Raw genomic sequence first — 55565 nt, 5'->3', positions numbered from 1 at the left:
TACGCCGACAGCTGGTCGACGGTTCAGTTCCAGCGCATGGCCAATGTCTCGCTGAAGCCGGGCACGCAGCCGATGACCCGCAACGACATGATCTCGAACGTCGAAAACGGCATCTACATCCTCGGCCGCGGGTCGTTCTCGATCGATCAGCAGCGCTACAACGCCCAGTTCGGCGGCACCCTGTTCTACGAGATCAAGAACGGCGAGATCACCCAGCCGCTCGAGGATGTCGCCTATCAGATGCGCACGCCCGAGTTCTGGAACGCCTGCTCGGCCATCTGCGACGAGAGCGACTACCGCATGTTCGGTTCGTTCTTCGACGGCAAGGGCCAGCCCAGCCAGGTGTCGGCGGTGAGCCACGGCTCCTCCTCCACCCGCTTCGACAAGATCAATGTCATCAACACCGCGCGTTCGCTCGGTTGATCGGACCCAAGGGAAAAATCACATGAGCATCATGACGGAAGCCGAGGCCAAGACGATCCTCGACAAGGTGATCGCACTGTCGACCGCCGACGAATGCACCGCGCAGCTGGACGGGACGATCGACGGAAATATCCGCTTCGCCCTGAACAACGTCTCGACCAGCGGCGTCATCTCCAACATCGACCTCAGCGTCCAGGTCGCGTTCGGCAAGCGCGTGGGCACCGCGACGATCAACGAGTTCTCGGACGTGGCCCTCGCCCGCGTCGTCAAGCGCGCCGAGGACCTGGCCAAACTGGCCCCGGAGAACCCGGAGTTCATGCCGGCGGTCGGTCCTCAGACCTATCGCGCCACGAACACCTTCAGCGCGGCGACGGCGGCCATCACGCCAGAGAACCGCGCCGAAATCGCCCGCGCCTCGATCGCCCCCTGCAAATCGCAAAATCTGATCGCCGCCGGGTTCCTGAACGACAACCAGAGCTTCACCGCCTTCGCCAACTCGAAGGGCGCCTTCGGTTATCAGCGCTCCACCGAGATGGACTACACCTGCACGGTGCGGACCGAGGACGGCACGGGATCGGGCTGGGTCGCCCGTAACCTTCAGGACGCCAGCACCTTCAACGTCGATACCGACATCCAGATCGCGATGCGCAAGGCCAGCGCCTCGCGCGACGCCCAGGCGCTCGAGCCCGGCAAGTACACGGTGATCCTGGAACCGGCCGCGGCCGCGGGCCTGATCTCCTTCATGTTCAACTTCTTCGACGCCCGTTCGGCGGACGAGGGCCGCAGCTTCCTGTCCAAGGCGGGCGGCGGCAACAAGATCGGCGAACAGGTCTTCGACCCGCGCGTCAACGTCTACTCGGATCCCGGCCACGCCGAGACCCCGGCCCTGCCCTGGGACGGCGATGGCCTGCCACGCGAGCGCGTCAACATCGTCGAGAACGGCGTCGTTCGAAACCTGGGCTATTCGCGCTTCTGGGCCGACAAACAGGGCAAGCCGCAGATGGCCCAGCCGGGCAACATTATCATGGAGGGCGGCTCCAAGTCGACGTCCGACCTGGTGCGCGAGACCGAGCGCGGCATCCTGGTGACCCGCACCTGGTACATCCGCATGGTGGACCCGCAGACGGTGCTGCTAACCGGCCTGACCCGCGACGGCACCTTCTACATCGAGAACGGCGAGCTGAAATATCCGCTGAAGAATTTCCGCTTCAACGAGTCCCCCGTGATCATGCTGAACAACATCGACGAACTGGGCCGCTCGGTCCGCGTCGGCGATGACGGTCCGACCATGATGATCCCGCCCATGCGCGTGCGCGACTTCACCTTCACCTCCCTGTCCGACGCCGTCTGACCGGAGAGAGTGCGTGTCGCGTTCGAGTATGACACGCGCGGATGCCTTGCGACTGCTGACCGGCGGCGCGCTGGGAGCCCTGCTTGCAGGCTTCCCGCGCGCCGCCGACGCGCAGGCCACCTATGATTTCTGGTTCACCCGGTTGCGCTATGATTCCGGCGACTGGGACGTGGACCAGCGGATGCCGGCCAACATCCTGACCTCCCTGGTCGACTACACCAACCTGCGCGTCGATCCCGAAGAGCGGGTCGTGGCCCTGGCCGATCCGGCCATGCTGACCGCCCCGTTCTGCTATCTCGCCGGCCACAAGCTGGTCGAGTTCAACGCCGCGGAGGCGCGCAATTTCGAACGCTATGTGAGGAACGGCGGCTTCGTCTTCGTCGACGATTGCAACCACGACATAGACGGCCTGTTCGCCACGACGTTCGAGCGTCAGATGGCCTCGATCTTCGGCGCGGAGGCCCTGAAGAAATTGCCCAATGACCACGCCATCTACTCGAGCTTCTTCGAGTTCGAGGACGGCCCGCCAGCGACCAGTTTCGAACTGAATGGCTGGGGCGACGACCTCATTCACGACTACCTCAAGGGCATCGAGATCGATGGCCGGCTGGGCGTGCTCTACTCCAATAAGGACTATGGCTGCGAGTGGGACTACGACTGGCGCAACAAGCGCTTCCTGGCCGAGGACAACACCAAGTTCGCGGTCAACATCATCCTCTACGCCCTGACGGCCTGACCTTCCGCCTGTCCTCCTCCCCGGAGCCTCTATGACCACGCCCACCCAAACCGAGATCGACGCCCGGCTGGCCCAGCTCGGCAAGCTGAAGGCCGCGATCGGCCAGGCCATCGTCGGCCAGAACGAGGTCGTCGAACAGCTGCTGATCGGCCTGCTCGCCGGCGGCCACTGTTTGATCGAGGGCGTCCCCGGCCTCGGCAAGACCCTGCTCGTCCGTACCCTGGGCCAGGCCCTGCATCTGGAGTTTCGGCGCGTCCAGTTCACCCCCGACCTGATGCCCTCGGACATCCTCGGCACCGAGGTGCTGGAGGAGGATCACGGCACCGGCCACCGCAGCTTCCGCTTCCAGCCCGGCCCGGTCTTCACCAACCTGTTCCTCGCCGACGAGCTGAACCGCACCCCGCCCAAGACCCAGGCCGCCCTGCTGGAGGCGATGCAGGAGCATACGGTCAGCTATGCCGGCGTGACCCACAAGCTGAACGAACCCTTCTTCGTCCTGGCGACCCAGAATCCGCTGGAACAGGCCGGCACCTATCCCCTGCCCGAGGCGCAGCTTGACCGCTTCCTGCTGAACATCCGCGTCGGCTATCCGACGGCGGAAGAGGAGCGCGCCATCCTGGTCCAGACGACCGGCTCCGGCGGCGGCGCGGTGCCCCAGGTCATGGTCGGCGAGGATATCGTCGCCCTGCAGAAATGGGTGCGCGACGTCTATGTCGGGGAGGCCCTCCTGACCTGGATCACCGCCCTGGTCCGCGCCACCCGGCCGTCGGCGGACTCGCCGAAAGCCATTCAGGACTATGTGCGCTGGGGCGCCGGTCCGCGCGCCGGTCAGGCGCTGGTCCTCGCCGCCAAGGCGCGCGCCCTGCTGCATGGCCGTCTGGCCGCAACGCGCGAGGACGTCGTAGCCCTGGCCGCACCGGTCCTGCGTCACCGCATCCTCCTGTCATTCGCCGCCGAGGCGGAGCGCAAAACGGCCGACGACGTCGTCTCCGCCCTTCTGGCCGCCCTGCCCGCACCCGCACCCGACTGATCCACGGCATGTCCCCGCTCGACCTGCCCCCGGAGTTGCGCAGCCGCCTTCGTCGTCTGTCCATCGTCCCGCGTCGCGCGGCGGTGCTGGCGAGTGCGGGCATGCATGACAGCCGCAACAAGGGCGGCGGGCTCGAGTTCGCCCAGTACCGGGCCTATGAGCGTGGCGACGATCTGCGGGCCATCGACTGGAAACTCTACGCCCGCTCGGACAGGTTCTTCGTCCGCGACGCCGAGCGCGAGAGCCCCGTCGCCATCTGGATCGTCATCGACGCCAGCGCTTCCATGGCCCAGGCCGATCTCGCCCGCCCGGACTGGTCCCGCTTCGACGCCGCGCGCCGCCTCACTGCCAGCCTGATCGAGATCGCCCTGTATCAAGGCGACCGCTTCGGCGTGGTGGTGGAGCGCGCCGAGGGGCCGATGGTCCTGACGCCGCACGCCGATGGCCGCCATCGCGACCGGCTGCTGCTGGCGCTGGCCCCGCTGAAGGCTGCGGGCGCGGCGGACTGGTCCCGTGACGTCGGCATCTTCGGCGAACAGATCGGCGCGCGCGACCTGATCGTCATCCTGACCGACGGCTTCGACGATGGCTGTATCGGGACTGCCGAACGGTTAGCCGCCTCTGGCCGCGACATCTGCCTCGTCCAGATCCTGACCGGCGACGAGCGCGATTTCCCGTTCGACCGGGGTTATCGCTTCCATGACCCGGAGACGGGGGCCGAACTGATCGGCGACGGCCGCTCGCTCCGCGCCGACTTCGTCGCCCGGTTCGCCGCCGCCCGCGCCGCGCTGGCCGCCCGGCTCGACGCGCGCGGCATCCGCCACGTCGAGCATTTCATCGACGAGAGCGCGGACATTCCGATCCGCACCCTGTTCCGCCCGACCGGCCGACAATGAACCCGGCGCTGCTCCTCCCCGCTGGCCTCGCCGCCCTGCTGGCCCTGGCGATCCCGATCGTCATCCATATCGCGCGCCGCACCGAGAGCCGGACGATCGACTTCGCCGCCCTGCGCTGGCTCGATCCCCAGCCGAAGCCGCGTCGCAGCCTGACCATCGACGAGCGGTTGCTGCTGGCCGCTCGCCTCCTGCTGCTGGCTCTGATCGCCCTCTGGCTGGCCGCGCCGGTACTGTGGAACGCCGCCGACGATCGCCCCGTCGTGGCCATCGCGCCGGGCGCCGACGCCGCGACCATCGCTGCTGCCACGGAAAAGGGCGACCGCGTCGTCTGGCTGGCGCCCGGCTTCCCCGAGCACGGCGCCCTGACCCCCGTCGCGCCAGGGGATGTCGTCAGCCTGATCCGCCAGCTCGACGCCGAACTCCCGCCCGGCGCCCCGGTCAAACTAGTCGTCCCCGGCACGCTCGACGGCGTCGACGCCGAGCGCCCGAGGCTGTCCCGCCGTGTCGGATGGACCGTCGGCGCCGAAGCGGCCGCGGCCCAGATCGGCTCGCCCGCGCCGCCGTCCCTGACCGTCCGCTTCGCCCCGGAGGCCGGGGATGCCGTCCGCTATTTCCGCGCCGCCGCCACGGCCTGGACCGCGGCCGACGTCGCCCCGACCTTCGCCGCCGAACCGGTCGATCGCGCCGTCCCGAACAGCGCCCGTCATTTGATCTGGCTGGCGTCCGGCCGCGTCCCTGTTCCGGTCGAGCGCTGGGTCCGAAATGGCGGCGTGATCCTGACCGCGCTCGACTCCCGCATCCCCGTCGAGGGCGAGACCGTTCCCGTGTGGCGCGGTGCGGCCGGAGAACCGCTGGCTTTCGCGGGCCGTCTGGGCCGGGGCCGCGTCATCCGCCTGACCCGCGCGCTGGAACCCGCCGCCATCCCGCAGCTGGTCGAGCCGGACTTCCCCGACGCCCTCCTGTCCATGCTCGATCCGCGTCCGGCGCCCGGCCGCGTCGCCGCCGTCGATCATGCCCCCCTGACCGGCGCCGCCCCCTATGACCAGCCGCCGCTCGACCTGCGTCCGTGGCTGGCCCTGCTGATCGCCGTCGCCTTCGCCGGCGAGCGTTGGCTGGCCATGCGGCGCCAGAGGGCGATCACGCCATGACGGCCGTCCCTGTCCTGCTGAACCACCAGAGCGCCGCCCGCGCGCGCGCCGGTCTCGACACCGTCGCCCTCGGCCTGCCCGGCGTTCTCGTACTCGCCGCGCTGGGCTGGCGGCTGTTCGGAGTGACGGGCGCGGTCATCGCCGCCCTGCCTGGTCTCATCGCCCTCGCTGCCGTCGCCATCTGGCGCTCTCGCCGGTTCGACCTGCGCTGGCTGATCGGCGAGCTCGACGCCCGCATTCCGCGCTTCGAGGACAGCACCGCCCTGTTATTCAGGGACCGCGCCGCCGTCGCCGGCCTCGCCGCCCTGCAACGCGACCGGCTGGAGAGCCGCGTCCACGAAGCCTCCGCCATCGACCTCCGCCCCGACTGGTCGCAGCGGCCGATCCTGATCGCCTGGGCCGCCGCCGTCATCCTGATCGCCGCCATCTTGATCTGGCCTAGCGCGAACGGCTCCGAGACCAGGACCGCCGCCCCCGCCCGCGCCGCCGCCGGAGCCACGGCGCCCGTCCTGACCGGCGCGCGCCTGCGGATCACTCCGCCCGCCTACACCGGCCTGCCCGTCCGCGAGCAGACCGCGCTCGACGCCCGGGCGCCAGAGGGCTCTCGCGTGGAATGGCTGATCGACTTCGCCCCGCAGCCGTCCTCGGCCGGACTGGAGTTCCCCGAAAGCACGCCGGTGTCCCTGATCCGGGACGGCCGGCGCTGGACCGGCGCGCGGATCGTCGATCGACCCCTGCTCTACCGGATCGAGGCCACGGGTCTGGCCCAGCAGCGTCTGAATCGGCTCGACGCCGTCGCCGACGCCGCACCTGTCGTCCGCCTGGTCGAACCCGAAAGCCAGCTGGTCCAGCTCACCCCAGGCCAGACGACCTGGACGCCCGTGTTCGAGGCCAGCGACGACTACGGCGTCATCGAGACAGCGACCCTGCGCATCACTGTCACCAAGGGCGACGGCGAGAACATCACCTTCGAGCAGCGCTCCATGCCGCTGCGTGGACGGGGCGCGGCGAAACAGCTGCGTTTCTCCACGACGCTCGATCTCGCCCGCGAGGGCATGGCGGCCGGCAGCGACCTGATCGTCCAGCTCGTCGTCTCCGATAACCGGGTGCCTGAACGCCAGCAGGTCGAGGGTCCCAGCGTGATCCTGAGATGGCCCGCCAACCTCGCCATGGCCGACGGGCTGGACGGCATGGCCATGCGCATCATGCCCGCCTATTTCGCCAGCCAGCGCCAGATCATCATCAACGCCGAGGCCCTGATCGCCGAGCGTCGTCGGCTGGAGCCGCGCGCCTTGATGGACCGCTCCAACGTCATCGGCGAGGAACAGGCCGCGCTGCGTCTGCGCTACGGACAGTTCATGGGCGAGGAGGCGGAGGGCGGTGGAGGCAGCGGCATCATCCTGCCGACCAGCGACGCTCCGCCCGCCCGCGCGCCTCTGCCGACCAGCGACGCGCCCGCGCCCGCCCAAGCGCCCGCGCATGACGAGCATGACGATCACGGCGACCATGGCGGAGAGGCCGCCGGCGGCGCCATGGGTTCCGAGGTCGATGTGCTGCACGAGTTCGGCCACGCCCACGACACCGGTGAGGCCGCGACCCTGTTCGCGCCCCGGACCCGATCCGCCCTCGCCCGCGCGCTGGACGCCATGTGGAGCTCGGAGCGGGAGCTGCGTCAGGGACGGCCGGAGCAGGCCCTGCCCTTTGCCAACGAAGCGCTGGAACTGCTGAAGGAGGCCCAGCGCGCGACCCGCGTCTTCCTTCCCAGACTCGGCTCGGACCTGCCGCCCGTCGACTTCGCCCGCCGTCTGACCGGCAAGCGCGAGGACATCGTGGCGGAGACTGCCGAGCGTCCCGAACGCAGTCCTGCAGACGCCGTCGCCGCCGACGCCTGGCGCGCGCTGGAGGAACGGCCGCGTTCGGCCTCGGGGGCGCTGGCGCTCGGCGCCCTCGACCGCTGGGCGCGCGAGAATGGAGGCCGGCTCGCCGATCCCCTGGCCCTGCGAGCTGCCATCGACACGGTGCGCAACGAGCCCGCCTGTCTCGACTGCCGCCGCCGCCTGCGCGCCCTACTGTGGACCGCCCTGCAACGTCCGGCCCCGTCGCCCGGCCGCCGCGAGGCTCCCGGCGCACGCGGCCAACGCTATCTGGACGCCCTGCGATGAACGTCTCCAGCCCGGCTCTCTGGACGACCCTGATCATCGTCGCAGGGGTTGCCCTCGGCGTCATACCTCTGCTCCGGTGGCAAGGATCCGCGGCTCCGGAGGCCCAGGCCCCGCGCTGGCGTCTGGCCGCACTGATCGGCCTTCAGGTCGTCGCCGGCGCCCTCGTCTGGCTGACGCTGAACCCGCCCTCGTCCGTCATCCGCACCGGAACCCTGATCGTCGCCACGGGGGGATCCCCCGCGATCATCCCGACCGCGCCCGGAGACATCCTGGTGGCCCTGCCCGAGGCCGGCCCCGTCACCGGCGCGACCCGCGTCCCCGACCTCGCGACGGCGCTGCGACGTTCTCCCACGCCGGTCCGTATCCGGGTCCTGGGGCAAGGGTTCACGCCACGAGACCAGTCTCCCCTGCCTGTGCCGGTCGAGTTCTCCGCCCCGCCCCCTCCGCGCGGCCTGATCGACATCGCCCTGCCCGAGGTGACGGCGCCCGGCGCGACCTTCGTCGTCGGCGGACAGGTTGGAACGATGCCTGCGGGAACCGTCGAACTGGTCGATCCCGCCGACGTCGTCGTCGATCGCGCCCGCACAGCGCCCGGCGAGCGTTTCGCCCTGATGGCCGCCGCCCGCGCGCCCGGCCTCGCCCTGTTCGACCTCAGGCTCCGCGACCCCGCCGGCGCCGTCGTCGAGCGCATCGCCATCCCGGTCGAGACCATGGCGACGACGCCGCCGCGCGTCCTCGTCCTCGCGGGAGCGCCCACGGCCGAGACCAAATATCTGAAGCGCTGGGCCGAGGATTCCGGCGTCGAACTGACCCTCGACATCGACGTCGGCGCGGGCGTCCGGCTCGGCGACGCACCCGTGCCGTTCAACGCCGCGACCCTGGATGAACAGGATCTCGTGGTTCTCGATGACCGTCGCTGGGACAGTCTCGGCGGCAGCCAGCGTGCGGCCCTGACGGCGGCAGTGAACGGCGGCATGGGTCTTCTGTTCCGCCCGACCGGCCCGCTGTCGGCCGCGACCCGGCGCGACTGGGCCGGGCTCGGCATCGCCCTGACGGGCGGCGACGAGGCCGTTCCGCTGCGCCTCGATCTCCCCGCCGAAGAGGCCACGCCCGGGGCCGAGGCCGAGACGGCCGAAGAGACCGAGGCCATGCCGGAACTGGCCCGTCGCGACCTGACCGACGAGGGCTCCGGCGCCGTGACCCTGTTGCGGGATGCCGACGGGGTCGCCCTGGCCAGTTGGCGCGCGCGCGGCCGCGGCCGGGTCGGCGTCTGGACCGTGACCGACAGCTACGCCCTGGTGCTCACCGGCCGTCCGGATCGCTACGGCGAGATGTGGAGCGCCCTCTTCTCGCAGATCGGCCGCGCCGGCGACGACAGCCGCGCCGAGGTCGACGGCATCGCCCGCGTCGGCGCCCGCATCGCCGTGTGCCGCCTCGTCGGACAGGCCAATGTCCTGGGCCAGGACGGCCGCGCCCATGGCCTGCGCGTTGATCCGGCCGCCGGCGACCGCGCCTGCGCCGCCTACTGGCCCGAACAACCGGGCTGGCACGTCATCCGCGACGGCGAGAACCGCCAGACGGCCTTCTATGTCCAGCCCGCGGACGCCGCGCCTTCTTTGGTCATGGCCGCCAACCGTTTGGCGACGCTGGCGCTCGCGGGGACCGCCCCGACCCGGGCGGCGCCGGCCTCGACCTCCGACGCGCCCGGCTCACCCTGGCCGTGGTTCGCCGGGCTGCTGGTGGTGTTGTCAGGCCTGTGGTGGCTCGAACGGAACCGGGACGTCGGCGGATGGGTCGCGGCCTTGCGAACGCGCGTCGGCCATCGCTGGAGCGGGTTCGCCGCGCGACTCCGGAAATAGACTCGACAGAGTCGACAGAGTCGCGCCGCTTCGACGGGGTGATGATGAGACCTGTCAAAGACCGCAAAGATCAGATGGGAGCCCCGGCCTGACGCGAAAGACCTGAGCAGGAATAAATTCGCAGCGCCCTTTGGCGCCGTGGCCGCCGGCAGGAGGGATCACCCTCCGCCGGAGGCCAGGCCAGGCCGGACCTATTGCGATCCCGCCGCCGGAGCGGTGGGGTTCTTGATCGTCTGGTCCAGCCAGCGGGTCATCTCCCACAGGGTGTGACCGACCGATTCCCGCGCCCGATAGCCGTGCGCCTCGAGCGGCAGGACGACGTAGCGGACCGTCGCCCCATTGCCCTTCAGCGCGGCGTAGAACCGCTCCGACTGGATCGGGAAGGTGCCCTGGTTGTCGTCCGCCTCGCCGTGGATCAGCAGGATCGGCTCATTGACCTTGTCGGCATAGGCGAAGGGCGACATCTCGTTATAGGTCTCCGGCGCCTGCCAGTAGGTGCGCTGCTCGGCCTGGAATCCGAACGGCGTCAGGGTGCGGTTATAGGCGCCCGACCGGGCGATGCCGGTGGCGAACAGGTCGGTGTGAGCCAGCAGGTTTGCGGTCATGAAGGCGCCGTAGCTGTGGCCCCCGACGGCGATACGGCCGCGTTCGGCCACGCCCATTCCTACCACCGCATCGACCGCCGCCTTCGCGCTGGCGGCGAGTTGTTCGATGTAGGTGTCGTTCGGCTCGGTCCCGTCCGCGCCCACGATCGGCATCGAGGGGTTGTCCAGAATGGCGTAGCCCTGGGTCAGCAGGAACAGGTGGCTGGAGCCGCCCGGACGCACGAAGCGGTTGGCGGTATCCACGACCTGACCGGCCACGGCCGCGTCGGTGAACTCCGCCGGATAGGCCCACATCAGCAGCGGCAGGGGGCCGTCGCGATCCTTGTCGTAGCCGGCCGGCAGATAGAGGGTGCCCGACAGCTGCACCCCGTCGTCTCGGGTGTAGGTGATCAGCTGCTGGGTCACGCCAGCCAGCTGCGGCGCCGGGTCGGGGAAGCTGGTCAGGGGCGTCACGTCGCCGTCCAGGTCGCGGACCCGCAGGTTTGCCGGCTCGGTCCGGCTCTCGCGCACCGTGACCAGACGGCGGCCGTCGTCATCAAGCAGACCGACGACGGTCTCGTACTCGCCGCTCGCCGACTGCCAGATCCGCTCCGTCTGGCCTGTCGCGAGGTCGAGCGTGCCGAGGAAGGGATACTCGCCCTCCCGCGTCGCGCCGTCGCCCTCGACGAAGACGCGCGACCCGTCCGGGGTGAACTGGATCACCTCGCGGCCCGCGGCGTTGGCCTCGGTCGCGATCGAGCCCGGGTCGTTGTAGCGATCCTGATAGTTGCGATCGACGATGACGCGGCCAGCGCCCGGACGCGACGGATCGACGACCGACCGGGTCTCGTGCCGGGTGTTGAACCACTGGGTGTTGACCACGGCCACGTCCGACCGGCCCCAGGTCACGCCGGCATAGCGTTCGGGCAGATCGATCAGGGTCGTCGCCTGACCTTTGAATGGCGCATCCAGCATCAGGACGCGGTCGCGCACGGTCGCCGGCGTACGCGGATCACCGCCGTCCTGGGCCTCGACCCAGACCAGGGTCGATGGCGTGTCGGCGCGCCACTGGGCTGCGCGGGGGCCGGTCTCTACGGCGTCGAAGGGCGGCGGGATATTGTCACGCAGCGGCAGGTCGGCGACCTCATGCACGACCCGGCCGTCCATGTCGGTCACCACCACGTCGCCGGGGAACAGGCGCGCGGGCACGACATAGCTGAACGGCCGTCTGGCCGTGGTCTGCAGCAGATAGCGGCCATCCGGCGACACCGAAGCGCCCAGGATCACGCCCGGCGCGCCGATGCTGCGGGCCTCTCCGGTCAGCGGGACGACAACCAGCTGCGCGGTGAAATAGTGGGCGAACAGGGCCTCATCGCCGGCATCGGCCAGCAGGTCCTGATAGGTGCGCACCGCCGCCGCGCGGCCGCCGCTCTCGGCGACCGTGGGCCCGGCCGGCGCGGCCGTCACGTCCGGCGCAGCGCCGCGATCAGCCGGCACGGCCCGGACCAGCAGGCCCGAACTGTCCGGCAGCCAGCTCATGCCGGCGCCCGTCGCGGCGTTCACGCGGGCGCCAAACACCTCGCGCGCCGTGGCCGTGCCGACATCGGCGACCCACAGGGCCATGCCTTCGGGCTGGTCCATCAGGAAGGCGACAGACCTGCCGTCGGGCGACCAGCTCGCCCCCGTGAAGCGCGAGCCTTCGGGCAGGGCGACGGCGCGCGCCGCGCCGCCTTCGACCGACTGGAAGCTCAGGCCCGTCACCCAGGAGATGCGGCTGTTGGCCGGTCCGTTGTTGCGCGGATTGATCCGATAGCCGGCGAGGCGGAGCATCGGCTCGGCCAGTTCGGCGATCGTCGGCAGGTTGGACCGCTGGAAAAGGACCAGGGTCTTCTGATCGGGGCTGACGCTGGCGCCGGGCGTCGGCCGGGCGTCCAGGATGTCCGCAATCGGCGCGGGCGGCTGCTGATAGGTCAGCGCGCTACCGGCCGTCTGGGCCAGAACGGGCGTCGCGAACAGCATCAGCACAGTCGGCGCCACATGACGCATCAGTCGCATCTTCATCGGAAACTCTCACCCAGACAGGACAAGGCGGGCCCCTCCGGCGCGCCGGGCGGGACAGTAACCCCGCATTTCGCCCTGGTCACCAAGGCAAACCTCCCTTCCCGTGTGACCCAAGAGATTCTAAAAGCGGCCTCGTTCAGATGGAGCACCTCCCCGTGCCAATCGCCTCCGATATTCTTTCCCTGATCGGCTCCACGCCGATAATCCGGCTGCGCGCGGCGTCCGCCGCGACAGGCTGCGAGATTCTGGGCAAGGCAGAGTTTCTCAATCCAGGCGGGTCGGTGAAGGACCGCACCGCACGCGGCCTGATCCTCGACGCCAAGGCCTCCGGCACACTGCGACCCGGCGGCACGATCGTGGAGGGAACAGCCGGCAATACCGGCATCGGCCTAGCCCTGGTCGGCGCCGCGCTGGGCCATCCCGTCGTTATCGTCATGCCGCGCAGCCAGAGCGAGGAAAAGAAGAAGGCCGTCCGCCTGCACGGCGCCCGCCTGGTCGAGGTCGATCCGGCCCCCTTCTCCAGCCCCAACCATTTCGTCCATTTCTCGCGCCGCCTCGCCGCCGAGCTGAATGAGAGCGAGCCCAACGGGGCCTTCTACGCCGACCAGTTCGACAACACCGCCAACCGCCGCGCCCATTTCGAGACTACAGGCCCGGAGATCTGGGACCAGACCGGAGGCCGCATCGACGGTTTCGTCTGCGCCGCCGGCACCGGGGGCACACTGGCCGGCACGTCCGCCTTCCTGCGGTCGAAGAACGCCGCCGTCCGCATCGCCCTCGCCGATCCGCCCGGCGCCGCCCTGCATGCCTGGTTCACCGAAGGGGAGCTGAAGGCCGAGGGCTCATCCGTGACCGAGGGCATCGGCGTCAACCGCATCACCGGCAATCTTGAAGGCGTCACGGTCGATCATTCCTTCCGCATGGAGGACGCCGAGGCCCTGTCGGTCATCTTCGATCTGGCCAGGGACGAGGGCCTGACCCTCGGTCCGTCCAGCGGCGTGAACGTCGCCGGCGCCGTCCGACTGGCCCGCGAACTCGGCCCCGGCCACACCATCGCGACCATCCTCTGCGATCCTGGCCAGCGCTACGCCGGCAAGATCTACAACCCCGCCTTCCTGCGCTCCAAGGGGTTCGACGTGCCCGCCTGGCTGGAGGGCGTATGAGCGACGCAGGCGACGCGGGACGCCGCCTCCCGCCCCTCAACTCTCTGAAGGCCTTCGAGGCCGCGGGGCGTCGGCTCAGCATCTCGCTCGCCGCGCGCGAACTGGGCGTCACCCCCGGCGCCGTCAGCCAGCAGATCAAGGTGCTGGAGGATCACGCCGGCGGCCCCCTGTTCCGTCGCGACGGCGGCGCCGTGGCCCTGACCGAACTCGGCGCCCGGCTTCAACCGGTGCTGCGCGACGCCTTCGAACAGCTGAAGCGCGCCGCCGACATCGTCTATGGCCCGACCGGCCGCCGGTCGCTCGCCGTCAGCGTGCCCCCCTCCTTCGCCGCCCGCTGGCTGGCGCCCCGGATGGTCCGCTTCTCGGCCGACCATCCCGAGATCGAGGTCTGGGTCTCGGCCGACATGCAACTGGCCGACGTGGCCGGCGGCCGGGTCGATGTCGCCGTGCGTTACGGCATCGGCGGCTATCCCGGTGTCCGTTCGGACCTCCTGTTCGAGGCCGGAGTCGTGCCCGTCTGCAGCCCGGCCCTGCTGACCGGCCGTTCGCCGCTGCAGAAGCCCGCCGACCTCGCTCGCCACACCCTGATCCATGTCGGCAACGGGCATGTCGAGGAGCCGCGCCCCGACTGGGCCGCGTGGCTGAAGGCCCGAGGCGTGACCGGCGTCGACGCCTCGGCCGGGTCCCGCTACGATCAGACCGCCTTCGCCATCGAGGACGCCGCCAACGGCCGGGGCGTGGCCCTGGCCCCCCGCGCCTTCGTCGCCGCCGACCTGGCCTCGGGCCGGCTGATGACGCCATTCGCCGACGGCTACCTGCCGACCGACATGGCCTACCATGTGCTGACCCGCCGCAACGGCGGCCGCGAGGAGGCCCGCACCTTCGTCGCCTGGCTGAGGCGCGAAGCTGATGCCGACGACGGCACGGTCGATGAGCTGTAGGAGACCCGTATGAATCTTCCGGATCGAGGCGTCGTCATCGTCGGAGCGGGCCATGCAGGCGGCACGGCCGCCGCCCTGTTGCGCCAGTACGGCTATGACAGGCCCATCACCCTGATCGGCGAGGAACCGCTGATCCCCTATCAGCGCCCACCCCTGTCCAAGGCCTGGCTCAAGGGCGAGGCGGAGGGCGACAGCCTCGCCCTGCGTCCGCTGGCCTTCTACGCCGAACACGAGATCGACCTTCGCCTCAGGGTCGAGGTCACCGGCATTGATCGGACGGCCCGGACCGTCGGCCTGTCGGACGGCTCGACCGTGGCCTACGATCACCTGATCCTTGCGACTGGAGCGCGGGCCCGCAGACTCGACGTCCCCGGCGCGGACCTCGTCGGCGTCCACGTCCTGCGCACGGCCGCCGATGCGGAGGCGATCAAGGCCCAGCTCGGCGAGGGCCGCACCCTGGCCGTGGTCGGCGGCGGCTATGTCGGGCTGGAGGTCGCCGCCTCGGCCCGTGCCCTGGGCGCCGGGGTCGTGGTGCTGGAGCGCGAGCCGCGCCTTCTGGCCCGCGTCGCCTGCGATGTCCTCTCGACCTTCTTCCAGACCTATCACGAGGATCGCGGCGTCCGCTTCGAACTGGCCGCCGACGTCACCGGTTTCGTCGGCGACGGTCCCCGCGTCGCGGGCGTGACCCTGGCCGACGGCCGCACCATCGCCTGCGACAGCGCCGTCGTGGGCGTCGGCGCCATCCCCAATGACGCACTGGCGGTCGCGGCGGGGCTCGACGTGGAGGGCGGCATCCTGGTCGATCTGGAGGCCCGCACCTCCGACCCCGCCATCTTCGCCATCGGCGACGTCACCCGTCGCCCCATGCCGATCTACGGCCGGATGTTCCGCATGGAGAGCGTCCCCAACGCCCTGGAACAGGCGAAACAGGCCGCCGCCGCCATCACCGGCCGCCCCGCCCCCGCCGGCGAGACCCCCTGGCAGTGGTCGGACCAGTACGACCTCAAGCTCCAGATCGCCGGCTATCCCTTCGACAGCGACCGCATCGTCGTCCGCGGCGATCCGGCCACCGCCAGCTTCGCGGTCTTCCACCTGTCCGGCGACAGGATTCAGGCGGTCGAGGCGATCAACGCCCCGCCCGAGTTCATGATGGGCCGGAAGCTGATCGGGGAACGGCGCGCGGTGGATGTGGAGAAGCTGGCGGACAGGGCGGTGTCGATGAAGGAGGTGGGGGCTTAAGCACTTTTTGCGACACAACCTATCCGTGATATGCGGACGGCATGCCCACCATCTCATGGTTTTACGGGATCGCGATCCGGATGTACGTCAGCGATCATCCGCCGCCGCACTTCCATGCCTATTACGAATCAAGCGTTGCCTTCGTCTTGATCGAAACAGGCGAGATCACCGTGGGTCGATTGCCACCCCGGATCGCGCGATTGGTCGAAGAATGGAGACTGAAGTATATTGCCCAACTGAGGAGCGTCTGGGCGATCGCCGAACGCGGCGAAACCAACGCCTTGGGTCGCATTCCGGGTCTGGGTGAAAAGAAATGAGAGACGTCGTTCACGTCCGCCGATACCGCATCATCGGTCCCTATCGGCTGTGGCTCCAGTTCACCGACGGCCTCGCGGGCGAGTGGGATTTCTCTGACCTCGCAACCAGCGAAAAACCGGTGACCCTGCCCTTCCGCGACCCCGAATTTTTCAATGAGGTCTTCCTCGACTTCGGCGCCCTGACCTGGCCCAACGGCTACGATTGGAGCCCAGAGGCGCTGCATGCCGACATGCGGGCGGCGGGCGTGCTGAAGTTCGAGAGCGCGGCGGCTTAGTGCATCTCACGATAGCCAACGAAGCCGATGTTCAGCACCACCTAGCTCTCGTCCGAACCTCCGCCGCACGCACTAGAGAGTGGATTTCCGGCCATCGGGAGGACCCGCTCGACCTTCTGCGCGATTTGAAATTCGAGACTGTCGGATTTCATCCGGTCGAGGACCGGCCGCTTAACTTCATCGAACAGATCAATCAGACTTGGACATACGCGGTGGCCCTGTTGGCAGTCCGAAAGCTGTTCGAGCTTCATCCTGAGATCACGGCCTACCGCGTGGCTCCCGGGGCGCACATGTCTCAGGAACTCGACATCATGAGCGAAGACGTCGGACTTCTGGGAGCCGAGACTTTCGCAGCAGTCGATCCGTCGAACAACCGAAAGCTCGCCAAGGATCTGGAGAAGATGTCCGCGCGCTCAGAGCTCCACCGCTACATTTTCTTTGCCTCGCCACGGCATCACGGCACGCAGAGACTGACGAAACTCGAGCGCGCAGGCACGCAGGTCTGGTCCGTGGACCTTCACGACTAAAGCCCCTTCACGATCCCCTCGACCATCTTCTTGGCGTCGGCGAACAGCATCATGGTGTTGTCGCGGAAGAACAGTTCGTTCTCGACGCCGGCATAGCCCGCCGCCATGCCGCGCTTGATGAACAGGACCGTGCCGGCCTTCTCCACGTCGAGGATCGGCATGCCGTAGATGGCGCTGGTCGGGTCCGTCTTGGCCGCCGGGTTGGTGACGTCGTTGGCGCCGATGACGAAGGCGACGTCGGCGGAGGCGAACTCGGCGTTGATGTCCTCCAGCTCGAACACCTCGTCATAGGGGACGTTGGCCTCGGCCAGCAGGACGTTCATGTGGCCCGGCATCCGGCCCGCGACGGGGTGGATGGCGTATTTCACCTCGACGCCTTCTTCCTTCAGCTTGTCGGCCATCTCGCGCAGGGCGTGCTGGGCCTGGGCCACGGCCATGCCGTAGCCGGGGACGATGATGACCTTGGAGGCGTTCTTCAGGATGAAGGCGGCGTCTTCGGCCGAGCCCTGTTTGACGGGGCGGGTTTCCGCCGCCCCTGCTACGCCCGCCGGACCCGCATCGCCGCCGAAGCCGCCCAGGATCACGCTGATGAAGCTGCGGTTCATCGCCTTGCACATGATGTAGCTGAGGATCGCGCCCGATGAGCCCACGAGCGCGCCGGTGATGATCAGGGCGATGTTCTCGAGGGTGAAGCCCAGGGCCGCCGCGGCCCAGCCGGAATAGGAGTTCAGCATCGACACCACGACCGGCATATCGGCCCCGCCGATGGGGATGATCAGGGTCGCGCCGAGGATCAGGGCGATGGCGAACACGCCCCAGAAGGCCCAGACCGCCGTGCCGCCAGTGCCGATCAGGATGCCGATCAGGAAGACCAGACCCAGGGCCAGACCGATGTTGATCAGATGCCGCGCCGGCAGGATGATCGGCGCGCCCGACATATTGCCATTCAGCTTGGCGAAGGCGATCACCGAGCCGGTGAAGGTGATGGCGCCGATGGCGACGCCGAGGCTCAGTTCGATGATCGAGATGGTCTTGATGCCGACCCCATCCGCATTGAGGATGCCGAAGGCCTCGGGCGCATAGACGGCTCCGATGGCGACCAGACAGGCGGCCATGCCGACGAGGCTGTGGAAGGCCGCGACCAGCTGGGGCATGTCGGTCATGGCGACCCGTTTGGCGATCAACGCGCCGCCGCCCCCGCCCACGATCACGCCCCCGGCCAGCAGAGCCAGGGTCACCGGATCGAGCGCCCCCGATGTCCCCAGCGTCAGCAGGGTGATGCCCACCGCCAGCCCCATGCCGATCATGCCGAAGGTATTGCCCTGACGGCTGGTCTCCGGGCTCGACAGGCCGCGCAGCGACAGGATGAACAGGACGCCGGACGCCAGATAGGCCAGCGCCGCTATGGATGCGTTCATGTCGTTTCCCCCGAAATCGTCTTCTTCAGTCGTGTCATCACAGGAAGCCCACCGCAGCCGGATGGGCCGTATCGTTGGTGGCGTCAGACTGGACCGCACCATCCTTGACCATGGCGATGGCGACCGGTCCCGGCCCGCCGGTCTTGGTCACGGTGCAGCGTCCGTCCTGATGCGGCAGACGACCCCGGGCCGCGCCCGTTCCGGTCGTCGCGATCTTGTTGGTCCAGTGGCGCTGGTCCCACTGGCTGGCCTCATAGGTCACCGGTGCGAACCGGCAGACCAGCGACCAGCTGGCGCCCTGGGGCGCCGCCACCGACCAGTGCAGGCCGCCCTCGACATTCGGACCGACATGGGTCTGGGCCGAGGCGGTGGACGCGCCCGACAGGACGATCAGGATCAGGAGACCGACAAACCCGCGCATCACCGGGGGTCCGTCCCGACACCCGCCGCCGTCCGCGCCAGTCGCCACAGGGCGGCGGCGATGAACAGGGGCCCCAGGAAGACCATGGCCCAGTCCACGGCCATCATCGGCCGGTCCTGCACCACAATCCGCGCCAGGATGCCCGAGAACAGCAGCACCACGCCGCAGTCGCGCAGTCGCAGCTTCTGGATCGGGCTCTTCTCGCCGACCCAGCTCCACACCCACATGCCCAGGCCGATGCCCGTGGCGATCCACGAGCCGGTCCAGGCGATGCTGTCGGGTGCGAGATTCAGCGCGTCGAAGGACATCAGGCCTTGGCCGTCTCAGCGGGTTTCGCGGGCCGTTCCTTCTTCTTGTACATGGCCAGCATCCGCCGGGTGACCATGAAGCCGCCGAAGATGTTGACGCTGGCCAGGGTCACGGCCGCGACGCCGGCGCCCTTGGCGATCCAGGCGTTGGGGCCGGTCGCCTCGCCCGACACGGCCGCCGCCGCGATCAGGCCGCCGACGATGATGACGCTGGAAATCGCGTTGGTCACGGCCATCAGCGGCGTGTGCAGCGCCGGGGTCACCGACCATACGACATAGTAGCCGACGAAGATCGCCAGCACGAAGATGGCCAGGCGAAAGACGGTGGGGTCGACGTGTTCCATTTAATTCCGTCCTTTTGCACGGCCAAAACCATCCAGAACCGGACGGCATTGGCGCAAAAATCTAGGCCCGAACAACACGAAGCTGAATGCCCAGGCACTTAAGCCCCAAGCTGCGGAATCCTCTGGGAATGCGTCAGACTCAAGCAGGTCGGCAACTACCCAGACTGGCAGGGCAAATATGCCCGCGCACGCTGCCGACAATCCGATCACTGCCAACATTATGGTCAGGTAAGCCCAATCATCGCACCATCCTTCGAATAGCCTCGAGATGGCTTTCATCCCCGCACCCCTTCATGCACCACGGTGCCGCCATTCGTGACCACCGACGCCTTGAGGATCTCATCCTCCAGATCGACCGTCAGCGCCCCGTCCTTGATCAGCAATCCAGCGAAGGCGACCAGGTTCTTGGCGTAGAGGCTCGACGCATCCGACGGGATCCGTCCCGGCAGGTTGGTGTAGCCGACGATGCTCACGCCGTTCGCCGTCATCACGACCTCGCCCGGCTTCGATCCCGCGACATTGCCGCCCGCCTCGACGGCCAGGTCGATCAGCACGCTGCCGGGCTTCATCGAGGCCACCTGCTCGGCGCTGACCAGCACCGGCGCCGCGCGTCCGGGGATCAGGGCGGTGGTGATGACGATGTCCTGCTTCCTGATGTGTTCGCCGGTCAGGGCCGCCTGTTTGGCCTGATACTCGGGCGACATCGGCTTGGCATAGCCGCCGGCCGTCTGGGCATTCTTGAACTCCTCGTCCTCGACGGCGAGGAATTTCGCGCCGAGCGACTCGACCTGTTCCTTGGTGGCGGGACGCACGTCGGTGGCCGTGACCACCGCCCCCAGACGCCGGGCCGTGGCGATGGCCTGCAGGCCCGCGACGCCGACACCCATGATGAAGACCTTGGCCGGGGCGACCGTGCCCGCCGCCGTCATCATCATCGGGAAACCCTTGCCATAGGCATAGGCGCCCTCGATCACGGCGCGGTATCCGGCCAGGTTGGCCTGGGACGACAGGGCGTCCATCACCTGGGCCCGAGTGATCCGGGGCACGAACTCCATGGCGAAGCTGGTGACATTGGCGCCGGCCATGGCCGCGACCGTGTCCTTCTCGCGATAGGCGTCCAGCAGGGCGACGACGACCGCGCCCGGCTTCATGGCGCTGATCTCCTGCGCGGTCGGGCCGCGCACCTTCAGCACCAGATCGGCGCCGTCCAGAGTGGCGCGGGTGTCCGGCTTCACCGTGGCGCCAGCTTCCACATACTCGCTGTCGGGAATGGACGAGCCTAGGCCCGTGCCCGCCTCCACCGTCACGGTCGCGCCCAGGGCGGTGAACTTCTTCACGGTCTCGGGAGTGACGGCGCAGCGGGTCTCACCCTCACGGCGTTCCCGGGTCACGGCGATGGCGACGGCCAAACGAATCTCCCCATCCAGACTGGATCGGAGAACGTTAGGCGCTGGGATACGGATGCGTCAAAGGCGGAAAGTCGGCAAGGTTCAATCAGAACGGCGCGTTATCCACGCCGGCACGCGCACGAGCCGACCCGCGCTCCAGCAGGGAGCTGCCGCGCGGCGAGCGATAGCGCCCTTAAGAGTTAGTGGCTCTTGCCGCCCTTCAGGAAGACGAAGCCGGCCACGGCCAGAACCCCGCCGCCGAGAGCGCCGGCGATGAAGCTGCCGCCCGGCTGGAACCACAGGGTCAGGAACAGCAGCACCGCGGCGATGACCAGAGAACCCCACTTGGCGAGGGTCATGAACAGGCCGTAGGTCGCGGTCTGCTCCTCGACCGTCATCTTGCCGTGGACATAGGCATCCGCGTCGTGATCGGCGTGTTCGGTCGGGGAATGATGGTCGGCCATGAGTCTGCGTCCGTCGGAGAGGCGATTGCGCGCTCTTATAGCGATGCGGGGCGTTGGCTCAAGGTGCAGGAACAAATCCTCCCCCACCGGGGAGGTGGCATGAAGCGAAGCGGAGTGACGGAGGGGGCCTGCCGCGAAACCGGTGTCTGAGGCTTGCCCCCTCCACCGCTTCGCGGTCCCCCTCCCCCGATGGGGGAGGATTACGAGCCCAGCGCCTCGAACTGATCGATCAGGCGTTCCAGCCGTTTCGTGCCGATGGTCCAGAAGGACGGGTCGCGCGGATTGAGCCCGAACGGCTCCAGCGCCTCGACATAGGTCTTCGTCCCTCCGGCCGCGAGCAAGCCGCGATACAGCGGCGCGAACCCATCGGGGTCAGCCCGCCGCGTCTCCATCAGGGCCGCCACCAGCAGGTCGCCGAACGCATAGGCGTACACATAGAAAGGCGAGTGGACGAAGTGGCTGACATAGCCCCACCAGGCCTCATAGCCGGAGTTCAGCGTCACCGCCGGGCCGAGCGAGGCCCCCATTTCCTGAAGGAACAACTCGCCCAGCCGGTCGGCGGAGACCTCGCCCTTCGCCCGCTCGTCGTGGAACCGGGTCTCGAAGCGGTGGAAGGCGATCTGGCGTACCACGGTGTTCAGCCCGTCCTCGATCCGCCCGGCCAGCAGGCCGCGCTGCTCGGCCTTCGGGGCCGTCGCCAGCAACCGGTCGAAGGTCAGCCCCTCGGCGAAGATCGACGCTGTCTCGGCCAGCGTCAGAGGCGTATCGGCCAGCAGCGTCCCCTTCTCGGCCGCCAGGGTCTGGTGCACCCCATGCCCCAGTTCGTGCGCCAGGGTCAGGACGTCGCGGCGCTCGCCCATCCAGTTCAGGAAGACATAGGGGTGGCGGTCGGCCGTCACGGGGTGGGCATAGGCGCCCGACTGTTTCCCGGCCCGCGCGCGTCCATCGATCCAGGGCTTGTCGAAGAACCGCCCGGCCGCCTGCGCGAACTCCCCGCCCAGATCGCCAAAGCTTTCCAGCACCAGCTCCCGCCCCTGGGTCCAGTCGAACCCGCGCGGCGCCGTCGTCTCCAGCGGCGCATTGCGATCCCACTGGTCCAGCTTCGCCTTGCCCAGCGCCCTGGCCTTCAGCGCATAGTAGCGGTGCGACAGTTTCGGATAGGCGCCGGCGACCGCATCGGCCATCGCATCTACGGACTCGCCGTCGACCTCATTGGCCAGGTGGCGGCTGTCGGCGGGGCGTTTGAAGCCGCGCCAGCGGTCCTCCATCGCCTTGTCGGCCGCGACGGTATTCAGCACGAGGGCGAGCGTCGAGGTCCGCGCCGCCAGCGCCGTGTTCAGGCCCTCGGCCGCCGAACGTCGCTTCGCCGGCCTGGGGTCGGACAGCTGGTTCAGCGCCTCGGCCAGGGTCAGGCTCTCCTTGCCGCTCTCGACCCTCAGCGCCGCACACGTCTCGTCGAACAGCCGGGGCCATTGCGCCGCGATCGGCATTCGCTCGGCGATGAAGGTCTCCAGTTCGCCAGACAGCTCGTGCGGCTTCATCGCCCGCACCCGCCGCAGCCACGGCTTCCACTTCGCTGCGCCATCATCAGCCGCCAGCGCCGCCTCGATCTCGGCCTCCTCCAGCTGGTTGATCTCCAGCGTCAGCCAGACGGTCGGGGTGGCGATGGCGGTGATCTTCTCGCGCAGATCCGCCTCGAACCCCTGCGCGCCCGCATCGGCCCGGTTGGTCGAGGCCGCCAGGAAGGCATAGGCGCCCAGGGCGCCGAGCTTTTCCGAGGCCTGTTCGTACAGGGTGATGGCCCTGTCCAGCCTCGCGCCCAGCGCTTTCGCATCGGCGCGCGCGCCGACGAACCGGCCCTGCAGCTCGTTCAGCGCCGCGACTGCCTTCCGCGCCGCCTCCAGATCGGCGGCGATCCGCGCGTCCTCGCGCGACGCATAGAGATCGGACAGGTCCCAGAGAGGCGGTTCGGCGGGATCGACGGGATGGGGCGGGGCTTTGAAGGGCGCGTTCATGCCCTTCGTTGTGGGGTCGCCGAGGCCGTGGCGCAACGGCCGAAACCCGCCAGACGTCCCGCGCGGTTCGTCGCATCTCTCCCGGCGAACACGGAGAGACACCCATGACCTACCGCATCGAAGCCCTGCCGCTGGAGCCCTTCACCGCCTATTTCGCCATGACCGACGCTGAACTGGCCGAGGTCGGCGCCCGCCGCTGGGTCGCCGACGCCCCCGGCCGCGCCCCCTGCCGCGTCAGCCTCCAGGACGCCGACGCGGGCGAGGCCCTCGTGTCGTCAACCACGCCCACCTGACCGATCCCGCCTCGCCCTATCGCGCCTCGGGCCCGATCTTCGTGCGCGAGGCCGCCGTCAGGACCGAACCGGCGGCCGAGGCGCCCGAGATGCTGCGCAAACGCCCCCTGTCCCTGCGGGTCTACGACCGGCGCAACATGATGATCGAGGGTCAGGTCATCGACGGCGCCGACCTCGACGACACGTTGGCGCAGTGGTTCGCGAACCCGGCGGTCGAACAGGCTCACATCCATTTCGCCCCACGCGGCTGCTACCTGGCTCGCGCCGTCCGTCAGGAAACGTAGCTTCCCCGACGCCTCACCCCGGTTCATGGTCAAGCCCGGGGGAGACACGACATGACCGACCAGACAGACACCGCCGGCCGCAGCGACCTGGGCCAGAGCGACCGCCTCGTCGGACTGGTCCGGCTGGCCATCGGTCTGGCGCAGGGGATCGCCCTCTATCTGCTGGTCCGCGCCTCCGAGGGCGAGGGCGCGACCTGGTCCTCGCGCTTCCCCGAGACCTTCGGCCCCCTCGTCCTGGTCGCCCTCTTCCTGCCGCCGCCCCTGCTGGCCGGCGTCGGGCGCCTGCGCTGGCCCACCCTGGCGATCTGGGGCGTCGTCGCGGCGGCGGCCCTGGCATTCCTCGCCTGGCACGACGTGGCGCGTCAGGCGGGCGACGTCGGCCGCCAGATGACTTTCCCCCTGTTCGCCTTCTCGGCGGCGGCCCTGTTCATCGCCCATCATCTGATCGTCCCGGCCGATCGCGAGCGGAAGCCGATCGCCTCCTTCCCCGCCTATTTCGACGCTGCCTGGATGGCGGGGGTGCAGCTGGTGCTGTCGATCGCCTTCGCCGGCGCCTTCTGGCTGCTGCTGTTCCTCGGCGCCGCCCTGTTCAACATTATCGGCCTCAGCTTCCTCGGCGACCTGATCGAGGAGGGCTGGTTCTCCCTGCCCCTGACCGGCCTCGCCTTCGCCACGGCCGTCCATCTGACCGACGTTCGCGACGGCCTGATCCGGGGCGTGCGCACCGTCGCCCTGATGCTGCTGTCCTGGCTGCTGCTGGTCCTGACCGTCCTGGTCGGAGGCTTCCTCGCCGCCCTGCCCTTCACCGGTCTCGACGGTCTGTGGGAGACCGGCAGCGCCACCGCCTTGGTCCTTTCGGCGGCGGGCGGCCTGATCATCCTCATCAACGCCGCCTATCAGGACGGCCGCGCCGAGAACCTGCCGCCCGCCGTGCTGCGCGTGGCCGTCCGCGTCGCCTCGGTCCTGCTGACGCCCCTGGTCCTGATCGCCTTCTGGGGCCTCAGCCTGCGCATAGGCCAGCACGGCCTGACGCCCGACAGGATCATCGCCGTCGCCTGCGCCCTCGTCGGCGCCGCCTACGCGATCGGCTACGGCCTCGGCGCCCTGGTCCCCTTCGTCCGCAAGGGCTCGCCGTGGATGAAGGCGCTGGAGCTGACCAATATCGTCACCGCCGTCCTAGTGGTCGCCGTCATCCTCGCCCTGTTCACGCCGCTGGCCGATCCCGCCCGCCTGTCCGTCGCCGACCAGGTCGCCCGTCTGGAAAACGGCAAGGTCGCGCCGGACAAGTTCGACTACGCCTTCCTCCAGAACAGCAGCGGCAAGACTGGCCGCGCCGCCCTCGCCCGTCTCGCCGGCTCGGATGACGCCGACGTCGCTGAGCGCGCCCGGCAAGCCCAGGCCGACATCTTTCCCGTCGCCGACGCTGCCGCTGATGAGGACTTCAAGCCGACGATCGCCACCCTCCCCGGCGCCCCCGCCCTGCCCGAGGTCTTCTTCCAGCCGGTTACCGACGACGACGCCCGTCGCGAGTGCCGGGCCGAGGGCGACTGCCTGGCCACGGTCGGCGAGCCCATCGGCTTCCAGCCGAACACCGTCCTGCTGGCCCAGTCCTACCGGGTCACGATCTATGGCGAGGACGCCGAGTTCGGCACCTATATCCCGCTCGGAACCTACGTCCCGGTGCGGTGCGGCGACGAGACGGCGACCACGGACGCGCGCGACCTGCTGCGTCAGGGCAAGCTCAAGGCCGGCGACAGCGACACTCTGCCCGACCTAGACACCGGCGGGGAGCGTCAGTCGGCCCTGTCGCCCGCCGCCCCATTCGCCTGCCCGCCCGCCCGTTAACCCACCGCACACCACGCCCTCTCACCCGATCTTCACCGCATCGGGCCTAAAACCGTCCCGAAACGGGTCAGTCGCGCACCTCGAACGCGACACCCCATCGGTGATGACAAAGGGCGCCCGCACATGGCCAAGACCGTTCTGGTGGTCGACGACGATCCGACCCAGCGCCGCCTCGTCCAGGCGGTTCTGGATCGGGAGGGCTATATCGTCGTCCACGCCGAATCCGGCGGCGAGGCCATCGACCGCCTGACCAAGGGCGGCGGCGCCGACATCGTCCTGCTGGACCTCGTCATGCCGGGCATGAGCGGCATGGAGGCCCTGGCCGAGATCCGCACCGCCGGTGTCACCACCCCCGTCATCGTCCTGACCGCCAACGGCGGCATCGAGACCGTGGTCAAGGCCATGCAGGCCGGCGCCCAGGACTTCTTCATCAAGCCCGCCAGCCCGGAACGCATCCTGGTCGGCATCCGCAACGCGCTTCAGCTGACCCAGCTGACCGCCGAGGTCGGCCGTCTGAAGAAACACGTCGCCGGCCGCGTCACCTTCGCCGACCTCGTGGGCGACAGCCGCCCGATGCAGATGGTGAAACAGCTCGGCGCCCGCGCCGCCAAGTCGTCGATCCCGGTCCTGATCACCGGCGAGAGCGGCGTCGGCAAGGAGGTTATCGCCCGCGCCCTGCACGGCGCCAGTGACCGTGCCGGCAAGCCCTTCGTCGCGGTCAACTGCGGCGCCCTGCCCGCCAACCTGGTCGAGTCCATCCTGTTCGGCCACGAGAAGGGCGCGTTCACCGGCGCCTCTGACAAACACCTCGGCAAGTTCATGGAGGCCAACGGCGGCACCCTGTTCCTGGACGAGATCGGCGAACTGCCGCTCGACATGCAGGTCAAGCTGCTGCGCGCCCTCCAGGAAGGCGAGATCGACCCCGTCGGCGCCAAGCGTGCGGTCAAGGTCGATGTCCGCATCGTCTCCGCCACCAACCGCGACCTGTCGACGGCCGTGGCCGAGGGCCGGTTCCGCGAGGACCTGTTCTATCGCCTCAACGTCTTCCCGATCGAGGCCCCGTCCCTGCGCGAACGCCGCGAGGACGTCCCGGCCCTGATCGACCACTTCATCGGCCGCTTCAACGTCGAGGAGGGCAAGCGGATCGCCGGGGTCGCGCCCGAGACCCTGGCCCTGCTGACCGCCTTCGACTGGCCCGGCAATGTGCGCCAGCTGGAGAACACCATCTATCGCGCCATCGTCCTGGCCGACGCCCCCTTCCTCCAGCCGCACGACTTCCCGGCCATCTCGGGCGTCGCCATGCCGCTGGAGGCCGAGGCGCCGTCGGCCGCGATCATGAACTACGCCGACCTGCCGCCCCTTCCGGACCAGCCGATCAGGATCCTCGACGAGCGCGGCCACCTGCGCACGCTGGAGGACATCGAACGCGACCTGATCCAGCACGCCATCGAGGTCTATGCCGGCCATATGTCGGAGATCGCCCGCCGCCTCGGCATCGGCCGCTCGACCCTCTACCGCAAGGTCCGCGAGCAGGGGCTGGAGGGTGCGCTGAAAGAGGCGGGATAGTCTTCGATCGTCTCCTCCCCGCCGCGTAGCGATGGGGAGGAGACTCGGAGCGCAGCGGAGTGGAGGAAGGGCCGAATGCGGCCCGAAAACCACAGTTTTCCCTCTCGACGCAGGGCTGCAACAAAGCGCCACATTGCCGCCGCGACGGATCATGATGACTGACCCGTATAACTAGGCCGTCGGATTGATCGCAGCGCTGCGCGTTCGCCTCCCGACGGGCGTTTCCCCACGCCTCGTTCGGATTGTTGAATGACCATCGCCGCCGCCCTGCTCTATGCCCTCGCCTCGGGCGCCATCCAGACCGCGCCCCCGCCGCAGACGACCGTTCCCCCCGCGCAGGCCACGCCCCAGACGACACCTCCGGCGACTCAGGATGACGATCAGGGGGACCTCCCGACAGGCGCGCCCGCCGGAGACGCCGACGTGGTCGACGACGTCGTGGTCGATGGAACCCGCCTGCGCGGCGGCGTCCAGGGCGACGTCCCGCCCGATCTCGTCCTGGATGCCGAACAACTGCGCGCCTATGGCGCCTCCAACATTGCCGAGCTGCTGACAGCGCTGGAGCCCCTGACCCGCAGCTCGCGCGGTTCCGGCGGCCCCGTCGTCCTGCTGAACGGTCGCCGCACCTCCGGCTTCCAGGAGATCCGCAACATCCCGTTCGAGGCCATCGAACGCACCGAGATCCTGCCGGAACAGGTCGCCCTGACCTACGGCTACACGGCGGATCAGCGGGTCGTGAACATCGTCCTGAAGGCCCAGTTCCGCCAGGCGACGGCCGAACTGTCCAACCGGGCACCGACCCAGGGCGGCCGCACCTCGACCGAAGCCGAAACCAGCTATTTCAGCATCATCGACGGCACCCGCATCAACGTCAGCCTGGAGCGCCAGCACGACACAGCCCTGTTCGAGAGCGAACGCGACATCACCCGCGAACCGGGCTCCCAGCCCTTCGACCTGATCGGCAACGTCGCCGGTATCCCCTACGGGACCCCGATTGACCCGGCCCTGGCGGCCGTGGTCGCGGCCAACCCCGGCGTCGCCAATCCGACGCTCGCCCAATTCGCCGCCGGAGCGAACGCTCCGCGCACCGGAAATCTCAGCGACTATCGCACCCTCCTCCCGCGCGGCGACACGACGACGCTCAACGCCTCGCTCGCGCGCGACCTCAACTCGACGACCAAGGGCACAGTCAGTCTCAACCTGGTCGAGGCCTCGAGCTTCTCCTACGGCGGACTCCCGGGGGTGACCCTGATCGCCCCGGCCGGCCGCAACGGCTCGCCCTTCAGCCGCGACGTCGCCGTCTACCGGTTCATCGGCGACGCCGGCGCCCTGACCCGCGACACGGACATCTCGACCGCCAACCTGGGCCTGCTGCTCGACGGCTTCATCGGCGACAACTGGCGCTGGACCCTGGCGGGCGCCTACGACCGGGTCGAAACCGAGACCACGACCGGCCGCGGCCTCAGCGCCACGGCGGCGCAAGCCTCCGTCACTGCCGGCACGCTGAACCCCTTCGGCGCCCTGTCGCCGTCAAGCTTCGGCCGCCTCGTCGACTCGGCCAACTCGGTCGCCAGCGGCGGCAATCTCGAAGCCGTGTTCATGGGCAACCTCCTTCAGGCGCCCGCCGGAGGCTTCTATTCCACCTGGAAGGTCGGTTTCGACACCCGCGACCTGAACTCGGAAAGCACCCTCTCCGGCGTGTTCTCGGAGCGCGCCATCGGCCGCGACCGCGCCTATGGCACGGTCAACTTCTCCCTGCCGATCGCCAGCCGCAGCCGCGAAATTCTCGCCGGGCTCGGCGACCTCTCGGTCACGGCCAACGCCGGCTATGACGAGGCCTCCGACATCGGCGGCCTCGTCACCCTGGGCGCCGGGGCGAGCTGGTCGCCGATCGAAGCCCTGTCCCTGAGCGCCAGCTACAAGGATGAAGAGGGCGCTCCGACGATCCAGCAGCTCAACGATCCGACCATCTCGACGCCCAACAGTTCGGTGTTCGACTTCCGCACCGGCCGGACGGTCCAGATCACCCGCGTCAGCGGCGGAAATGCGAACCTCAGCCCCGAGGATCGTCAGGTCCTCGCCCTCGGAGTGAACTTCCGGCCCTGGTCCGAGCAGGACTTCTCCGTCAGCTCCAACTACACCCGCACGATCGTCAACGACGCGATTATCGCCTTCCCAACGATCACGGCCGACCTCGAGGCGGCCCTGCCGGAGCGGTTCACCCGCGACGCCACGGGCAATCTGATCGCCCTGGACGCCCGGCCGCTGAACTTCGCCCGCACCGAGCGGGCCGAGCTTCGCACCGGCTTCAACGTCTCGCGCGCCTTCGGCACGCCCACTCCGCCGGCGGCCATGGGCGGCGGACGGGGCGGCATGGCCGGCGGCGGCGGCGGCGGCATGATGATGATGATGATGGGCGGCGGCCGTCCGGGCGGGGGACGCGGCGGCGGCATGCAGCCCGGCCAGGGCCGTTTCAACCTGTCGATCTATCATACGGTCCGGTTCACCGACACGGTGAGCATCCGAGACAGCCTGCCCGAGCTGGACCTGCTGGACGGGGACGCCACCGGCGCCCGGGGCGGCACCTCCCGCAACGAGATCCAGGTCCAGGCGGGGGTGTTCCGCAACGGATTCGGCTCGTTCATGAACGCCAACTGGCGTCAGGCGACCCGTGTCGACGGCGGCGCGGGCGGTTCGGACCTGGCCTTCAGCGACCAGACCACGGTCAACCTGAACGTCTTCGCCGACCTGACCCAGCGGACCAGCTGGGTCGAGAAATTCCCGATCCTGAAGGGCACGCGCCTCAACTTCGGCATCCAGAACCTGTTCGACAGCCGCACCGAGGTGACCTCCTCGACCGGCACGGTCCCGCTGAACTACCAGCCCGACTTCCTGGATCCACAGGGCCGCGTCTTCTCGATCAGCCTGCGCAAGATCCTGTTCTAGCGGCCATCACCTCCACCGTGCTCCCTGGCGAAGGCCGGGGTGCACGGCCTCGACTGACGCCGCCAGCAGACCTTGATCGCCGCTCAATCGAGCGGCTTCTCCATGAAAACCAGATAGGGCACCAATCGCTCCGGATAGGTCTGGTAAGGCTCGATGGGCTTGAACCCCATCGATTCATACATGGCGATCGCCTCGGTGAGGCGATTGCCGGTGTCCAACTGTATGGTGGAATAGCCATCGGCGATCGCCGCGCCGATGAGGGCGTCCGACAGTTTTCTGCCCAGACCCAAGCCTCTTGCCCCGTCCGTCACGAACAGCCGCTTGAGTTCGCAAGCCGTGTCCGACAGCCGCCGGTAGGCCCCTCCGGCCATGACGCCGTCACTGCCCATGACCAGCAGGGTACGCCCGGCAGGTTGCCCGTATTTCTGCGCCAGCCCCTTCAGCTCTTCGTCCAGAGCCTGAAAGCCGAAGACCTCTTCGACGAACCAGGGCATGTCCGCGTAACGCTCGCGGCACCATTCGACATACGCCCGGCAGACGCTTCCAAAAGCCTCAAAATCCTCAGGGGTTTCCGCCACGACCAGAGTCGGCTCTGTCACAGGTTTTTGCACCATACTGAGGTCCCCCGAAGTTCCACCGCGTGATCATATCGTTCGGCGGATCAAAATGGACCGCAATCGCCTGCTTCCAATGCTGCAGTGGGTGATGGGGTGGACGCCTCACTCATCAGGGTTCCAGCCGATCTCACCTAGCGGTAGCGACGGGCGGCAGCGTCAAGGCGTCGGTCACCGGTCTCCAGGTCCGAAACCGCGCCAGGGACCTGCTGCGACAGATATTGGCACCGGGACTTCAGGCGCGGGTACATGTCGCGCAGTTGGCGACGCGCCTCCTGCGGCGTCACGCCGGCCGCATTCATGACGATGCCCACCTCGGCGCGTTCCACCTCTCGGCCCCGGTCATAGGCTCCGGTCTGTCGTTCGTCCGTCCAACCGACCTCTCGTGAGCGCCGCTCGAAATCGTCGGCGAGGCGGTGCCCGACAGCGATATCGACGGTGTAGTAGGGCTCGCACAGCGCGAACAGGGTCGATAGCCGCCCGAGGTGTTCACCTTCCGTGGTAAGGGCATCTGCCGCAGCGTCCGGCGGGTTATCGAGGTGCGGGGGGCAGGTCGGCACAGTATCTTCGGAGCGCTGGACCCCTCCGATCACGACCTGGATGATGGGCTCCGGCCAGTGCTCATAAGTGGCCATCCCTGGCGGCACGGTACAAACCGAAGTCGGGTCGGGCCCGCGCGCCTGTCCGCCGACGTAGCGCACGATGAACCCTGAATAGGCCAGCCCCTGGGACTGGCCGTTCTCAACCTTCAGTATGGAGCCGACGTCCTGGCGACTTTGCAGCGCGAACCTCAGGGTTCCGGCGTCAGCATCGTTCACCGCCGCAGTCGATCGGTCCGACGGCGGCAAGACGTCTCGCATCTGGATCCGGTCGACCCGGATCAGGTCATAGGTTCCATCAGCGTTCTGACGCAGGGTAGCCCGCTCGCCTGAGGCCACATTAAGCGTTCCTTGGACGTAAGCAGAGCGCCGGTTTCGAAACTGCTGCGGCGTCTCAGGATGAGCGACAGGCGCGTCCTGAAAGACCATCGCGGACAGAAGGGAGATCAACAACAGAGCGCGCTCCGGTTGTGGCGGCGTCAGTTAGCTCTGGCCCGCCAACCTTCGTCAAGCTGAGCCGCGGGGTGTCTTTCTCCTGGCTATGGACATGCCGACCGTCTGCAACGGGTGGTGGGCTATCACCCCCCAGGACGAGGTCTCGGCGATGTAAATATGAGTTTATTCCTAATCATCTCTTGCGACCTCGCGACCGTCTCCCCACCTGTTCGTCGGGTCTTTGACAATCATCGCGCCGCGCGCGGGCGGTCCGCCCGGCTCCCTGGCGAACGGACGAAACAGGGGTCGCGTCAGGATTTGAATCGAAACGACTTTTTCGCGTTTCGTCCGTTTCGTCACCCTGTTTTTCGTCCGGACGATCCGGACGGTAGGGATCAGGATTCGTCGGCCGGCGGCGTCTTGCGACCCCAGCGCCGCCTCGGCTCCTCGCCGTGCGCCTTGGCCGTGATCTCCTTCAGCTTGCGCCCCTGCATCGATGACAGGGCCTGGCCCGGCGCGCCCTTCTCGGGATCGCCGAAGGCGCGGCCATAGGTCTTGATGCGGTCAGAAACGCCCTCGATGAACTCCCCCTCCCATTCGGACAGGGCGATCCCGGCCTTGTCGGCGGCCCGCTTCGCGCGTTTGAGGGCGTTCAGCGCCTTGCGACGCGCGGCCTCGCGCTCGGCCTCGAACGGGCTGGGCGGCGGCGCGTCTTTGGTCTTGAAGCCCGATCCCGGCTTGAACCCGGTCGAGCGCTTGAGTGACCCTGGCTGGGTCTTCGGACCGCCCGAGAGGGGCGTCCGCTTCAGGATCAGATCTCGCCGAGCGCCGACAGATACAGGTCCAGGATCGCGTCCTCTTCCTGGCGCTTGGCCTTGTCCTGTTTGCGGATGCGGATGACCTTGCGCAGGATCTTGACGTCGTAGCCCTCGCCCTTGGCTTCGAGGAAGACCTCCTTCATGTCAGCCATGATCGCGGCCTTGTCCTCTTCGAGACGCTCGATGCGCTCGATGATGGTCCGCAGGCGACCCTGGGCCGTGGCGTTCATGACGTCCGGCGAGGCGTCGAAAGTGGCGTCGTCGGCCATGGGAGGTCTCCGTGTATCAGGCTGGCCGCCCTCAGGTCGCCCATGGGCGGCAGGGCAACAAAGAAGAGCGGGGACGCTAACCATGCCAGAGGCACAGGCTCAACGCCGGGCACGAAAAAGGTCGCGGACAAAGTCCGCGACCTGTGGGTAGTTCTTTCGGCGCTCAAGCAGCGCGCGACCGTGTCGCGCGCCTTAGCGAATCAAAAAGAGCCTTAGCCCTGCTTCGCCTTGAAGCGCGGGTCCGTCTTGTTGATCACGAAGACGACGCCCTTGCGGCGAACGACCTTGCAGTCGCGGTGACGGGTCTTGAGCGACTTGAGCGAGCTGCGGACCTTCATGGTCTGAATCCTTGGTGGCGCTGACGCTTGCCGCTCGGCGGCTCGCTGCTCAGTGCAGGCTAGGGGCAAATAGAAATAGAAAAGCCGCGCGGAAGCCCGGCGGCGGAGGCGTGCGTATAGCCAGACACCCCCGAGACGTCAACCCGAGTCGGTCCCGGATCAGTCGCCCACGAAGTCCTGGGCGAACTCGGGCGCATCCCCGTCCTCGATCGGGTCCTCCTCCTCCGGTCCCGACCGCGACGGGTCCGGAACCTCGAACCCGACGGGCAGGGACAGGTCCAGCAGCCCCGCCGCCTTCATCTCCGCGGCGCCTGGCAGGTCATAGAGGCTGGCCAGGCCGAAATGCTCGAGGAACCGATCTGCCGTCGCATAGGTCACCGGCCGCCCCGGCGTCCGCCGACGGCCCCTCAGCCGCACGAACCCCATCTCCAGCAGCAGGTCCAGCGTCCCCCGGGAGATCGAAACGCCTCGCACGCTCTCGATCTCGGCCCGGGTGACGGGCTGGTGGTAGGCGATGATGGCCAGGGTCTCCAGCGCCGCCCTGGACAGCCGGCGCGGCTCTTCCCGCTCCTCGGTCATCAGGAAGCCGAGGTCGCCCGCCGTCCGGAAGCTCCACCGGTCGGCGACGCAGACCAGCTCCACTCCCCGGCTCTCATAGCGGGCCCGCAGACCCGCGATGGCCCGCCCCACATCCGCGCCTTCCGGCAGCCTTCGGGCGATATCCGCCGCCGACAGCGGCCCGGCCGCCGCGAACAGCAGGGCCTCGACCCGCCGTTCGATCTCGCCTTCGTCGGGCGCGAACTGGACGCCGCTCATGGCGTCAGCTCCAGCGGCTGGCCCTGCCCGCGCCGCTTCAACCAGACCTCGTCGAAGGCCTTCTCCTGACGCACATCCATCGCGCCCTCCTTGACCAGTTCCAGGCTGGCAGACAGGGTCGAGGCGGTCAGACTGGCCTGGCTAGGCCCCTCGCCGTCCCGGACAGGCGCGACCCGCTCCAGAGGCGTCCAGTCGGCCATGCGCGGCAGGATCTCGCGCAGCCAGTCCCGCGCCGCCTCCAGCGGATAGGCCTCGACCCGCTGGCCGGGATTGTAGTGCCGGGCCTGTTCCCGCCGCCGCTGGCCGACATAGGCCGCCATCAGCTCGTACAGGCTGGCGTCGATGCGGTCGGACGGCACGATGACCGTCGCCTGCGGGTCACCCCGCGTGAACACGTCGCGCTTCAGCTGCGGCCGGGCCAGCAGGGCGTCGGAGGCCTTCCGCATCGCCTCCAGCTTTTGCAGCCGGAAGGCCAGGGCTGCGGCCATTTCCTCCGCCGGCGGCTCGTCGCCCTTGCCCTTCTCGGTCCGGGGCAACAGCAGCCGCGACTTCAGATAGGCCAGCCATGACGCCATCACCAGATAGTCGGCGGCCAAGGAGAAGTTCCGCCGTCGGGCCTCATGCACGAAGGCCAGATACTGTTCCGCCAGCCGGGTGATCGACAACTTCAGCAGATCGACCTTCTGCGTCCGTGCCAGGGCCAGCAGGACGTGCAGCGGTCCCTCGTAGCCATCGAGATCAACCACGAAGGCGTCGCGCGCATCGACCTCCTGCGCAGCCGTGAAGTCCAGATTGGGCTGGAAGGCTTCCGACATTCTCTTTGCCTACCGCGCGTTGGCGCGGCTTGAGGCGGGGGCCTGCGCCTCGCCCACGTCCGGCCCCTGCGAGGCGTCGAGCCGACCGCCGAGCAGGGCGTCGAACCGGTCGCGCGCCTCGCGGACATCCAGCGGCTCCGGCGTGTGGACGATCCGGGCCAGCGCTGCCTCCGCTCGTTTCGCCGCCCCGCCCTTCAGCCGATGCACGCCCTCGGCCACCTGACGCATCTCGGCCATGTCGCCGGTCCAGTGGATGACGAGGTCGCATCCGGCCTTCAGCGACCGCTCCGCCCGCTCCGTCAGCGTCCCCGACAGGGCATTCATGCAGAGATCATCGGACAACAGGAGGCCGCCGAAACCCAGATGGTCGCGGATCAGCTTGATCGCCTTCTTCGACTGGGTCGCCGGCCGCTTCCTGTCGATGGCCGTGAAGACGATATGGGCCGTCATCCCGATGGGCATGTCCGACAGGGCCTTGAACGGTGCGAAGTCCCAGTTGTCCAGGGTTTCGAGGTCGGCATGCACCGTCGGCAGCTCCTTGTGGCTGTCGGCGAAGGCGCGGCCATGACCGGGCATATGCTTGATCACCGGCAGGACGCCGCCGGCCAACAGGCCCTCTGCGACCGCCCGGCCCAGTTGGGCCACCGTCGCCGGATCCTTGGCGTAGGCGCGGTCGCCGATGATGTCGTGGGCGCCCGGCGTCGGCACGTCCAGAACAGGCGCGCAGTCGATGTTGATGCCGACCGCCTTCAGGTCGTGCGCCATCAGCCGGCCGCCCAGCCGCGCCAGTTCCCGGGCCGCGAGCCAATCGTTGGTCGCCTTCAGATAGGCCTCTCCCGGCGGGTATTTCGACCAATGCGGCGGCCCCAGCCTCTGGACCCGTCCACCCTCCTGATCGACCAGCACCGGTGCGTCCCAGCCGACGGCGTCACGCAGGTCGCTGGTCAGCTTCAGAACCTGTTCCGGGCTGTCCACATTCCGGCGGAACAGGATGAAACCCCACGGCCGGACCTCGGCGAAGAAGGTGCGCTCCTCCTCCGTCAGCACGGGCCCCGAGCAGCCATAGATGGCGGCGCTGTTCAAATCCCTATCGCACCAGGCAGTCGCCGCCGCCGCTTTCGATGGCGGAGCAGAAGGCGCGGGCGTCTTCGCGGCTGAGGCCCGTGAAGGTGGTGCGATAGACGGTCGAGCCGTTTGACGCCGTGACTTCCTGCACTCGCTTGGTGGCGTTGCGGGCGAACTGCGGGAAACGGGCGGCGACCGAGGCGTACTCCCGGTCGGCGATGGCTGTTGAGGAGAAGGCCCCGATCTGGACCGCAGCCGCTCCGCCGGCGCCGTTGGCGACCGGAGCGGGCGTTGTGGCGGCCGGGGCCGCAGGGCGCGTGGGCGCGGGCGTCGCGGGACGCGCAGGCGGCAGGGCCTCGGCGGTCTCGATCGGGCGCGGGGCGGGACGGGGAAGCGGGGTTTCGGGCGGGGCCGTGAACTCGGGCGCCGTGGCCGCATCCTCGGCCTGGTCGTAGAGACCGACGCCGGCTTCCGGATCGATTGGCTGGGCCTCCTCGGACGCCTCGACCTTCAGCTGGGCGATGGGGGTGCCGACAGCAGGCGGCGCATCGGTCGAGGAGCGCAGGCCGGAACGATAAAACAGCACCACCGCGATGATCAGCACCAGCAGGACGCCGGCGCTGACAATCAAGGTCACCGGCGGGGCCTTGGCGGGCGGACCTCGACGGGCGTCGAAACCGCCGCGGTTGAACGGCAGGTCGTCATCCGTCGGCGGCGTATAGGCGCCACGGTCGCGGGGGCGTTGGTCGTCGTCATAGGACATGGTCGTCGCCTTCTCGGGGACCAGAGCGCGAATCGACGCTCCGGCCTGACAGTCTAGCCCCTGCAGCGTCTCTTTCGAATCACAGATCGAGGGCGAGGTCGAGGTTGAACAGCTTTCGGTGCTCCTCGATCGCATAGCGGTCGGTCATGCCCGCGATGTAGTCACAGACGGCGCGCGCTCGCTTCTGCAGGTCCCCGGTTGCGGCCAGCTCGCCCCATTCCGTCGGCATGACCTCTGGCTCGGCCACGAAAAGCTGGAACATGTCGGCCAGGATGCGCCGCGCCTGGCTGCGGGTCCGGTTGACACGGTAGTGGCGATACATTCGCTCAAACAGGAACCGGCGCAGGACGCCCAGGTCCGCCATCATCGGATCGGAGAACTGGACCAGGGTCCGACGGGCGGTCCGAACCTCCTCGACGGACCGGATGTTATCGTCGGCCAGGCGCCGTTCGGTCTCTGCCAGGACATCCTCGACCATGACCCCGATCATGCGTCGCACAGCCTCCAGCCGGATCATCCGCCCGTTCAGATCGGGCCAGTCGCGGCGGGTCTGGTGCAGCACCGGGCCGATCAAGGGCACGTCGGCGAGGTCGGCCAAGGTGAACAGCCCCGCCTGAACCCCGTCGTCCACGTCGTGGTTGTTGTAGGCGATGTCGTCAGCAATGGCTGCGGACTGGGCCTCCAGAGAGGCGAAGCTGTCGAGCCGGAGGTCCCAGCCCGGCGCGAAGTCGGCGATAGCCCGCCAGGCCGGCTGATCCAGCATGTGCGAGACCGGCCCGTTGTGCTTGACCACGCCTTCGACCGTTTCCCAGCTCAGGTTCAGGCCGTCGAAGGCCGGGTAGCGGGTCTCAAGCCTGGTGACGACGCGGAACGTCTGAACATTGTGATCGAAGCCGCCCCAGGGCTCCATTCGGGCCTGAAGTTCGTCCTCGCCCGCATGGCCGAAGGGCGGGTGACCCAGATCGTGGGCGAGGGCGACGGTCTCGGCCAGTTCGCCGTCGAGCCGCAGGGCGTGGGCCAGCGAACGGGCGATCTGGCTCACCTCCAGAGAGTGGGTCAGCCGGGTGCGGTAGTGGTCACCCTCGTGCGCCACGAAGACCTGGGTCTTCCCCTTCAGGCGGCGGAAGGCGGTGGAATGGATGATCCGGTCTCGGTCGCGGGCGAAGGCGTTGCGCGTGCGGCTCGGCGCCTCCGGAACAAGGCGTCCGCGCGAGTTGGCGGCCAGTTCGGCGTACGGAGCGCGGGCGTCGGTCTGGCTCAAGCGCAATGTTCTCGCGGACGGCCTTTGCGAACGGGCCTTTGCAGCCTCATATAGACAGGCATGACCTCCGTCCAACCGGCCCCGACTGAACTGAAGATCGCGAAACGCGCGCCGGAGGGCATCGTGCTGGCCGAGAGCGCGGCAAGGCGACTGGCCCGGCTGGCGGAGGTCGAGGGCCATCCCGTCCTGCTGCGCGTGGCGGTGGACGGCGGCGGCTGCTCCGGCTTCCAGTACCGGATGGACCTCGTTGAGACGGGCGAGGCGGACGACCTGCGGATCGAGACCGACGGTCAGGCGGCGCTCGTGGACCCGATCTCGGTTCATTTCCTTAAGGGCTCCGAGATCGCCTGGATCGATGAACTGGCGGGCGCCCAGTTCGTAATCCGCAACCCGAACGCGGCGACCAGCTGTGGCTGCGGCGTCAGCTTCTCGATCCTCTAGACGGGCAATGTTTCCTGGAAGCGGACCGGGCGGCCTTGGCCGAGCCGATCAGCTCCTCGCTGGACATGACGACCCGGCCACGGACGATCAGGTCAAAGGTCTGGGTCTTGGGCGCGGTCCGGTCGTCAAGAACACCGTCCGAAGCGTCCGATCAGTCCGAAGCTTTCGCCGCTGTTATACTTCAGGTTTGAGGGGCGCCGGGTTCGGAACCGCATTTTTTTTCGCCAGCAGGCCGCGCGCGGCGCGCAGGACCCGGTCGGCGGGCAGGCCGAGCATGTGGTGGATGGCCTGGTTCAGGCGCGGATCGACGGCCTTGAACTCGTCCAGAGACCGCTCGCCCCGGATCGAGACGCCCTGCCATGGGCCGACGAGGCCATCGTCCGATGGGCCGAAGACGGCGACCGAGGGCACGCTCGCAGCGACCGCTAGCTGGGTCCAGATCGAGTCGCCGCCGATATAGAGGGAGGCCCGCGACAGAGCGGCGGCCGTCTGGAGCCGCGTCAGCTTGCCCTGCAGCTCGATCACCCGTTTGCGGGGAACCGCGAGGCGGATGGCGTGGGCGGCGTCACGATCGGCCTCCTCGCCCACGATCATCAGACGGCCGCCCGCGAGCGGGCCGTCATCGGCCAGAAGCGGCGCGGCGACCTTGGCGAACCGTTCGGCCGGCCAGCGCTTGCCGATCCAGTCGGCGCCGGGACCGACCGCCAGCAGCGGGGCCGTGTCGGGCCCGATCAGTGCGTCAGCAGCGGCATGGGTCTCCTCGCTGAAGAACAGACGCGGCGCGGGGATGTCATCGAGCTGAAGGATGCGAGCGGCCTGTTCGACGGCGTGCAGGCCCGGCAGGTCGGAGCCGCGCACGGCGCGCCTCTGGCGGCGCAGGCGTTCGGAGAATCGCGTGCCGCGCATGTCGACGACGAGACCCCAGCGGGTGTCGCGGACCTGGTTCCACAGGGCGATCCAGTCCCAGCGACCGGTCTTGTCGAGCACGATAAGGCGATGCAGGCGTGGGGTGTCGGCGAACAGGGGCGCGGAGGCCGCCGAGCCGACGATGGTGAAGTCCGCGTTCGGAACGGCATCGACGAGATGCGCCAGGGCGCCGGACGAGAGCACAGCGGCCTCCGCGTCGGCCTCGGCGATATAGAGAATGGGGAAACGCACGTTCATGGGCACACCGTATACGGATTCTCTCGTGGCGAGTGTGAGGCGGTTGTTGCGTCGTTCTCCCTCCTCGTTTGGGGAGGGAGACGGATCACTCCCCTCCCCATCTCGCCTCGCACCCCCTATCTCTCGCCCATGACCGAACACATCGCCCGCCTCGACAGTCGCGCCCTGGTGAAGGTCAGCGGGCCGGATGCCCGGGACTTCCTGCACAACCTGCTGACCCAGGACGTGGAGACTCTCGAGCCGGGCGCCCTGCGATTCGGAGCGATGCTATCGCCACCGGGGCGGCTGCTGTTCGACCTGTTCCTGTGGGGCGACGAGGATGGGGTGATGCTGGACGTGGCGGCGGAGAAACGCGGCGCCCTGATCCAGCGGCTGTCGATGTACAGGTTGAGGGCGAAGGTCGAGGTCGCAACCGATCAGCGGCCGGTGGCGGTCAGCTGGCCGGGCGTCGCGGAAGGTTTCACCGCCGATCCGCGCACGGCGGCGCTCGGCGGGCGTGCCGTCGGCGAGCGTGGCGCAAACGCGAGCGAGGACGACTGGCAGGCGCACCGACTGGCGGTCGGGGTCCCCGATCCTGCGCGGGACGTCGATGACGGGACCTATCCGATCGAGGCCAATTTCGACCTGCTGAACGGCATAGACTTCGCCAAGGGGTGTTTTGTCGGCCAGGAGACAACGTCGCGGATGAAGCGGCGGGGCGAGATCAAGAAGCGGATGCTGCCGCTGACTTTCGACGGCCCGGCCCCGGCGGCCGGGACAGAGGTGCTGAACGGCGAACTGCGCGCGGGCGAGGTCCTGACCGGTCGCGATGGGGCTGCGATGGCGCTGGTGCGACTTGACCGTCTGGATGGAAATTTGTCCGTCGATGGGCGTGTGGCAGCGGTCTACCGTCCAGCTTACTTTCCAGTCTGACACGCGTATTCAGCCAAAGCTGAAACGATAAGTCCGGCTAAATGGTGGAAAAATTTAGGCAATTGCCCAAGGCCGGACGCAACCAAACGTCACGGTCACGAGTATCTTCCTGCGGAACGGGCTCATAGACGCAGGATTTTCGGCATGTCCAAGACAGACCTCATCATCGACGCCCTCGACCAGCGGGTCGAACGCCGCAACGAGCGGCGGAAATTCTTCAAATGGGGCGGCGGCTTCGCTGTCGGCGCCGTCGGCGGCGCAGTTCTGGGCGCCTGTTCCAGCTCCAGTGACACGGCCGTGGCCCAGAACCCGCCCGCAGGTTCGCCCAACCTTGATGTCGAGATCCTGAACTTCGCGCTGCAGCTCGAGTATCTGGAAGCCCAGTTCTATTCGTTTGCCGCTTTCGGGACCGGCCTGCCGCAGAGCTCGCTGAGCGGCACTGGGACCCAGGGCGCGGTCATCGGCGGGCGTCAGGTCGCCTTCTCCGATCCCCTCGTCCGCCGCTACGCCAACGAGATCGCGGCCGATGAGGTCGCCCACGTCAACTTCCTGCGCACCGCCCTGGGCAGCGCGGCCGTGGCCCAACCGGCGATCGACGTCGGCGGGACCGATCCCAACGGCGCCTTCTCCAGCGCTGCACGCGCCGCTGGTCTCGTCGGGCCAGGTCAGGCCTTCGACCCGTATCTGAACGACAACAACTTCCTGCTCGGCGCCTTCATCTTCGAAGACGTCGGCGTGACCCTCTACAAGGGCGCTTCGCCGCTGGTCACCAGCAAGGTGTTCCTGGAAGCGGCAGCCGGCCTGTTGGCGGCTGAGGCGTATCACGCCGGGCTGGTTCGCACCGTGCTGACCGCCAAGGGGCTGGAGACGCCGGTCCTGGCGATCTCCAACGCTCGTGACAGCCTGGATGGAACGACGGACCTGGATCAGGGCATCACGACGACCGGGACCGGCAACGCCGCCGCGTCCAATATCTTCCCGGGCGATGCCAACGCCCTGGCGTTCAGCCGCACCGTGCAACAGGGCCTGAACATCGTCTATCTGAAGTCCGGTACAGGCCAGACCAGCGGGGGCTTCTTCCCCGCCGGCATGAACGGTCCGGCCGGCTTCCGCACGACCTGATCGCTGTCGAGACCCGAGGAGCCCCGCCCGTGGAAACACGGGCGGGGTTTCGCTTGTTCGGGGCGTGGTAGGCTGCGGGCATGACCGAATCGCCCGGACGCTGCACCTGGTGCGGGACGGACCCGCTGTATGTCGACTACCACGACACTGACTGGGGCGTGCCCGAGTACGATTCCCGCGCCCTGTGGGAGAAGCTGGTGCTGGACGGGTTCCAGGCCGGGCTGGCGTGGATCACCATCCTGAGGAAGCGCGAGACGATGCGCGCAGCCTTCGCCGGGTTCGACCCGGATGTGGTGGCGAAGTTCGACGATGCGGACCGTGAGAGGCTGATTGCCAACCCCGGCATAATCCGCTCGCGCGCCAAGATCGAGGCGGCGATCAGGGGAGCACGGATCTTCGTCGAGATGCGCGACAACGGCGAGGATTTCTCGGCCTGGCTGTGGTCGTTTGTGGACGGGACGCCCGTGCAGGGACATCGCGTGGGCGGCGACGTTCCGACCCAGACGGAGGCCTCCGTCGCCATGGCCAGGGCGCTGAAGACGCGGGGCTTCAACTTCTGCGGCCCCGTGATCGTCTATGCCTTCATCCACCCAACCACAGTTTGACAACCTAATGGCATTCGGTATTCCGGCTCCATGAAGGTCTTGATTTATGCCCGTTATTCCGGCTCTGGCCAGCACGACGGGAACTCTGTCGAACGTCAAGTGGAGATGGCCGAAACGTATGCGAAGGCCAACGGTCTGACGATCACGGAGCCTCCCCTGATCGACCGTGCCAAGTCCGCGTTCCACGCTGTCCACGTTCGCGGTCAGATGGGGAAGCTACTGGCACGGGTGGCTTCCGGCGAACTTGGCCAAGGCGACATAATCCTCACGGAAAACATCGACCGGCTTTCCCGCGAGAAAGTCATGAAGGCGTGGGATCAGCTTCGCGTCTTCACCAATGCCGGGGTCACGATCATCACCGTCGCGAACAAGGCACGGCTGAACGAAGAGACGTTCGAAGAACAGTGGACCCGCATCATCGACCCTCTGGCACAAATGGCGGGAGCACACGGTCAATCTGAGGCCAAGTCCATCCGCACGACCGACAACTGGCAACGGGCCAGAGCCAATGGCGTAAACATGACCACGGCTCTTCCGGGGTGGCTGAACCAAGACAAATCGAAACGCAACGAACGGGTGAAGACGGTTCGCGACATCTTCGACCTCTACCTCTCCGGCTATGGCGCTTCGGTCATCGCCAAGCGGCTCAACGCCAATGATGTCAGACCATGGGGGAACGGTCGCAAGGACACCTATTCCGTCTGGTCTTCCGCGACAGTCGCCAAGGTTCTCAAAAACCGGGCGGTCGCCTTCACGGTCGCGAGGCCCTCACCGACGATGTGGCTGTCGAACTGCTCGGCGAGAAGTTCCCCAAGCTTCCGCTTCACAAGGTCGCCGTACTCGCTGCGCTGATCGCAGAGCGGATCGACGGCGTTTGGCGCGTCCAGTCGCTGGGTGCCCCCCACATCGGCGAGCGAAGCGAGACCGATCTGATCTCGGCATTCGCCGCTCGCGTAGACAGCCTCCGGCCGACGTTGGTGACCTTCAATGGCAACGGGTTCGACATGCCGGTCCTGCGCTACCGTGCGATGGTCAACGGCATCGCCGCGCCGGGGCTGACCTCCCGCCCCTACTTCAAGCGATACGACCAAGCGCACGTCGATCTGTGCGACGAGCGCGCCAGCTTCCAATCGAACGCGAAGACCACGCTCGACGACCTCTGCAAGATGATGGGGCTGCCCGGCAAGCCGGAGGGCATCGACGGCTCGAAGGTCTGGGAGCACGTCCGCGCCGGTCGCATCCAAGAGTGCGCCGACTACGGTGAGACCGATGTTGTGAACACCTACCGGGTGTGGCTGCGATACGAACTGTTCAGGGGGGCGATCACGCCGGAGCAAATGGTAGCCAGCGAGGCGGACTTGACCGAGTTCATCACTTCGCGACTCGGCGAACGGCCGCACCTCGCGTTTCTCGTCGCCCAACCCAGAACTTAGCCGAAGGTCAGGGCGGAGCCGTTCACTCGTGCTCGCCGTCTGGTCGGGACGTCGGGCCAGTGGTGTTTCAGGACCGCGCTCGGAAAGGTTTCGATCTCGGAGAAGAAGGCAGGTTCGAAGCCGCCCAACGGCTCCCACGCCAAACTCACCCCTTCGACCCCAGAGCACACGGTTCCGTATCTGATGACATCATGGCGTGGCGCGGCGTCGTTGGCGGCCTCGAACTGCATCGGCACAGCCGCAGCGTCCGCGCTCGTTCCAGCATTGTCGTTGGCGACGTCGCTGACAGCTTCGATTCGTTCTTTGGCGATCTGGAAGAACTGGGGATCGCGCTCGATGCCGATGAACTTGCGCCCAGCGGCCACCGCCGCGCAGCCGGTCGTCCCGCTCCCCATCGTGTTGTCCAGTACGACGTCCCCGGGATTGGAGTAGGTGCGGACGATCCAGTCGAACAGTTCGATAGGCTTCTGGGTGGGGTGAACCGGCTTGTAGACAGACGGGAAGGAAGCGCAGGACCGAACGGGGGTAGTTGGTGTGCGTTTGGCGGCGTTGGGAATCGGAACGGTAGGGGTGGGTTTTGTAGAGCACCGATCCCACCCCGCCGTTGCGGCTCACGCGAGGTTCATGGAGTTCGACCAGTCCCTGCGGGTTGTAGGTCATGGGGCTGGAAGCGCGGTTTCCGATGCCGCCCTTGGAGAACACGAGAACGTCTTCGTGCTCCATCAGAACCTGCGACTTCGCATGGACGAAGCGCGTGGCCCGAGTTTTCTCCCAGACCATGGAATATTTGTAGAGGTCGGGCGCGGCCATCATCAGCTTCGCGGAGAACATCCCCGCAGACGTGAGAACGACGGTGCCGGTCGGCTTCAGAACGCGGCGATACTCGGCCCAGAGTGCTTCCATCGGGATGATCTCATCCCACTGTGCCCGCGTGCATCCATACGGAAGGTCCGCGCCAATCAGGTCCACCGACTGGTCGGGTATTTCAGCCATTCGGGCCATCGTTTCACCCAGCATCAGGCGAACGGCATCATCGCGCAGTCCGAGACGCTTCTCGATGATCGGCCAGTAGGTCGGCTCACGCTCGATGATCAGCGCAGAACGCCCATGGGCCAGCGCCGCCGCGCCCGTCGTGCCAGAACCGCCGAAGGGGTCCAGAACGACATCGCCGGGATTGGAACACGCCAGCACCATGCGCTCGATCATCACTTGCGGGAACGGGCACGGATGATCGGTGCGCTCCTTGGACGTGCCGTGGACTTGAGTGATTGCCCAGATGTCCGAGGGGTTCGCGCCTTCGGGATTGTTGCGCTTGTCAGCCGACGTCGAAGGGCGACGAACGGCGTCGAGGTTGAACGTAGGGTGGATGATCTTGGGACGACCGCGACCGCCCTTCAGCACTCCCGGCTTCACCAGATAGAGCCACCGCTCCGTGCGCGTCGAAAAACGCTGGGTGGTGTTCTGTTGGGCGCAGCGATCCCAGACGATCTCCTGAACGAGAGTCAGGCCGGTTCCGGCGATCAGCGGGAACAGATAGTAGGTGAGCGGCACGCGGCTGGCGTCGGCTACAGCCAGATGTTCGTGATGCCGATGGACTAGGCTCCGTCGACTCGTTGGCAACCTGAGCGGTGAACCATCTGTGGGATTGCGGCTTCGGTCTTTATGTCCGTTCTTCTCGACACCCTTCTCGAAGGCTCTCCGGTCTACGGCGTGCTCGACGCTAAAGACGGTGTGCTTCTGTTCCGGCGTTCCGGCTTTGAGCAGGAGTTCACCGATTTGGCCGCCGAGGTGATGGAAGCGGGGAACGACGAGTTCGAAGTGATCGCCTTAACCAACAGCGATGCCCAGTGCGACCGCCTGTTCATCGCGCCGTTGACGGAAGATCGGTCGTTCGATCCTTTTCTTTGACGCTTGAACGACCCGTAAGAGCCTGTTCTTCCATCAGCGCCACCGCTCGGCTACATCTTGCCTCCACGACCACTGTGATGGCCATCAAGCGGTCGATGGAGAGCGTCGCGGCCTGATCAGCCTTCCGGCTGCTGGGTGGGCCGCACCAGCGTCGGATCGTAGCCGAGTTCACGAACCCGGTTCATGATCGTCTCGCGGGCCTCTGCGGACGGTTGGGGCGTGCGCGAGAGAAGCCAGAGATACCGTCCCGAAGGCTCGCCGACGATGGACCAAGAGTAGTCTTCGGCGTGATCCAGCACCCAGTAGTCGCCGATGTAGAAGGGGCCAAAGAAGGACACCTTCAGCTTGGCGTTCCCGCTGCCATCGACGATCTTGGCCTTGCCCTCGACCGAGCGAAGTTCGCCGTCCAGCCGGTCCTGACGGCAGGTGTTGACCACGCGGACCAAACCGTCGTCGCGCATTTCGTAGGTCGCCGTGCTGCCTTCGCAGCCACGCTGGAACCCAGCCTCATAACGCCCAGTCTCATACCAGCGACCGGCATACCGGCTAAGGTCCACGGGCTTGGCGGGTTGGGGGACAGCCGTGTTGCCGACAGGGCCACGTTGAAGGGTGGCGCATGCCGACAGGGCAACAACGGCACCTGCGAGCAGCAGGATCGGAAGGGAGCGTTTAATCATGACAGGCGAACGCCTACGCTCGTCCGCTGTTCCTTCGCCAAGGCCATCGAAGCCTGTGTCTCGACGGCCGACCGCACCCAGACGGTCGAGAACCAGCTTCGCGATCTGCTGGTTCTCGCCGAACGGCAGAACTGGTAGGGGGCGCTCATGTGGAAGCGGCTGCGAGACTGGGCGCGGACGATCAAGCGCGACGTGGTGATGCTTTGGCTGGCTGCGCGCGATCCGAGGACACCGTGGCAAGCCAAGCTGCTGGCCGGGGCGGTCGCCGCTTATGCCCTGTCGCCCATCGACCTGATCCCCGACTTCATCCCCGTGCTAGGGTACCTTGACGATGTGGTGCTGGTGCCGGTCGGAATCTGGTTGGCGGTGAAGCTGATGCCAGTCGCCCTCGTCGTCGAACTGCGAGCCAGAGCCGAGGCAGTAGCCCAACGACCGACAAGCCGGGGCGCGGCCATAGTCGTGGTGGTTATCTGGATGGCCGCTGCCATGGGGCTTGGACTGGCGGCTTGGATGATATCGAGGCCACACCTCGTCCAATAGGCAACCTGATCATAGCCGGATGGCTCTCAGCGCGTCTCTGACGGCATGAATGGTGTCGGCCGTATCACTACTACAAAACGCCCCTGAAGGGGCTGTGCGCGGCTCTCTGGGGACATCTGGAGGTTGGAGCCAACTGTTTTCCCAACGGCAAACCTTTTTCTGCTTTTACAATCATGTTCGGGCCGATTCTCGGCCTGTAGAGTAACCTACAAATCGAGAAAGACACCTGCATGGCCGACAATCAATCGACCGCACTTTTGGCAATGACGACCGGAATTGTCGCCAACTACGTCTCGAACAATGCCGTGTCGCCTGTTGATCTACCGCAACTGATTGTTGCCACCCATCAGGCGTTGAAGAACGCTGGGCGAGATGTGAATGCCGAGGAGCAAACGACAGACAACCTGCCAACAGCGTCAGAGATTAGAAAGTCCGTCAGCGAAGCGGGTATTGTCAGCTTTATCGACGGGAAGACCTACCAGAGCCTAAAACGGCATCTGAACGGCCACGAGATGACCCCAAAGGAATATCGCGACCGCTATGGCTTGAAGGGCGACTACCCGATGGTTTCGCCATATTATTCGGCCAAAAGGTCAGCGATAGCCAAATCGTTGGGGTTGGGGCAGGGCGGGCGGAAGCCCAAGGCTGCGCGGAAGATGGCTGGTAAATCGAGCGGACCCAAAGCCGTGACCGCGCCGAGGGAAGCCTGACCCCATTGGAGTGTCGCCCGTTGCGCTTTTTCGCTGGTTCTGCGTCAACCTCGGCTTCGGTTACAGGCGCCAAATCCCGCGACCTGATCGGGCCTAACCTATGTGCAGAACTGTAGCTGGTCGCATGCAAGCCTCGGGTCTGGTTAACGATCACATGAACTCATGCTTCCGCTGTGAAGAGGTCCGCGCGATGGGCCCCCCTGATGTTATCGTCTGATTTCGGCCTTGAATATTTGACCTCTCCGGTCCGTTGCGGACACTAATGAGGTGTCGGACACCTCTGGGATCATGAGGACACATCGATGCGGTTGATCCGAAACGCTTTAGGCGCGACGTCCCTCATGCTGTGGGCGGCCTTTCTCGCATTCCGGTCTTGGCTGGGACAGAACAGTCCAAACATCCCGACTGGGGACAAACTCTTCCGACTCTCCGATCATGGCGATCCGTTCTACATCTCTGGACTTCAGCAATGGACGCTGAACGGCTTGATGGTTTTGCTTTTCGTGGTGTTCGCCTTGGCTTTTTGGGCTGACAGAAAAGCGCGAGAATTGACATAGGCTGCGTAGACGCTCGCTAACCTCCCATCGCTGACGTTTGAGATGTCCAATCCAGTTCAAGACGTGACCCACCTCACCTACTCAACAGTAGTTTCCTCGATGCAGGCGACGGGGATGGTCAACGACCACGTCGCCGGATGCTTCCGCTGTGAGGATGTCCGGGCTATGGGCGCGTCGTGACCCTGGTGATCCAACAATCCCCCCGTGCACCCCGGCGAAGGCCGGAGCCCAGATCACGGTCACGGGCGGTCGGGATCGGGCACAGGTTCCACAGATCGGAAGACCGGGTTTTCCAACTGGACCCCGGCCTTCGCCGGGGTGCAGGGTGATGGGGATGGGAAAGTCGTTCCCGACGCTTGTGCTCGAGACCTTGCTGGCGCAGCGGGTCGGCGGGCTCGTGTGCGGTGTGGACGAGGCGGGGCGCGGGCCGTGGGCCGGGCCAGTCTCGGCGGGCGCAGTGATCCTGTCGGCCGACGACATCCCCGAGGGCATCAACGACTCCAAGGCCCTGACAGCTGGTCGGCGCGAGGTGCTCGCGGTCGAGATCAAGCGCTGCGCCGTCGCCTGGGGCGTCGGGTTCGCTTCGCCCGAAGAGATCGAGGACCTGAACATCCTGCAGGCGACGGGCCTGGCCATGTGTCGGGCAATCGAGGCGATGAGCGTGCAGCCGAAGGCGGCGCTGGTCGACGGCAACTACCGGTTCAAGCTGCCCTGCGACGTGGAGACGGCGGTGGGCGGTGACGGACTGTCGCTGTCGATCGCGGCGGCCTCGATCCTGGCCAAGACGGCACGCGACCGGATCATGATCGAGATGGACGCCGAATACCCCGGCTACGGCTTCGCCTCGCACAAGGGTTACAACGCGCCGATCCACCAGGCGGCGCTGAAGGCCATGGGACCCTGCGCCATCCACCGGCGCAGCTGGGCGCCGATCCGGGCGCTGCTCGAAACCTAGACGGACATCATCCCGCCCAGCAGGGCGCCGAGCAGGGCCGCGACGACGCAGCCGATGGCGACTACGATCCAGCGCGGCAAGGGCTCCATCTCGGCCGGCTGGACGCCATAGGTCGTCGGCGCGATGACTTCTGCGCGCGACAGGAAGTCATTGGCCGGGCGGCTGTCGAATCGGGTCGCGGCGGGCGCACGCCAGGCGGCGGTCTGATAGGCGCTCAAAGCGTCGCGAACGGCGCCGGGACGCGTAGGATTGACGGGGCCCTGGGTCACGATCAGCTCTTCCATGCCGCTCTAACGACGCAATGAGACCCTCGTTCCCAGAATGGTCAAGCTGCGAGTGCGACGGGCCGTTCAGTGACCACGAACAGGTATTCGACGTTGCGCAGACGCCCCACGGCCCCGACTTTCTCGCCCTTGGGATTATGGATGCCGATACGGGCGCCGACGTAGCGGGGGCGCGGGATTTCCACGACCTGCACATGGCCGCGCGCCGACAGCATCTCGACCAGCTGATCGCGGCTCAGATAGCCTTCGTCGTTGAAGGAGACGATCAGGTTGGGCGCGCGGATCGCCTCGATCACGGCCTGCAACGCCGGGCCGATGCCGGGGCGGGAGTTGAAGGCGCTCTTCCTCGTCTTTACGTCGATCCGCTTGTTGGCGATCCCGTAGGTCTCGGGCCGGTCCCACAGGATCAGGCTTTCCCAGACATGGTAGTTCCCGAGGTAGGAGTGCTGGTTGTAGGGCGGGTCGAGATAGACGAGATCGCCGTCGAAGGCGGCGGCGGTCTCCAGCGCATCGGCCCGGGTGGCGCGGCAGGGACCGGCGGCGACGGCGGGCTGCAGCGTCGGCATCCGCAGCGTCAGGGGTTTCAGCGCCCGCGCGGCCCAGGACTTCATATAGGCCATCTGCAGACCGGCCGTGGAATCGACCCGGTCGGCGGCCTCCATCAGGCTGACAAGGGCGATGGCCTTGAGTTCGGGCTCCAAACCCATGGCCTCGATCCGGTCGCGCATGCCGTCGATGCGGGCGCCATTCTCGGGCGTGAAATAGCGGGCGTCCTCGCAGAAGGCCCTGGTGAACCAACCGGCGGCGGGGGGCGTGGCGGAGAGGTCGGCGAGGACGGCCTCGGCTCTATCCGCCCACACGTCGCGGTCAACCTGGACATAGGCGGTTGCGAGAGCGTGGGCATAGGCGTTGTGATCGTTGGACCAGACCTGGAAGCCGGCGCCTTTCAGGGCATGGCCGACGCGGGCCGTGCCGGAGAACAGGTCGCAGATGTGGCCGCCCTCCGGCAGCAGGGCGCGGACGGCGGCGGCGATCGGATCCAGCAGGGCCCGCTTGGAGCCGAGGTATTTGATCATGACGCTCCCAATCCTCCCCCGTCGGGGCTTGCGGTCTGCTCGTATACGAGCAGATCCTCAAGGCGCGGCGCATCTTCGCGCCCTGACGGAGGGGGCTCACGGCGAGTGCGGTGTCCGGGGTTGGCCCCCTGCACCGCTTCGCGGTCCCCCTCCCCCTACGGGGAGGATTGCTATTTGCGCGCCTTCTTCATCGGAGCATGCGCCAGTCGCAGGAGATTCGCAGCCCCCGGCGCGCCGAAGGGCGTTCCGGCCAGGATCAGGACGCGCTGGCCCGGCTGGGCGAGGCCGTATTCGATGGCTGATCTCACAGCATCCTCTGTGACGTCCTCCAGGGAGGCAGGCTCCTTGCCGAGGCGCGGTTCCAGACCCCAGACCAGCGACAGGCGACGCGCGGTGTCGGGGTTGGGGGTCAGGGCCAGCACCGGCTGGAGCGGGCGTTCGCGCGACATGCGCCGGGCGGTGCCGCCGAGGGTGGTGAAGACGACGATACAGGCGGTGGACTGGGCCTCGCCGGCCTTGCGGGCCGCAGCGACAAGCGCGTCGGCGTCGATGTCGTCCATGCCCGTGTGTTCGGCGTCCATCAGGCTGGGCCACAGGGGGTCGGCCTCGACCCGCTCCATGATCCGGTTCATGATTCCGACGGACTCGAGCGGATAGTCGCCGGACGCCGTCTCGGCCGACAGCATCAGGGCGTCGGCGCCTTCGTAGACCGCATTGGCGACGTCTGAAGCCTCGGCCCGCGTGGGCGCGGGCGAGGTTGTCATCGATTCCAGCATCTGGGTGGCGACAATGACCGGCACGCCGCGCTGGCGGGCGGCGCGGATGATGCGCTTCTGGGCGACGGGCACCTCTTCCGGCTCCATCTCGACGCCCAGGTCGCCCCGCGCGACCATGACGCCGTCGCAGTAGTCGAGGATGCTTTCGAGGGCGTCGAGCGCCTGGGGCTTTTCGATCTTGGCGAGACAGGCGGCGCGGCCCTTCACGATCGCCTTCAGCTCGGCCATGTCCTCGGCCTTCTGAACAAAGCTCAGGGCGACCCAGTCGACGCCGATGCGGAGGGCGAAGGCCAGATCCTCGCGATCCTTGGCGGTCAGGGCCGAGACGGGCACCACGGCCTCGGGCACGGCGACGCCCTTGCGATCCGACAGCTTCGAACCGCTCTCGACGGTTACGTCGGCCCATTCGTCGGTGCGCTTGCCTACGCGCAGACGGACCCGACCGTCGTCGAGCAGCAGCAGCATGCCTTCTCGGAGGGCCTTGAAGATTTCCGGGTGCGGCATCTGAACCCGCGTCTCGTCGCCGGGCGTCGGATCCAGGTCGAAGCGCATCTTGTGGCCCGGCTTCACCGAGATTTCGACATCGGCGAAGCGGCCGAGGCGCAGCTTGGGGCCTTGCAGGTCTGCGAGGACGCCCAGCGGACGCTTCAGCGCCAGTTCGGCGCCGCGCACGGCCTTCAGGTTGGCGGCGTGATCCTCATGCGAGCCATGGCTGAAGTTCAGGCGGAAGACATCGACCCCCGCCTGGGCCAGGGCCTTGACCATGCCGGGAGCCCGACTGGCCGGTCCCAGGGTCGCGACGATGCGCGCGCGGCGTGCTCTGTTCATGATGGTCCCGTTGGCCGGTCGCGTTTCCTGAGACGACGTTGTGCCACGAAACGCGCCGGGAGGAAGGCCGGCTCCCCCACGGGAAACGAGAAGTGAGTCTCTGTTACCTGGCGCCGAGTCGACGAGCCATCCCGGTCACCGTGCGCTGGAGGGCGGAGGGGCGACGTTCGGCCGCCGACGCCGCCGGAGCGACGACAGGGCAATCGCCGGCGCCGAACAGTCCCAGATCCATGCAGCGACCCTCGACCGTTTTCGGGGCCTCGACGCCGACGATATTGGCCAGGGTCGGGGCGATGTCGATGGTGCGGATGGGGAAGAACCGTTCCTGGCCCTGCATGTTCGGAGACCAGAAGACGATCGGCACGCCGCGATCATAGTCCCAGGGCGTGCCGTGGGTGGACAGGGTGCCGCCGACGCGGCCCGCGACCGTGGTGGTGTTCGGCCATTGGGCCACGACGATGTCGGGCGAGCGGCCTTCGACGGCGCCGAGGCGGTGGCGCTGGAGCAGGGTCAGTTCCTGGGGGCTCAGGTTGCGCGGCGGCAGGGGCGAGGCCAGCACATCCTCGATCGTCCAGGCGCCGGCGACATTGGGCTCGGCGCGCAGGAGGGCGACGGCGGCTGCGGCGATCTGGTCCCGGCGATGGTCGGCCAGTTCCACATTGCCCGCACCCACGACCATCAGGCCGGAGCCGCCATAGGACAGCGGATCGATGGTCAGGTTGAAGCGGTCCCTGAGCGCCGTATTGATGCGGCCCAACAGGGCCGGGTCGCCGCGCACCGCGTCGTCGTAGCCGCGCTCTTGCATCCGTTCGGGGAAGTCAGAGCCGCCATGGTCGGCAGTCAGGACGACGACAACGCCGCCCGGAAGCTGGGACAGGCGATCCATGAAGACGCCGAGGGCGGCGTCAAGCCGGTACATCTGCTCGCACATCTCCGGCCCCTGGGTGCCGAAGGCATGACCAATCCGGTCGGTGGCCGAGAGGCTGACGCCGAGGATGTCGGTGACGCCGCGACGCCCCAGCGACTGGGTGTCCAGCAATTCGGTCGCGGCCTCCAGCGTCAGCTCGTCGAGAATCGGCGACGTGTCCAGCTTGAAGCCCGTCGCGGGCGGCAAGGTGGCGTGGAAGGTCTCGGTTCCTATGGTCCAGTCACCTTCCAGGGCGCGGCACTCGGCGCGGGTGTAGGTCCAGGTCGGTGGAGAGGCGGCCAGACGGGCGTTGATGCGGGCGTTCAGGGCGGCGACGGGCGCAAGCTTGGCCTCGGCCGTCTGGCCCGGTTCGACGTAGGTGGTGAAGCCGAAGCCGTCGGTCATCCAGAAGGCGCCGTCGCCATGGTGGCCGGCCAGGTTGATGGCGCCGCGGTCCTTGCCGGAGACGGCGAAGATGCGGCTGGTGGGACTCCCGGCCTTGAGCCAGTCACCCAGGGTCGTCGCGAGCAGTTGATCGGGGCCGACCGGGCCGTTGTCGGTGATGCGGCCGTGGGCGAGCGTGTTCCGGGGTGCGGCCAGGCAATAGACTTCCGCGCCGGTCGTGCGGTCGATCCAGTCATTGGCGGGGATGCCCGCACTGGCCGGGTTGACCCCGGTCAGGATCGTGGCGTGACCCGGGCAGGTCTCGGTCATCGCATGCTGCTGGAAGCCATTGGCGTATACGAGGCCGGTAGAGGCCAGGGTATGCAGGCCGCCGGTGAAGCGGTCGCGGTACTGGTTGAAGAGATTCGTACTGAGCTGATCGACGACGATCGTCACGACCAGCGACGGGCGCTCGGGCGGCGGGCCAGGAGTCGCCGATGACGGGGTCTGAGCCATTGCCGCCGGGGCGATGAGACAGGTCGCCAAGGTCAGCAGCAGGGGAGCGGACAGTCGGGACATCAAGGACACCGGAGCAGTTGCAATGGCCCCGCTTAGACCCACATCGTTACGTCTCCAAGACGCGCGTCGCGTCGCGTTGACAGGGCTGTGGACCACAGCCTAGGTCGGCTGCGAAACGAGGCGTCCATGAATAGATTGCAAGTCCTGACGCTGCTGGGCGCCAGCCTGCTGGCGGCCTGTTCCGGCGAGCCCGCTCGGCCGGACAAGCCTGAGGCGCCCGTCGTTCAGGTCGCCGATATAACCCGACTGACGGGCGATGCCGAGGCGGGGCGGATCGGCTTCGGCCAATGCCGCAGCTGTCATGCGGTCGAGGCCGGGGTGAACCGGGTCGGGCCGAGCCTGCACGCGATCGTCGGGCGACCGGTCGGGACGGTGGCGGACTATCGCTACAGCACCGCCATGGCCGCAGCGGGCGGAGCCTGGGACGAACAGCGGCTGTACGACTTCCTCGAGAATCCGCGCGGGTATCTGCCAGGCACGAAGATGACCTTCGTCGGCATCAAGGACGGCCAGCGCCGCGCCGACATCATTGCGTATCTGAAGACCCAGGCGGACTAGGTCCCCTGTCGGGGCCTACATCGTCGCGCCGAGGCGCCAGGGCTGGATCTCGTCCTCGCCGAAGCCCAGCGCCTCCGAGGCCGTCACCTTGCCCGAGGCGGTGGCGATGATGGTCTCGAAGATCTCGGCGCCGAGGGCGTCCAGCGATATCCCCTCGTCCAGCACGCGGCCGCAGTCGATATCGATGTCGTCCGGCATGCGGCGGGCCAGGGCGCTGTTGGTGGCCAGCTTCAGGCTGGGGGCCGGCTTGGCGCCGAAGACCGAGCCGCGGCCTGTGGTGAAACAGATCAGGGTCGCCCCGCCCGCGATCTGGCCCGTGGCCGAGACGGGGTCGTAGCCGGGCGTGTCCATGAAGACGAGGCCGTGGGCCGTGACCGGCTCGGCATATTCGTAGACGGCCGCCAAGGACGCGGAGCCTGCCTTGGCCACGGCGCCGAGCGACTTCTCGAGGATGGTCGTCAGGCCGCCAGCCTTGTTGCCTGCGGAGGGATTGTTGTCGAGAGAGCCGCCGGTCGTCTCGACGTGCTTCTCCCACCAGGCGATGCGGCCCATGAGTTTGGCGGCGACCTCGGGCGAGGCGCGGCCGGTCAGCAGGTGTTCGGCGCCGTAGATCTCGGGCGTCTCCGACAGGATCGCCGTGCCGCCATGGGCGACCAGCAGATCGACGGCGCGGCCGAGGGCCGGGTTGGCGGTCATACCGGAATAGCCGTCCGAGCCGCCGCACTGGAGACCCACAATCAGTTTCGACACCGGCTGGGGCGTACGCTCAAGCGAGGCGGCGCGGTCGGCCATCTCCATCAGCCGGTCGACGCCGTGCTGAATGGTCGAGGCGGCGCCGCCCTCGTCCTGGATGGCCATGACGCCGAGGTCGGGGGACCCCGCCATCTGCTCCGCCTCCATCAGGCTGGATATCTGGTTGGTCTCGCAGCCGAGGCCCAGCATCAGAACGCCCGCGACATTGGGGTGGCGCGCATACCCCGCGAGCGTCCGGCGCAGGATGTCCATGCCCTCGCCCTCGGAGGCCATGCCGCAGCCCGAGCCGTGGGTGATGGCGACGACGCCGTCGATATGGGGATAGCGGTCGCCAAGCCGCGCCTCGGTCTCGCGCGCGATGCGGCGAGCGACCATGGCCGAGCAGTTCACCGAGGTGACCACCGCCAGATAGTTGCGCGTTCCCACCCGTCCGTCGGCGCGGAGGTAGCCGTCGAAGGTGCGCGGCTCACTGGCGACGGAGACGACGCCGGCCGTGATACCGGTGTCAGCACGGGCCGAAATATCGCCGATGCCAAGGTTGTGGGCGTGGACCCAGTCGCCGGGCGCGATGGCGGCGCTGGCCGCGCCGATGACCTGAC

General features: G+C 67.7%; 56 protein-coding genes and 1 pseudogene (2 of these 57 cut by a window edge). 30 read left to right on the top strand and 27 right to left on the bottom strand.

The genetic code is table 11. The annotated features are described in order from the left end of the window. The 8 genes in view from ACP7AZ_RS07610 to ACP7AZ_RS07575 are tightly spaced (at most 31 nt apart) and all read left to right on the top strand, a layout consistent with a single transcriptional unit that may run on beyond the window. On the top strand, positions 1 to 423 hold the 3' end of the coding sequence (locus ACP7AZ_RS07610; RefSeq protein ID WP_426037621.1) for a TldD/PmbA family protein. The gene continues 1215 nt to the left of window position 1, outside the view; only the last 423 of its 1638 coding nucleotides appear in the window; its start codon lies beyond the left edge, outside the window; the stop codon is at positions 421 to 423. 22 nt (positions 424 to 445) lie between these two features. Beyond that, the gene (locus ACP7AZ_RS07605) at positions 446 to 1774 is read left to right on the top strand and encodes a TldD/PmbA family protein (protein WP_426037619.1); all 1329 of its coding nucleotides are present in this window, start codon (positions 446 to 448) and stop codon (positions 1772 to 1774) included. Between the two features lie 28 nt (positions 1775 to 1802). Continuing rightward, positions 1803 to 2510 carry a DUF4159 domain-containing protein gene (locus tag ACP7AZ_RS07600; protein ID WP_426037748.1) on the top strand — a complete coding sequence of 236 codons (708 nt, stop codon included), beginning with the start codon at positions 1803 to 1805 and terminating at the stop codon, positions 2508 to 2510. 31 nt (positions 2511 to 2541) lie between these two features. After that, positions 2542 to 3540 (top strand): AAA family ATPase, encoded by a 999-nt coding sequence (locus tag ACP7AZ_RS07595; RefSeq protein WP_426037617.1) that lies wholly within the window; start codon positions 2542 to 2544, stop codon positions 3538 to 3540. A gap of 8 nt (positions 3541 to 3548) precedes the next feature. After that, the gene (locus tag ACP7AZ_RS07590) at positions 3549 to 4436 is read left to right on the top strand and encodes a DUF58 domain-containing protein (protein ID WP_426037615.1); all 888 of its coding nucleotides are present in this window, start codon (positions 3549 to 3551) and stop codon (positions 4434 to 4436) included. After that, positions 4433 to 5584: a BatA domain-containing protein gene (locus tag ACP7AZ_RS07585; RefSeq protein WP_426037613.1), complete on the top strand. Its 1152-nt coding sequence runs from the start codon at positions 4433 to 4435 to the stop codon at positions 5582 to 5584. Before ACP7AZ_RS07590 ends, ACP7AZ_RS07585 begins: the two co-directional genes overlap by 4 nt. Continuing rightward, a complete protein-coding gene (locus ACP7AZ_RS07580) occupies positions 5581 to 7746 on the top strand; it encodes a DUF4175 family protein (protein ID WP_426037611.1) in 2166 nt (721 codons plus the stop codon). The genes ACP7AZ_RS07585 and ACP7AZ_RS07580 overlap by 4 nt, the downstream gene beginning before the upstream one ends. Next, entirely contained in the window at positions 7743 to 9605 is a 1863-nt protein-coding gene (locus ACP7AZ_RS07575) for a hypothetical protein (protein ID WP_426037609.1), read from the top strand. The genes ACP7AZ_RS07580 and ACP7AZ_RS07575 overlap by 4 nt, the downstream gene beginning before the upstream one ends. A gap of 191 nt (positions 9606 to 9796) precedes the next feature. Here ACP7AZ_RS07575 and ACP7AZ_RS07570 read toward each other — a convergent pair whose 3' ends face one another. Continuing rightward, the gene (locus tag ACP7AZ_RS07570) at positions 9797 to 12244 is read right to left on the bottom strand and encodes a S9 family peptidase (protein ID WP_426037746.1); all 2448 of its coding nucleotides are present in this window, start codon (positions 12242 to 12244) and stop codon (positions 9797 to 9799) included. 161 nt (positions 12245 to 12405) lie between these two features. Between ACP7AZ_RS07570 and ACP7AZ_RS07565 the strand changes: the two genes are divergently transcribed. From ACP7AZ_RS07565 to ACP7AZ_RS07540, 6 genes are read left to right on the top strand one after another with little or no spacing between them, the layout of a single operon-like run. Then, positions 12406 to 13413, top strand: a complete 1008-nt coding sequence (locus tag ACP7AZ_RS07565) for a cysteine synthase A (protein WP_426037607.1) — start codon at positions 12406 to 12408, stop codon at positions 13411 to 13413. Further along, positions 13410 to 14354 (top strand): transcriptional regulator GcvA, encoded by a 945-nt coding sequence (gcvA, locus tag ACP7AZ_RS07560; protein WP_426037605.1) that lies wholly within the window; start codon positions 13410 to 13412, stop codon positions 14352 to 14354. Before ACP7AZ_RS07565 ends, gcvA begins: the two co-directional genes overlap by 4 nt. 9 nt (positions 14355 to 14363) lie before the next feature. Next, positions 14364 to 15593: an NAD(P)/FAD-dependent oxidoreductase gene (locus ACP7AZ_RS07555; RefSeq protein ID WP_426037603.1), complete on the top strand. Its 1230-nt coding sequence runs from the start codon at positions 14364 to 14366 to the stop codon at positions 15591 to 15593. Between the two features lie 41 nt (positions 15594 to 15634). Continuing rightward, positions 15635 to 15910 (top strand): DUF4160 domain-containing protein, encoded by a 276-nt coding sequence (locus ACP7AZ_RS07550; protein WP_426037601.1) that lies wholly within the window; start codon positions 15635 to 15637, stop codon positions 15908 to 15910. Next, a complete protein-coding gene (locus ACP7AZ_RS07545; RefSeq protein ID WP_426037599.1) occupies positions 15907 to 16185 on the top strand; it encodes a DUF2442 domain-containing protein in 279 nt (92 codons plus the stop codon). Before ACP7AZ_RS07550 ends, ACP7AZ_RS07545 begins: the two co-directional genes overlap by 4 nt. Continuing rightward, a complete protein-coding gene (locus tag ACP7AZ_RS07540) occupies positions 16185 to 16712 on the top strand; it encodes a hypothetical protein (protein WP_426037597.1) in 528 nt (175 codons plus the stop codon). The genes ACP7AZ_RS07545 and ACP7AZ_RS07540 overlap by 1 nt, the downstream gene beginning before the upstream one ends. On the opposite strand, the gene ACP7AZ_RS07535 is transcribed toward ACP7AZ_RS07540, so the two are convergent. From ACP7AZ_RS07535 to ACP7AZ_RS07505, 7 genes are all read right to left on the bottom strand, one after another. Further along, positions 16709 to 18130 (bottom strand): NAD(P)(+) transhydrogenase (Re/Si-specific) subunit beta, encoded by a 1422-nt coding sequence (locus ACP7AZ_RS07535; protein WP_426037595.1) that lies wholly within the window; start codon positions 18128 to 18130, stop codon positions 16709 to 16711. The two genes, ACP7AZ_RS07540 and ACP7AZ_RS07535, sit on opposite strands and share 4 nt — an antisense overlap. Before the next feature lie 37 nt (positions 18131 to 18167). Then, the gene (locus ACP7AZ_RS07530) at positions 18168 to 18551 is read right to left on the bottom strand and encodes a hypothetical protein (RefSeq protein WP_426037593.1); all 384 of its coding nucleotides are present in this window, start codon (positions 18549 to 18551) and stop codon (positions 18168 to 18170) included. Beyond that, a complete protein-coding gene (locus ACP7AZ_RS07525; RefSeq protein WP_426037591.1) occupies positions 18551 to 18859 on the bottom strand; it encodes a hypothetical protein in 309 nt (102 codons plus the stop codon). Before ACP7AZ_RS07525 ends, ACP7AZ_RS07530 begins: the two co-directional genes overlap by 1 nt. Then, the gene (locus tag ACP7AZ_RS07520; protein WP_426037589.1) at positions 18859 to 19203 is read right to left on the bottom strand and encodes an NAD(P) transhydrogenase subunit alpha; all 345 of its coding nucleotides are present in this window, start codon (positions 19201 to 19203) and stop codon (positions 18859 to 18861) included. Before ACP7AZ_RS07520 ends, ACP7AZ_RS07525 begins: the two co-directional genes overlap by 1 nt. A gap of 275 nt (positions 19204 to 19478) precedes the next feature. Next, the gene (locus ACP7AZ_RS07515; protein WP_426037587.1) at positions 19479 to 20612 is read right to left on the bottom strand and encodes a Re/Si-specific NAD(P)(+) transhydrogenase subunit alpha; all 1134 of its coding nucleotides are present in this window, start codon (positions 20610 to 20612) and stop codon (positions 19479 to 19481) included. A gap of 179 nt (positions 20613 to 20791) precedes the next feature. Next, entirely contained in the window at positions 20792 to 21055 is a 264-nt protein-coding gene (locus ACP7AZ_RS07510) for an aa3-type cytochrome c oxidase subunit IV (RefSeq protein WP_426037585.1), read from the bottom strand. Positions 21056 to 21255: 200 nt separating this feature from the next. Then, the gene (locus ACP7AZ_RS07505) at positions 21256 to 22959 is read right to left on the bottom strand and encodes a M3 family oligoendopeptidase (RefSeq protein ID WP_426037744.1); all 1704 of its coding nucleotides are present in this window, start codon (positions 22957 to 22959) and stop codon (positions 21256 to 21258) included. 215 nt (positions 22960 to 23174) lie between these two features. Between ACP7AZ_RS07505 and ACP7AZ_RS07500 the strand changes: the two genes are divergently transcribed. From ACP7AZ_RS07500 to ACP7AZ_RS07480, 5 genes are all read left to right on the top strand, one after another. After that, positions 23175 to 23363 (top strand): hypothetical protein, encoded by a 189-nt coding sequence (locus ACP7AZ_RS07500; protein WP_426037583.1) that lies wholly within the window; start codon positions 23175 to 23177, stop codon positions 23361 to 23363. After that, complete coding sequence (locus ACP7AZ_RS07495) at positions 23297 to 23647, top strand: DUF1203 domain-containing protein (RefSeq protein WP_426037742.1); 351 nt, start codon at positions 23297 to 23299, stop codon at positions 23645 to 23647. Before ACP7AZ_RS07500 ends, ACP7AZ_RS07495 begins: the two co-directional genes overlap by 67 nt. 51 nt (positions 23648 to 23698) lie before the next feature. Next, positions 23699 to 25492 carry a DUF4153 domain-containing protein gene (locus ACP7AZ_RS07490; RefSeq protein ID WP_426037581.1) on the top strand — a complete coding sequence of 598 codons (1794 nt, stop codon included), beginning with the start codon at positions 23699 to 23701 and terminating at the stop codon, positions 25490 to 25492. Between the two features lie 123 nt (positions 25493 to 25615). Continuing rightward, on the top strand, positions 25616 to 27058 hold the full coding sequence (locus ACP7AZ_RS07485; RefSeq protein ID WP_426037579.1) for a sigma-54-dependent transcriptional regulator: 1443 nt from the start codon (positions 25616 to 25618) through the stop codon (positions 27056 to 27058). 249 nt (positions 27059 to 27307) lie between these two features. After that, positions 27308 to 30004, top strand: a complete 2697-nt coding sequence (locus tag ACP7AZ_RS07480) for a TonB-dependent receptor (RefSeq protein WP_426037577.1) — start codon at positions 27308 to 27310, stop codon at positions 30002 to 30004. Positions 30005 to 30087: 83 nt separating this feature from the next. On the opposite strand, the gene ACP7AZ_RS07475 is transcribed toward ACP7AZ_RS07480, so the two are convergent. The 10 genes from ACP7AZ_RS07475 to ACP7AZ_RS07430 all read right to left on the bottom strand — a co-directional run bounded on the left by ACP7AZ_RS07475 (position 30088) and on the right by ACP7AZ_RS07430 (position 37803). Further along, the gene (locus ACP7AZ_RS07475) at positions 30088 to 30603 is read right to left on the bottom strand and encodes a GNAT family N-acetyltransferase (RefSeq protein ID WP_426037575.1); all 516 of its coding nucleotides are present in this window, start codon (positions 30601 to 30603) and stop codon (positions 30088 to 30090) included. 149 nt (positions 30604 to 30752) lie between these two features. Next, entirely contained in the window at positions 30753 to 31556 is an 804-nt protein-coding gene (locus ACP7AZ_RS07470) for a hypothetical protein (RefSeq protein ID WP_426037573.1), read from the bottom strand. 491 nt (positions 31557 to 32047) lie between these two features. Next, complete coding sequence (locus ACP7AZ_RS07465; RefSeq protein ID WP_426037740.1) at positions 32048 to 32308, bottom strand: hypothetical protein; 261 nt, start codon at positions 32306 to 32308, stop codon at positions 32048 to 32050. A gap of 155 nt (positions 32309 to 32463) precedes the next feature. After that, positions 32464 to 32739, bottom strand: a complete 276-nt coding sequence (locus ACP7AZ_RS07460; RefSeq protein WP_303693971.1) for a DUF2312 domain-containing protein — start codon at positions 32737 to 32739, stop codon at positions 32464 to 32466. Between the two features lie 212 nt (positions 32740 to 32951). Further along, on the bottom strand, positions 32952 to 33077 hold the full coding sequence (gene ykgO, locus ACP7AZ_RS07455) for a type B 50S ribosomal protein L36 (protein WP_008263184.1): 126 nt from the start codon (positions 33075 to 33077) through the stop codon (positions 32952 to 32954). 159 nt (positions 33078 to 33236) lie between these two features. Further along, positions 33237 to 33893 carry an SMC-Scp complex subunit ScpB gene (gene scpB / locus ACP7AZ_RS07450; RefSeq protein WP_426037571.1) on the bottom strand — a complete coding sequence of 219 codons (657 nt, stop codon included), beginning with the start codon at positions 33891 to 33893 and terminating at the stop codon, positions 33237 to 33239. Next, positions 33890 to 34708, bottom strand: a complete 819-nt coding sequence (locus ACP7AZ_RS07445; RefSeq protein WP_303693973.1) for a segregation and condensation protein A — start codon at positions 34706 to 34708, stop codon at positions 33890 to 33892. Before ACP7AZ_RS07445 ends, scpB begins: the two co-directional genes overlap by 4 nt. A 9-nt stretch (positions 34709 to 34717) precedes the next feature. Beyond that, positions 34718 to 35791 (bottom strand): beta-N-acetylhexosaminidase, encoded by a 1074-nt coding sequence (gene nagZ, locus ACP7AZ_RS07440; protein ID WP_426037569.1) that lies wholly within the window; start codon positions 35789 to 35791, stop codon positions 34718 to 34720. A gap of 4 nt (positions 35792 to 35795) precedes the next feature. After that, positions 35796 to 36536 carry an SPOR domain-containing protein gene (locus ACP7AZ_RS07435; RefSeq protein ID WP_426037567.1) on the bottom strand — a complete coding sequence of 247 codons (741 nt, stop codon included), beginning with the start codon at positions 36534 to 36536 and terminating at the stop codon, positions 35796 to 35798. Positions 36537 to 36615: 79 nt separating this feature from the next. Next, positions 36616 to 37803: a deoxyguanosinetriphosphate triphosphohydrolase gene (locus ACP7AZ_RS07430; protein ID WP_426037565.1), complete on the bottom strand. Its 1188-nt coding sequence runs from the start codon at positions 37801 to 37803 to the stop codon at positions 36616 to 36618. Between the two features lie 54 nt (positions 37804 to 37857). On the opposite strand from ACP7AZ_RS07430, the gene erpA reads away from it, so the two are divergent. Continuing rightward, on the top strand, positions 37858 to 38238 hold the full coding sequence (gene erpA / locus ACP7AZ_RS07425) for an iron-sulfur cluster insertion protein ErpA (RefSeq protein WP_426037563.1): 381 nt from the start codon (positions 37858 to 37860) through the stop codon (positions 38236 to 38238). A gap of 174 nt (positions 38239 to 38412) precedes the next feature. Here erpA and ACP7AZ_RS07420 read toward each other — a convergent pair whose 3' ends face one another. After that, positions 38413 to 39402, bottom strand: coding sequence for a glycosyltransferase family 9 protein (locus tag ACP7AZ_RS07420; RefSeq protein WP_426037561.1), 990 nt, complete (start codon positions 39400 to 39402; stop codon positions 38413 to 38415). A 129-nt stretch (positions 39403 to 39531) separates the two neighbouring features. Between ACP7AZ_RS07420 and ACP7AZ_RS07415 the strand changes: the two genes are divergently transcribed. From ACP7AZ_RS07415 to ACP7AZ_RS07395, 5 genes are all read left to right on the top strand, one after another. Beyond that, positions 39532 to 40314: a YgfZ/GcvT domain-containing protein gene (locus ACP7AZ_RS07415; protein WP_426037559.1), complete on the top strand. Its 783-nt coding sequence runs from the start codon at positions 39532 to 39534 to the stop codon at positions 40312 to 40314. A 144-nt stretch (positions 40315 to 40458) separates the two neighbouring features. Continuing rightward, entirely contained in the window at positions 40459 to 41436 is a 978-nt protein-coding gene (locus tag ACP7AZ_RS07410; RefSeq protein WP_426037557.1) for a ferritin-like domain-containing protein, read from the top strand. A gap of 80 nt (positions 41437 to 41516) precedes the next feature. Continuing rightward, the gene (locus ACP7AZ_RS07405) at positions 41517 to 42041 is read left to right on the top strand and encodes a DNA-3-methyladenine glycosylase I (protein WP_426037555.1); all 525 of its coding nucleotides are present in this window, start codon (positions 41517 to 41519) and stop codon (positions 42039 to 42041) included. Between the two features lie 30 nt (positions 42042 to 42071). Further along, entirely contained in the window at positions 42072 to 42893 is an 822-nt protein-coding gene (locus tag ACP7AZ_RS07400; protein ID WP_426037553.1) for a recombinase family protein, read from the top strand. Beyond that, positions 42821 to 43474, top strand: coding sequence for a 3'-5' exonuclease (locus ACP7AZ_RS07395; RefSeq protein WP_426037551.1), 654 nt, complete (start codon positions 42821 to 42823; stop codon positions 43472 to 43474). Before ACP7AZ_RS07400 ends, ACP7AZ_RS07395 begins: the two co-directional genes overlap by 73 nt. Here ACP7AZ_RS07395 and ACP7AZ_RS07390 read toward each other — a convergent pair. Both ACP7AZ_RS07390 and ACP7AZ_RS07385 read right to left on the bottom strand, forming a co-directional pair. Further along, positions 43471 to 43917 carry a DNA methyltransferase gene (locus ACP7AZ_RS07390; RefSeq protein WP_426037738.1) on the bottom strand — a complete coding sequence of 149 codons (447 nt, stop codon included), beginning with the start codon at positions 43915 to 43917 and terminating at the stop codon, positions 43471 to 43473. The genes ACP7AZ_RS07395 and ACP7AZ_RS07390 overlap by 4 nt on opposite strands. Positions 43918 to 44536: 619 nt before the next feature. Beyond that, positions 44537 to 45025, bottom strand: a pseudogene (locus ACP7AZ_RS07385) (DNA-methyltransferase); the annotation flags it as partial. A 111-nt stretch (positions 45026 to 45136) separates the two neighbouring features. On the opposite strand from ACP7AZ_RS07385, the gene ACP7AZ_RS07380 reads away from it, so the two are divergent. Further along, complete coding sequence (locus ACP7AZ_RS07380; protein ID WP_426037549.1) at positions 45137 to 45382, top strand: hypothetical protein; 246 nt, start codon at positions 45137 to 45139, stop codon at positions 45380 to 45382. Between the two features lie 116 nt (positions 45383 to 45498). Here the strand turns inward: ACP7AZ_RS07380 and ACP7AZ_RS07375 are convergent, their stop codons facing one another. Then, entirely contained in the window at positions 45499 to 46059 is a 561-nt protein-coding gene (locus ACP7AZ_RS07375) for a lipocalin family protein (protein ID WP_426037547.1), read from the bottom strand. A 147-nt stretch (positions 46060 to 46206) separates the two neighbouring features. On the opposite strand from ACP7AZ_RS07375, the gene ACP7AZ_RS07370 reads away from it, so the two are divergent. The 3 genes from ACP7AZ_RS07370 (at position 46207) to ACP7AZ_RS07360 (ending at position 48821) form a co-directional block, all read left to right on the top strand. Continuing rightward, a complete protein-coding gene (locus ACP7AZ_RS07370; RefSeq protein ID WP_426037545.1) occupies positions 46207 to 46599 on the top strand; it encodes a YkvA family protein in 393 nt (130 codons plus the stop codon). Positions 46600 to 46829: 230 nt separating this feature from the next. Continuing rightward, positions 46830 to 47309, top strand: a complete 480-nt coding sequence (locus ACP7AZ_RS07365) for a MucR family transcriptional regulator (RefSeq protein ID WP_426037543.1) — start codon at positions 46830 to 46832, stop codon at positions 47307 to 47309. Between the two features lie 891 nt (positions 47310 to 48200). Next, entirely contained in the window at positions 48201 to 48821 is a 621-nt protein-coding gene (locus ACP7AZ_RS07360) for a ribonuclease HII (protein WP_426037541.1), read from the top strand. On the opposite strand, the gene ACP7AZ_RS07355 is transcribed toward ACP7AZ_RS07360, so the two are convergent. From ACP7AZ_RS07355 to ACP7AZ_RS07340, 4 genes are all read right to left on the bottom strand, one after another. Then, positions 48818 to 49105 (bottom strand): hypothetical protein, encoded by a 288-nt coding sequence (locus ACP7AZ_RS07355; protein WP_426037539.1) that lies wholly within the window; start codon positions 49103 to 49105, stop codon positions 48818 to 48820. The genes ACP7AZ_RS07360 and ACP7AZ_RS07355 overlap by 4 nt on opposite strands. A gap of 41 nt (positions 49106 to 49146) precedes the next feature. Continuing rightward, positions 49147 to 50181 (bottom strand): DNA adenine methylase, encoded by a 1035-nt coding sequence (locus tag ACP7AZ_RS07350; RefSeq protein WP_426037537.1) that lies wholly within the window; start codon positions 50179 to 50181, stop codon positions 49147 to 49149. 170 nt (positions 50182 to 50351) lie between these two features. Next, positions 50352 to 51785, bottom strand: a complete 1434-nt coding sequence (gene pyk, locus ACP7AZ_RS07345) for a pyruvate kinase (RefSeq protein WP_426037535.1) — start codon at positions 51783 to 51785, stop codon at positions 50352 to 50354. A 103-nt stretch (positions 51786 to 51888) separates the two neighbouring features. Continuing rightward, positions 51889 to 53655, bottom strand: coding sequence for an alkaline phosphatase family protein (locus tag ACP7AZ_RS07340; RefSeq protein WP_426037533.1), 1767 nt, complete (start codon positions 53653 to 53655; stop codon positions 51889 to 51891). Positions 53656 to 53781: 126 nt separating this feature from the next. Here ACP7AZ_RS07340 and ACP7AZ_RS07335 point away from each other — a divergent pair, with 126 nt between their 5' ends. Then, positions 53782 to 54213: a c-type cytochrome gene (locus tag ACP7AZ_RS07335; RefSeq protein ID WP_426037531.1), complete on the top strand. Its 432-nt coding sequence runs from the start codon at positions 53782 to 53784 to the stop codon at positions 54211 to 54213. Between the two features lie 15 nt (positions 54214 to 54228). On the opposite strand, the gene ACP7AZ_RS07330 is transcribed toward ACP7AZ_RS07335, so the two are convergent. After that, positions 54229 to 55565, bottom strand: partial view of a UxaA family hydrolase gene (locus tag ACP7AZ_RS07330; protein WP_426037529.1) — the 3' portion only. It continues 172 nt past the right edge of the window; only the last 1337 of its 1509 coding nucleotides appear in the window; the start codon falls outside the window, past its right edge — the gene reads right to left on this strand; it ends in the stop codon at positions 54229 to 54231.

Source organism: Brevundimonas sp. DC300-4, from assembly GCF_049897365.1.
In the GTDB taxonomy this organism is placed as follows: domain Bacteria; phylum Pseudomonadota; class Alphaproteobacteria; order Caulobacterales; family Caulobacteraceae; genus Brevundimonas.
The sequence above is the reverse complement of the archived record's forward strand: the minus strand, read 5'-3'. Positions and strand labels throughout refer to the sequence as shown.

Bases quoted from the DNA above. Each gene is read 5' to 3' on its own strand.
- pyk (WP_426037535.1), bottom strand. From the start codon at position 51,785: ATGAACAGAGCACGCCGCGCGCGCATCGTCGCGACCCTGGGACCGGCC.
- ACP7AZ_RS07365 (WP_426037543.1), top strand. From the start codon at position 46,830: ATGGCCGACAATCAATCGACCGCACTTTTGGCAATGACGACCGGAATT.
- ACP7AZ_RS07535 (WP_426037595.1), bottom strand. From the start codon at position 18,130: ATGAACGCATCCATAGCGGCGCTGGCCTATCTGGCGTCCGGCGTCCTG.
- ACP7AZ_RS07490 (WP_426037581.1), top strand. From the start codon at position 23,699: ATGACCGACCAGACAGACACCGCCGGCCGCAGCGACCTGGGCCAGAGC.
- scpB (WP_426037571.1), bottom strand. From the start codon at position 33,893: ATGAGCGGCGTCCAGTTCGCGCCCGACGAAGGCGAGATCGAACGGCGG.
- ACP7AZ_RS07595 (WP_426037617.1), top strand. From the start codon at position 2,542: ATGACCACGCCCACCCAAACCGAGATCGACGCCCGGCTGGCCCAGCTC.
- ACP7AZ_RS07550 (WP_426037601.1), top strand. From the start codon at position 15,635: ATGCCCACCATCTCATGGTTTTACGGGATCGCGATCCGGATGTACGTC.
- ACP7AZ_RS07360 (WP_426037541.1), top strand. From the start codon at position 48,201: ATGGGAAAGTCGTTCCCGACGCTTGTGCTCGAGACCTTGCTGGCGCAG.
- ACP7AZ_RS07575 (WP_426037609.1), top strand. From the start codon at position 7,743: ATGAACGTCTCCAGCCCGGCTCTCTGGACGACCCTGATCATCGTCGCA.
- ACP7AZ_RS07335 (WP_426037531.1), top strand. From the start codon at position 53,782: ATGAATAGATTGCAAGTCCTGACGCTGCTGGGCGCCAGCCTGCTGGCG.
- ACP7AZ_RS07370 (WP_426037545.1), top strand. From the start codon at position 46,207: ATGTGGAAGCGGCTGCGAGACTGGGCGCGGACGATCAAGCGCGACGTG.
- ACP7AZ_RS07445 (WP_303693973.1), bottom strand. From the start codon at position 34,708: ATGTCGGAAGCCTTCCAGCCCAATCTGGACTTCACGGCTGCGCAGGAG.
- ACP7AZ_RS07460 (WP_303693971.1), bottom strand. From the start codon at position 32,739: ATGGCCGACGACGCCACTTTCGACGCCTCGCCGGACGTCATGAACGCC.
- ykgO (WP_008263184.1), bottom strand. From the start codon at position 33,077: ATGAAGGTCCGCAGCTCGCTCAAGTCGCTCAAGACCCGTCACCGCGAC.
- ACP7AZ_RS07585 (WP_426037613.1), top strand. From the start codon at position 4,433: ATGAACCCGGCGCTGCTCCTCCCCGCTGGCCTCGCCGCCCTGCTGGCC.
- gcvA (WP_426037605.1), top strand. From the start codon at position 13,410: ATGAGCGACGCAGGCGACGCGGGACGCCGCCTCCCGCCCCTCAACTCT.
- ACP7AZ_RS07590 (WP_426037615.1), top strand. From the start codon at position 3,549: ATGTCCCCGCTCGACCTGCCCCCGGAGTTGCGCAGCCGCCTTCGTCGT.
- ACP7AZ_RS07525 (WP_426037591.1), bottom strand. From the start codon at position 18,859: ATGTCCTTCGACGCGCTGAATCTCGCACCCGACAGCATCGCCTGGACC.
- ACP7AZ_RS07420 (WP_426037561.1), bottom strand. From the start codon at position 39,402: ATGAACGTGCGTTTCCCCATTCTCTATATCGCCGAGGCCGACGCGGAG.
- ACP7AZ_RS07520 (WP_426037589.1), bottom strand. From the start codon at position 19,203: ATGGAACACGTCGACCCCACCGTCTTTCGCCTGGCCATCTTCGTGCTG.
- ACP7AZ_RS07410 (WP_426037557.1), top strand. From the start codon at position 40,459: ATGTCCAAGACAGACCTCATCATCGACGCCCTCGACCAGCGGGTCGAA.
- ACP7AZ_RS07480 (WP_426037577.1), top strand. From the start codon at position 27,308: ATGACCATCGCCGCCGCCCTGCTCTATGCCCTCGCCTCGGGCGCCATC.
- ACP7AZ_RS07400 (WP_426037553.1), top strand. From the start codon at position 42,072: ATGAAGGTCTTGATTTATGCCCGTTATTCCGGCTCTGGCCAGCACGAC.
- ACP7AZ_RS07405 (WP_426037555.1), top strand. From the start codon at position 41,517: ATGACCGAATCGCCCGGACGCTGCACCTGGTGCGGGACGGACCCGCTG.
- ACP7AZ_RS07350 (WP_426037537.1), bottom strand. From the start codon at position 50,181: ATGATCAAATACCTCGGCTCCAAGCGGGCCCTGCTGGATCCGATCGCC.
- ACP7AZ_RS07435 (WP_426037567.1), bottom strand. From the start codon at position 36,536: ATGTCCTATGACGACGACCAACGCCCCCGCGACCGTGGCGCCTATACG.
- ACP7AZ_RS07600 (WP_426037748.1), top strand. From the start codon at position 1,803: ATGACACGCGCGGATGCCTTGCGACTGCTGACCGGCGGCGCGCTGGGA.
- ACP7AZ_RS07605 (WP_426037619.1), top strand. From the start codon at position 446: ATGAGCATCATGACGGAAGCCGAGGCCAAGACGATCCTCGACAAGGTG.
- ACP7AZ_RS07570 (WP_426037746.1), bottom strand. From the start codon at position 12,244: ATGCGACTGATGCGTCATGTGGCGCCGACTGTGCTGATGCTGTTCGCG.
- ACP7AZ_RS07485 (WP_426037579.1), top strand. From the start codon at position 25,616: ATGGCCAAGACCGTTCTGGTGGTCGACGACGATCCGACCCAGCGCCGC.
- ACP7AZ_RS07580 (WP_426037611.1), top strand. From the start codon at position 5,581: ATGACGGCCGTCCCTGTCCTGCTGAACCACCAGAGCGCCGCCCGCGCG.
- ACP7AZ_RS07340 (WP_426037533.1), bottom strand. From the start codon at position 53,655: ATGTCCCGACTGTCCGCTCCCCTGCTGCTGACCTTGGCGACCTGTCTC.
- ACP7AZ_RS07530 (WP_426037593.1), bottom strand. From the start codon at position 18,551: ATGCGCGGGTTTGTCGGTCTCCTGATCCTGATCGTCCTGTCGGGCGCG.
- ACP7AZ_RS07415 (WP_426037559.1), top strand. From the start codon at position 39,532: ATGACCGAACACATCGCCCGCCTCGACAGTCGCGCCCTGGTGAAGGTC.
- ACP7AZ_RS07375 (WP_426037547.1), bottom strand. From the start codon at position 46,059: ATGATTAAACGCTCCCTTCCGATCCTGCTGCTCGCAGGTGCCGTTGTT.
- erpA (WP_426037563.1), top strand. From the start codon at position 37,858: ATGACCTCCGTCCAACCGGCCCCGACTGAACTGAAGATCGCGAAACGC.
- ACP7AZ_RS07380 (WP_426037549.1), top strand. From the start codon at position 45,137: ATGTCCGTTCTTCTCGACACCCTTCTCGAAGGCTCTCCGGTCTACGGC.
- ACP7AZ_RS07355 (WP_426037539.1), bottom strand. From the start codon at position 49,105: ATGGAAGAGCTGATCGTGACCCAGGGCCCCGTCAATCCTACGCGTCCC.
- ACP7AZ_RS07555 (WP_426037603.1), top strand. From the start codon at position 14,364: ATGAATCTTCCGGATCGAGGCGTCGTCATCGTCGGAGCGGGCCATGCA.
- ACP7AZ_RS07500 (WP_426037583.1), top strand. From the start codon at position 23,175: ATGACCTACCGCATCGAAGCCCTGCCGCTGGAGCCCTTCACCGCCTAT.
- ACP7AZ_RS07545 (WP_426037599.1), top strand. From the start codon at position 15,907: ATGAGAGACGTCGTTCACGTCCGCCGATACCGCATCATCGGTCCCTAT.
- ACP7AZ_RS07510 (WP_426037585.1), bottom strand. From the start codon at position 21,055: ATGGCCGACCATCATTCCCCGACCGAACACGCCGATCACGACGCGGAT.